The organism is Citrobacter sp. Cpo100, from assembly GCF_030332595.1.
GTDB classification, from domain to species: Bacteria; Pseudomonadota; Gammaproteobacteria; order Enterobacterales; family Enterobacteriaceae; genus Citrobacter; species Citrobacter portucalensis.
Genome location: NZ_JAOWHM010000037.1, coordinates 743,319 through 800,989, shown reverse-complemented (window position 1 = coordinate 800,989; position 57,671 = coordinate 743,319). Strand labels below are relative to the sequence as shown.

General features: G+C 51.9%; 59 protein-coding genes and 1 other annotated feature (2 of these 60 cut by a window edge). Of the genes, 33 read left to right on the top strand and 26 right to left on the bottom strand.

Going from position 1 to position 57,671, the window contains the following annotated elements; translation table 11 throughout:
- The 3 genes from OGX96_RS19430 to xthA form a co-directional block, all read right to left on the bottom strand.
- Positions 1-645, bottom strand: partial view of a TVP38/TMEM64 family protein gene (locus OGX96_RS19430; protein ID WP_286583986.1) — the 5' portion only. Its footprint begins 66 nt before the window's first position; the window shows 645 of its 711 coding nt (coding positions 1-645); it begins with the start codon at positions 643-645; the stop codon falls past the left edge of the window.
- Positions 642-1,298, bottom strand: a complete 657-nt coding sequence (locus OGX96_RS19425) for a TVP38/TMEM64 family protein (RefSeq protein WP_170974252.1) — start codon at positions 1,296-1,298, stop codon at positions 642-644. Before OGX96_RS19425 ends, OGX96_RS19430 begins: the two co-directional genes overlap by 4 nt.
- Before the next feature lie 223 nt (positions 1,299-1,521).
- Positions 1,522-2,328: an exodeoxyribonuclease III gene (xthA, locus tag OGX96_RS19420; RefSeq protein ID WP_003030642.1), complete on the bottom strand. Its 807-nt coding sequence runs from the start codon at positions 2,326-2,328 to the stop codon at positions 1,522-1,524.
- Between the two features lie 444 nt (positions 2,329-2,772).
- On the opposite strand from xthA, the gene astC reads away from it, so the two are divergent.
- The 7 genes from astC (at position 2,773) to ves (ending at position 10,561) form a co-directional block, all read left to right on the top strand.
- The gene (gene astC, locus OGX96_RS19415) at positions 2,773-3,993 is read left to right on the top strand and encodes a succinylornithine/acetylornithine transaminase (RefSeq protein ID WP_286583984.1); all 1,221 of its coding nucleotides are present in this window, start codon (positions 2,773-2,775) and stop codon (positions 3,991-3,993) included.
- Positions 3,990-5,024, top strand: a complete 1,035-nt coding sequence (gene astA, locus OGX96_RS19410) for an arginine N-succinyltransferase (RefSeq protein ID WP_048214344.1) — start codon at positions 3,990-3,992, stop codon at positions 5,022-5,024. The genes astC and astA overlap by 4 nt, the downstream gene beginning before the upstream one ends.
- Positions 5,021-6,499 (top strand): succinylglutamate-semialdehyde dehydrogenase, encoded by a 1,479-nt coding sequence (gene astD / locus OGX96_RS19405; protein WP_103285092.1) that lies wholly within the window; start codon positions 5,021-5,023, stop codon positions 6,497-6,499. Before astA ends, astD begins: the two co-directional genes overlap by 4 nt.
- Complete coding sequence (astB, locus tag OGX96_RS19400) at positions 6,496-7,839, top strand: N-succinylarginine dihydrolase (protein WP_286583981.1); 1,344 nt, start codon at positions 6,496-6,498, stop codon at positions 7,837-7,839. The genes astD and astB overlap by 4 nt, the downstream gene beginning before the upstream one ends.
- Positions 7,832-8,797 (top strand): succinylglutamate desuccinylase, encoded by a 966-nt coding sequence (gene astE, locus OGX96_RS19395; protein WP_103285094.1) that lies wholly within the window; start codon positions 7,832-7,834, stop codon positions 8,795-8,797. Before astB ends, astE begins: the two co-directional genes overlap by 8 nt.
- 349 nt (positions 8,798-9,146) lie before the next feature.
- A complete protein-coding gene (spy, locus tag OGX96_RS19390) occupies positions 9,147-9,632 on the top strand; it encodes an ATP-independent periplasmic protein-refolding chaperone Spy (protein ID WP_186413473.1) in 486 nt (161 codons plus the stop codon).
- A 353-nt stretch (positions 9,633-9,985) separates the two neighbouring features.
- Entirely contained in the window at positions 9,986-10,561 is a 576-nt protein-coding gene (ves, locus tag OGX96_RS19385) for an environmental stress-induced protein Ves (RefSeq protein ID WP_103285095.1), read from the top strand.
- Here ves and cho read toward each other — a convergent pair.
- Entirely contained in the window at positions 10,521-11,408 is an 888-nt protein-coding gene (gene cho, locus OGX96_RS19380) for an excinuclease Cho (protein WP_137377824.1), read from the bottom strand. The genes ves and cho overlap by 41 nt on opposite strands.
- Before the next feature lie 131 nt (positions 11,409-11,539).
- Positions 11,540-12,370 carry an NAD(+) synthase gene (gene nadE, locus OGX96_RS19375; RefSeq protein WP_100272572.1) on the bottom strand — a complete coding sequence of 277 codons (831 nt, stop codon included), beginning with the start codon at positions 12,368-12,370 and terminating at the stop codon, positions 11,540-11,542.
- Between the two features lie 211 nt (positions 12,371-12,581).
- On the opposite strand from nadE, the gene osmE reads away from it, so the two are divergent.
- The 8 genes from osmE (at position 12,582) to cedA (ending at position 18,927) form a co-directional block, all read left to right on the top strand.
- Positions 12,582-12,923 (top strand): osmotically-inducible lipoprotein OsmE, encoded by a 342-nt coding sequence (osmE, locus tag OGX96_RS19370; protein ID WP_003030621.1) that lies wholly within the window; start codon positions 12,582-12,584, stop codon positions 12,921-12,923.
- A gap of 298 nt (positions 12,924-13,221) precedes the next feature.
- Positions 13,222-13,542: a PTS N,N'-diacetylchitobiose transporter subunit IIB gene (gene chbB, locus OGX96_RS19365; protein WP_003832547.1), complete on the top strand. Its 321-nt coding sequence runs from the start codon at positions 13,222-13,224 to the stop codon at positions 13,540-13,542.
- Between the two features lie 87 nt (positions 13,543-13,629).
- Entirely contained in the window at positions 13,630-14,988 is a 1,359-nt protein-coding gene (chbC, locus tag OGX96_RS19360) for a PTS N,N'-diacetylchitobiose transporter subunit IIC (RefSeq protein WP_003030619.1), read from the top strand.
- A gap of 54 nt (positions 14,989-15,042) precedes the next feature.
- The gene (chbA, locus tag OGX96_RS19355; protein ID WP_003832549.1) at positions 15,043-15,390 is read left to right on the top strand and encodes a PTS N,N'-diacetylchitobiose transporter subunit IIA; all 348 of its coding nucleotides are present in this window, start codon (positions 15,043-15,045) and stop codon (positions 15,388-15,390) included.
- Positions 15,391-15,400: 10 nt separating this feature from the next.
- Positions 15,401-16,243, top strand: coding sequence for a transcriptional regulator ChbR (gene chbR / locus OGX96_RS19350; protein WP_085951046.1), 843 nt, complete (start codon positions 15,401-15,403; stop codon positions 16,241-16,243).
- Positions 16,244-16,367: 124 nt separating this feature from the next.
- Positions 16,368-17,723 (top strand): 6-phospho-beta-glucosidase, encoded by a 1,356-nt coding sequence (locus tag OGX96_RS19345; RefSeq protein WP_032943151.1) that lies wholly within the window; start codon positions 16,368-16,370, stop codon positions 17,721-17,723.
- 12 nt (positions 17,724-17,735) lie between these two features.
- Positions 17,736-18,494: a chitin disaccharide deacetylase gene (gene chbG / locus OGX96_RS19340; protein ID WP_103285097.1), complete on the top strand. Its 759-nt coding sequence runs from the start codon at positions 17,736-17,738 to the stop codon at positions 18,492-18,494.
- 169 nt (positions 18,495-18,663) lie between these two features.
- The gene (gene cedA, locus OGX96_RS19335; RefSeq protein WP_071992542.1) at positions 18,664-18,927 is read left to right on the top strand and encodes a cell division activator CedA; all 264 of its coding nucleotides are present in this window, start codon (positions 18,664-18,666) and stop codon (positions 18,925-18,927) included.
- A gap of 63 nt (positions 18,928-18,990) precedes the next feature.
- On the opposite strand, the gene tcyP is transcribed toward cedA, so the two are convergent.
- The 4 genes from tcyP to hxpB all read right to left on the bottom strand — a co-directional run bounded on the left by tcyP (position 18,991) and on the right by hxpB (position 22,777).
- On the bottom strand, positions 18,991-20,382 hold the full coding sequence (gene tcyP, locus OGX96_RS19330; protein WP_006684833.1) for a cystine/sulfocysteine:cation symporter: 1,392 nt from the start codon (positions 20,380-20,382) through the stop codon (positions 18,991-18,993).
- A 135-nt stretch (positions 20,383-20,517) separates the two neighbouring features.
- Complete coding sequence (locus tag OGX96_RS19325; protein WP_008784570.1) at positions 20,518-21,117, bottom strand: metal-dependent hydrolase; 600 nt, start codon at positions 21,115-21,117, stop codon at positions 20,518-20,520.
- An 83-nt stretch (positions 21,118-21,200) separates the two neighbouring features.
- The gene (gene kduD, locus OGX96_RS19320; protein WP_286583970.1) at positions 21,201-21,962 is read right to left on the bottom strand and encodes a 2-dehydro-3-deoxy-D-gluconate 5-dehydrogenase KduD; all 762 of its coding nucleotides are present in this window, start codon (positions 21,960-21,962) and stop codon (positions 21,201-21,203) included.
- Between the two features lie 146 nt (positions 21,963-22,108).
- Positions 22,109-22,777: a hexitol phosphatase HxpB gene (hxpB, locus tag OGX96_RS19315; RefSeq protein ID WP_003832561.1), complete on the bottom strand. Its 669-nt coding sequence runs from the start codon at positions 22,775-22,777 to the stop codon at positions 22,109-22,111.
- Positions 22,778-22,943: 166 nt separating this feature from the next.
- Between hxpB and OGX96_RS19310 the strand changes: the two genes are divergently transcribed.
- Complete coding sequence (locus tag OGX96_RS19310; protein ID WP_008784573.1) at positions 22,944-23,480, top strand: YniB family protein; 537 nt, start codon at positions 22,944-22,946, stop codon at positions 23,478-23,480.
- A gap of 64 nt (positions 23,481-23,544) precedes the next feature.
- On the opposite strand, the gene OGX96_RS19305 is transcribed toward OGX96_RS19310, so the two are convergent.
- Both OGX96_RS19305 and pfkB read right to left on the bottom strand, forming a co-directional pair.
- Positions 23,545-24,405 (bottom strand): fructosamine kinase family protein, encoded by an 861-nt coding sequence (locus OGX96_RS19305; protein WP_286583968.1) that lies wholly within the window; start codon positions 24,403-24,405, stop codon positions 23,545-23,547.
- A gap of 268 nt (positions 24,406-24,673) precedes the next feature.
- On the bottom strand, positions 24,674-25,603 hold the full coding sequence (gene pfkB / locus OGX96_RS19300) for a 6-phosphofructokinase II (protein WP_286583966.1): 930 nt from the start codon (positions 25,601-25,603) through the stop codon (positions 24,674-24,676).
- A gap of 287 nt (positions 25,604-25,890) precedes the next feature.
- On the opposite strand from pfkB, the gene OGX96_RS19295 reads away from it, so the two are divergent.
- Entirely contained in the window at positions 25,891-26,649 is a 759-nt protein-coding gene (locus OGX96_RS19295) for a DUF481 domain-containing protein (protein WP_003832568.1), read from the top strand.
- Positions 26,650-26,813: 164 nt separating this feature from the next.
- Here OGX96_RS19295 and yniD read toward each other — a convergent pair whose 3' ends face one another.
- Positions 26,814-26,921 (bottom strand): small membrane protein YniD, encoded by a 108-nt coding sequence (gene yniD, locus OGX96_RS19290; protein ID WP_003030590.1) that lies wholly within the window; start codon positions 26,919-26,921, stop codon positions 26,814-26,816.
- Between the two features lie 304 nt (positions 26,922-27,225).
- Here yniD and thrS point away from each other — a divergent pair, with 304 nt between their 5' ends.
- The 14 genes from thrS (at position 27,226) to selO (ending at position 40,007) form a co-directional block, all read left to right on the top strand.
- Positions 27,226-29,154: a threonine--tRNA ligase gene (gene thrS / locus OGX96_RS19285; protein WP_048214331.1), complete on the top strand. Its 1,929-nt coding sequence runs from the start codon at positions 27,226-27,228 to the stop codon at positions 29,152-29,154.
- Between the two features lie 3 nt (positions 29,155-29,157).
- Complete coding sequence (infC, locus tag OGX96_RS19280; RefSeq protein ID WP_048997935.1) at positions 29,158-29,700, top strand: translation initiation factor IF-3; 543 nt, start codon at positions 29,158-29,160, stop codon at positions 29,698-29,700.
- Between the two features lie 96 nt (positions 29,701-29,796).
- On the top strand, positions 29,797-29,994 hold the full coding sequence (gene rpmI / locus OGX96_RS19275) for a 50S ribosomal protein L35 (protein WP_003030583.1): 198 nt from the start codon (positions 29,797-29,799) through the stop codon (positions 29,992-29,994).
- A gap of 55 nt (positions 29,995-30,049) precedes the next feature.
- Positions 30,050-30,406 carry a 50S ribosomal protein L20 gene (gene rplT / locus OGX96_RS19270; protein WP_003030578.1) on the top strand — a complete coding sequence of 119 codons (357 nt, stop codon included), beginning with the start codon at positions 30,050-30,052 and terminating at the stop codon, positions 30,404-30,406.
- A gap of 120 nt (positions 30,407-30,526) precedes the next feature.
- Positions 30,527-30,651, top strand: a sequence feature (Phe leader region).
- Positions 30,532-30,576 carry a pheST operon leader peptide PheM gene (gene pheM / locus OGX96_RS19265; protein ID WP_001386830.1) on the top strand — a complete coding sequence of 15 codons (45 nt, stop codon included), beginning with the start codon at positions 30,532-30,534 and terminating at the stop codon, positions 30,574-30,576. (Overlaps the previous feature by 45 nt.)
- A gap of 124 nt (positions 30,652-30,775) precedes the next feature.
- The gene (gene pheS, locus OGX96_RS19260) at positions 30,776-31,759 is read left to right on the top strand and encodes a phenylalanine--tRNA ligase subunit alpha (RefSeq protein ID WP_153753238.1); all 984 of its coding nucleotides are present in this window, start codon (positions 30,776-30,778) and stop codon (positions 31,757-31,759) included.
- Between the two features lie 15 nt (positions 31,760-31,774).
- A complete protein-coding gene (gene pheT / locus OGX96_RS19255; RefSeq protein ID WP_032943162.1) occupies positions 31,775-34,162 on the top strand; it encodes a phenylalanine--tRNA ligase subunit beta in 2,388 nt (795 codons plus the stop codon).
- Between the two features lie 4 nt (positions 34,163-34,166).
- Complete coding sequence (ihfA, locus tag OGX96_RS19250; RefSeq protein ID WP_003030571.1) at positions 34,167-34,466, top strand: integration host factor subunit alpha; 300 nt, start codon at positions 34,167-34,169, stop codon at positions 34,464-34,466.
- Between the two features lie 121 nt (positions 34,467-34,587).
- Positions 34,588-35,568: a vitamin B12 ABC transporter permease BtuC gene (btuC, locus tag OGX96_RS19245; RefSeq protein WP_003832584.1), complete on the top strand. Its 981-nt coding sequence runs from the start codon at positions 34,588-34,590 to the stop codon at positions 35,566-35,568.
- A 60-nt stretch (positions 35,569-35,628) separates the two neighbouring features.
- Positions 35,629-36,180 carry a glutathione peroxidase gene (locus tag OGX96_RS19240; RefSeq protein ID WP_003832585.1) on the top strand — a complete coding sequence of 184 codons (552 nt, stop codon included), beginning with the start codon at positions 35,629-35,631 and terminating at the stop codon, positions 36,178-36,180.
- On the top strand, positions 36,180-36,929 hold the full coding sequence (gene btuD, locus OGX96_RS19235; protein ID WP_008784579.1) for a vitamin B12 ABC transporter ATP-binding protein BtuD: 750 nt from the start codon (positions 36,180-36,182) through the stop codon (positions 36,927-36,929). The genes OGX96_RS19240 and btuD overlap by 1 nt, the downstream gene beginning before the upstream one ends.
- Before the next feature lie 77 nt (positions 36,930-37,006).
- Positions 37,007-37,471, top strand: a complete 465-nt coding sequence (locus tag OGX96_RS19230; protein WP_003832591.1) for an NlpC/P60 family protein — start codon at positions 37,007-37,009, stop codon at positions 37,469-37,471.
- A 318-nt stretch (positions 37,472-37,789) separates the two neighbouring features.
- Positions 37,790-38,503: an EAL domain-containing protein gene (locus tag OGX96_RS19225; protein WP_048235505.1), complete on the top strand. Its 714-nt coding sequence runs from the start codon at positions 37,790-37,792 to the stop codon at positions 38,501-38,503.
- A 61-nt stretch (positions 38,504-38,564) separates the two neighbouring features.
- A complete protein-coding gene (gene selO, locus OGX96_RS19220; protein WP_198802071.1) occupies positions 38,565-40,007 on the top strand; it encodes a protein adenylyltransferase SelO in 1,443 nt (480 codons plus the stop codon).
- Here selO and OGX96_RS19215 read toward each other — a convergent pair.
- The 8 genes from OGX96_RS19215 to ppsR form a co-directional block, all read right to left on the bottom strand.
- Positions 40,004-40,783, bottom strand: a complete 780-nt coding sequence (locus OGX96_RS19215; protein WP_198802072.1) for a heme ABC transporter ATP-binding protein — start codon at positions 40,781-40,783, stop codon at positions 40,004-40,006. The genes selO and OGX96_RS19215 overlap by 4 nt on opposite strands.
- Positions 40,776-41,768, bottom strand: coding sequence for a FecCD family ABC transporter permease (locus tag OGX96_RS19210; protein WP_003832595.1), 993 nt, complete (start codon positions 41,766-41,768; stop codon positions 40,776-40,778). Before OGX96_RS19210 ends, OGX96_RS19215 begins: the two co-directional genes overlap by 8 nt.
- The gene (locus tag OGX96_RS19205) at positions 41,768-42,589 is read right to left on the bottom strand and encodes a heme/hemin ABC transporter substrate-binding protein (RefSeq protein ID WP_174770340.1); all 822 of its coding nucleotides are present in this window, start codon (positions 42,587-42,589) and stop codon (positions 41,768-41,770) included. Before OGX96_RS19205 ends, OGX96_RS19210 begins: the two co-directional genes overlap by 1 nt.
- Positions 42,586-43,617: a hematinate-forming heme oxygenase ChuS gene (chuS, locus tag OGX96_RS19200; RefSeq protein WP_048226740.1), complete on the bottom strand. Its 1,032-nt coding sequence runs from the start codon at positions 43,615-43,617 to the stop codon at positions 42,586-42,588. The genes OGX96_RS19205 and chuS overlap by 4 nt, the downstream gene beginning before the upstream one ends.
- A 47-nt stretch (positions 43,618-43,664) precedes the next feature.
- Positions 43,665-45,647, bottom strand: coding sequence for a TonB-dependent hemoglobin/transferrin/lactoferrin family receptor (locus OGX96_RS19195; protein WP_008784586.1), 1,983 nt, complete (start codon positions 45,645-45,647; stop codon positions 43,665-43,667).
- Positions 45,648-45,721: 74 nt separating this feature from the next.
- The gene (gene hemP, locus OGX96_RS19190) at positions 45,722-45,910 is read right to left on the bottom strand and encodes a hemin uptake protein HemP (protein WP_125363165.1); all 189 of its coding nucleotides are present in this window, start codon (positions 45,908-45,910) and stop codon (positions 45,722-45,724) included.
- A 170-nt stretch (positions 45,911-46,080) separates the two neighbouring features.
- Positions 46,081-47,127: a 3-deoxy-7-phosphoheptulonate synthase AroH gene (aroH, locus tag OGX96_RS19185; protein WP_003030555.1), complete on the bottom strand. Its 1,047-nt coding sequence runs from the start codon at positions 47,125-47,127 to the stop codon at positions 46,081-46,083.
- Between the two features lie 126 nt (positions 47,128-47,253).
- Positions 47,254-48,087, bottom strand: coding sequence for a posphoenolpyruvate synthetase regulatory kinase/phosphorylase PpsR (gene ppsR, locus OGX96_RS19180; RefSeq protein ID WP_003832602.1), 834 nt, complete (start codon positions 48,085-48,087; stop codon positions 47,254-47,256).
- A gap of 328 nt (positions 48,088-48,415) precedes the next feature.
- On the opposite strand from ppsR, the gene ppsA reads away from it, so the two are divergent.
- Positions 48,416-50,794, top strand: a complete 2,379-nt coding sequence (ppsA, locus tag OGX96_RS19175) for a phosphoenolpyruvate synthase (protein WP_286583958.1) — start codon at positions 48,416-48,418, stop codon at positions 50,792-50,794.
- 67 nt (positions 50,795-50,861) lie between these two features.
- Here the strand turns inward: ppsA and fadK are convergent, their stop codons facing one another.
- From fadK to OGX96_RS19150, 5 genes are all read right to left on the bottom strand, one after another.
- Positions 50,862-52,499, bottom strand: a complete 1,638-nt coding sequence (gene fadK / locus OGX96_RS19170; protein ID WP_071446893.1) for a medium-chain fatty-acid--CoA ligase — start codon at positions 52,497-52,499, stop codon at positions 50,862-50,864.
- A gap of 82 nt (positions 52,500-52,581) precedes the next feature.
- A complete protein-coding gene (locus tag OGX96_RS19165) occupies positions 52,582-52,875 on the bottom strand; it encodes a ferredoxin family protein (protein ID WP_003832609.1) in 294 nt (97 codons plus the stop codon).
- Positions 52,872-54,161, bottom strand: coding sequence for an FAD-dependent oxidoreductase (locus OGX96_RS19160; protein WP_286583956.1), 1,290 nt, complete (start codon positions 54,159-54,161; stop codon positions 52,872-52,874). Before OGX96_RS19160 ends, OGX96_RS19165 begins: the two co-directional genes overlap by 4 nt.
- 57 nt (positions 54,162-54,218) lie before the next feature.
- Positions 54,219-55,154, bottom strand: coding sequence for an electron transfer flavoprotein subunit alpha (locus tag OGX96_RS19155; protein ID WP_198802077.1), 936 nt, complete (start codon positions 55,152-55,154; stop codon positions 54,219-54,221).
- A gap of 21 nt (positions 55,155-55,175) precedes the next feature.
- On the bottom strand, positions 55,176-55,940 hold the full coding sequence (locus OGX96_RS19150; protein ID WP_020996442.1) for an electron transfer flavoprotein: 765 nt from the start codon (positions 55,938-55,940) through the stop codon (positions 55,176-55,178).
- Between the two features lie 506 nt (positions 55,941-56,446).
- Between OGX96_RS19150 and OGX96_RS19145 the strand changes: the two genes are divergently transcribed.
- Positions 56,447-57,337, top strand: coding sequence for an AraC family transcriptional regulator (locus OGX96_RS19145; protein ID WP_008784594.1), 891 nt, complete (start codon positions 56,447-56,449; stop codon positions 57,335-57,337).
- Between the two features lie 54 nt (positions 57,338-57,391).
- Here OGX96_RS19145 and OGX96_RS19140 read toward each other — a convergent pair whose 3' ends face one another.
- Positions 57,392-57,671 carry the end of an acyl-CoA dehydrogenase gene (locus OGX96_RS19140; protein ID WP_003832619.1) on the bottom strand. It continues 872 nt past the right edge of the window, so only the last 280 of its 1,152 coding nucleotides appear in the window; its start codon lies off the right edge, out of view; the stop codon is at positions 57,392-57,394.

The following is a 57,671-nucleotide window of genomic DNA, read 5'->3' as shown; positions in this document are numbered from 1 at the left end:
AAACAGGACAAACAGACCCGTCACAAACCAAAATGTGCCGCCGGTTAACAGGCTTCCCGCCCATGAGTAGACGATAGTGGCGGGTAACTGTCCGATGCCGGTGGCGATGAAAAAATGGCGAAAACGAATTGAGGTCAGGCCAGCCGCGTAGCTTACCGGGTCGAACGGCACAAAAGGTAACAGGCGGCAGACCAGAATAGTGTGCTTACCATAGCGCTCGAAAAAAGCGTCCATATTGTTCAGCACCGTTTTTCCGGTCAGCTTTTCCACCGCACCGCGACCTAAAATGCGGGCAATAAAAAAGCACAGCGCCGCACCTGCCATTGCGCTGCTCCAGGATAGTACGCCGCCCCAAAACGCGCCAAACAGCGAGGCATTGGCAAACGTGATCACAAACGCAGGAAGCGGTGCAACGATGGCCTGTAAGATCATCAGGAAGAACGACACCACCGCCGCCTGGGTTCCATAAGAACGAATAAAGTTCTCAAGAGCATGCTGATCGAGTGTGGTAAATGCTGCCAGGCTGCTGTGGAGAAAATCACTCACGCCAGGTATCCATGCCCATGCCATTAGCCCGAGCAGTAGCAGAGCAATCAAACCCGCCCGGTAATAGCGAGCCAGCCGCGCTTTATTCCGTTTTATCATTTACCCGTACACTCATGGTTGGCTGACGGATCGATGTGCTTATATCGGGCCCAGGCTTTGGCTGCCTGAACGAGGGCGAATAACGCCAGCCCTGCCACGCTGAGCTTACCGATGAATACCAGGGTAATGCCTTCGCTGGCGAGTTCATGCGACATCAGCGTATAGATAAAGATGCCGGGTAAGGTGGTAAGTGCCGATATTACGGTAAATGACCAGAACGGAATGGCCGTCAGCCCATAGGCGTAATTTTGAATATTATAGGGGAACAGCGGTACGAGCCGGGTCAGGATTAGAAAGTCTACTCCGCTATGGGCAATGCCTTTTTCGATAGCCTGAAACGTCGCAGTGTGCCCAACGTATTTCAGTAGTAGATCCCGTCCAAGCCAGCGAGCCAGCAAAAACGACAGCGCCGAGGCCACGGTTGCTGCCACTAACGAGATAAGCGTCCCAGCCACGGGGCCAAACAGCACACCGCCGACGATCACCAGGATGCTGCCTGGGATCAGACACAGCGCAGCAACAATAAACAGCAGGATATAAAGCGTATAGCCGAACATACCGCTTTGGCGGATGACGTCTTGTAAATGATGGAAATTGGTTATCAGGTCGGTCAGACCATAATGATGGAAAACTCCCGCCAGAACGCAGAACAGGACCGCGACAATCAGCAGCCGGTATTCTGCTTTATGCGAACTTCTTTTTCATGGGGGTTCTCCTGTAAAACCGAGTGCAATGGAGCATTTTCGTCAGCGAAAAGTGCGCGCGAAGATATAATAAATTCCCGGCCGTAACAATGTATTACCGTCACTTTATTGATTTTGCACAGAATAAACAGACTCTCCAGGCCGGGCCTGGAGAGTAAAAAGACGCAGAAGGTCAGACGCGGAATTTAGCCCATACAGGCGCATGGTCGGACGGTTTTTCCATGCTGCGAATTTCATAGTCGATGCCGGTTTCTTCGCAGCGTTCCGCCAACGGGTTGCTCGCCAGCAGCAGGTCGATACGCAGGCCACGGTTATCGTCAAAGCCTTTTGAGCGATAGTCGAACCACGAGAACTGGTCATTCTTTTCAGGATTTGCGTGACGGTAAGTATCCACCAGACCCCAGCCCAGCAGGCGTTCCATCCACTCACGCTCCTCCGGCAGGAAGGAACATTTACCGGTACGCAGCCAGCGTTTACGGTTTTCTTCGCCAATGCCGATATCGAGATCGGTTGGGCTGATATTCATATCGCCCATAATCAATACCGGATTGTCGCGCTTCAGTTCAGTCTCCAGATAGTTTTGCAGGTTCTGATAAAACGCGGCTTTGGCCGGGAATTTGGTTTCATGGTCACGGCTTTCGCCCTGCGGGAAATAGCCGTTGATCACCGTGATGCTGCCCAGAGGGGACGGAATTTCTGCCATGATGATCCGACGCTGCGCTTCTTCGTCATCGCCCGGGAAGCCACGACGTACCGCAATTGGCGTTTCTTTCGTTAACAGCGCCACGCCGTAATGACCTTTCTGGCCGTGATAAAAGACGTTGTAACCGAGCTTTGCTACCTCTTCGAGAGGGAACATATCGTCGTGGACTTTTGTCTCCTGTAAGCCAATAACATCCGGTTGGTGTTTTTCGACAATGGCTGCCAGTTGATGGGGACGGGCACGCAGGCCGTTGATATTAAAAGAGACAAATTTCATAGTCGCTGCCACTTTGCAAGATGAATAGTGCAAGGATGGTAGCAGAATTTCTGCAGCCTGACTGCTTCTTGTCACCTGATTCCAACAATGATTGCTAATGGTGTTAACGATGGAGCAAAAACTGCACCGTTTTGGCGCGAAGCGCGTCGGAATGGGGCAATAATTTCCGAAAAATTTCGTATACGATCACAATTCCAGAATTATATTTGGCGACTGAATAAAACTGCGTTTTTTCCTCTTTTTAGTCGCCTGATGCGCAAACATATTCACTTTATATGCACATGCAGTGAATATCGCCACGTTGTAACCTGTTGATATTCCGTCATCGACCTCCGTTTATGCACTTTTTTCGCTGGCTGGCACGAACCCTGCAATCTACATTTACACCGCAAACACTATATTTATTAACATATAAATAACCTTTTATTTACCGTTGAGGTCGCTATGTCTCTGTCAATTACGCGTGAAAATTTTGATGAATGGATGATGCCCGTATACGCTCCGGCCCCTTTTATTCCGGTGCGGGGTGAAGGTTCATGTCTGTGGGATCAGCAGGGTAAAGAGTATATCGATTTCGCGGGAGGCATTGCGGTTAACGCGCTGGGTCACGCCCACCCGGCATTGCGCGAGGCATTAAACGACCAGGCGAGCAAATTCTGGCATACGGGAAATGGCTACACCAACGAGCCGGTACTGCGTCTGGCGAAAAAGCTGATTGACGCCACCTTCGCCGAGCGCATTTTCTTCTGTAACTCCGGTGCAGAAGCCAACGAAGCGGCACTAAAACTGGCGCGTAAATACGCCCACGATCGTTTTGGCAGCCAGAAGAGCGGGATTGTAGCGTTTAAAAATGCTTTCCATGGCCGCACGCTGTTTACCGTCAGCGCCGGAGGACAGCCTGCCTATTCACAGGATTTCGCGCCGCTGCCGCCGGATATCCGTCATGCCGTATACAACGATCTCGATTCTGCCAGCCAACTGATTGATGACACCACTTGTGCGGTTATCGTGGAGCCTGTGCAGGGTGAAGGCGGTGTGGTACCGGCAACAAAAGCCTTTTTGCAGGGGCTACGTGAGTTATGCGATCGCCATAATGCGCTGCTGATTTTTGATGAAGTTCAGACCGGTGTTGGCCGTACCGGGGAGCTGTATGCCTATATGCACTACGCCGTGACGCCGGATCTGCTGACGACAGCAAAAGCGCTGGGCGGTGGTTTCCCCATCGGCGCACTGCTGGCGACAGAGCGTTGCGCCAGTGTGATGACGGTTGGTACACACGGTACAACGTACGGCGGAAACCCGCTGGCGACGGCGGTGGCAGGTAAATTGCTGGAAATTGTGAATACACCGGAAGTGCTCAACGGAGTAAAACAGCGCCACGACTGGTTTGTGGAGCGTATAAACGCCATTAACGAACGTTTTGGACTGTTTAGTGAAATTCGTGGACTCGGACTGCTGATCGGCTGCGTGCTGAACGCGGAATTTGCCGGGAAAGCGAAACTCATCTCGCAAGAAGCGGCTGTTGCCGGGGTGATGGTACTGATCGCTGGCGCTAACGTGGTGCGTTTTGCGCCAGCGCTCAACGTCAGCGAAGAAGAAGTCGCCACCGGACTGGATCGCTTTGCGCTGGCCTGCGAACGCATTAAAGCAGGAGGTTCATCATGATGGTGATTCGTCCCATTGAACGCGCGGATATCACCGCGTTGATGCAGCTTGCCAGTAAGACCGGCGGCGGGTTGACCTCGCTACCGGCGAATGAAGCTACGCTGATGGCGCGTATCGAACGTTCACTCCAAACCTGGCGCGGTGAGTTGCCAAAAAGTGAGCAGGGATATGTGTTTGTGCTGGAAGACAGCGCCAGCGGAACCGTGGCGGGAATTTGCGCCATCGAGGTGGCGGTGGGGCTTAACGACCCCTGGTACAACTACCGGGTCGGTACTCTGGTGCACGCGTCGAAAGAGCTGAACGTGTACAACGCGCTGCCGACGCTGTTTCTGAGTAACGATCACACGGGTAGCAGCGAGCTTTGCACGCTGTTTCTCGATCCGGACTGGCGAAAAGAAGGCAACGGCTATTTGCTGTCAAAATCGCGCTTTATGTTTATGGCGGCCTTTCGCGACCGATTTAATGAGAAAGTCGTGGCCGAGATGCGCGGCGTGATTGATGAGCACGGTTACTCGCCGTTCTGGCAAAGCCTCGGTAAACGCTTTTTCTCAATGGAGTTCAGCCGGGCGGATTTTCTCTGCGGAACAGGACAGAAAGCCTTTATTGCTGAACTGATGCCCAAGCATCCTATTTATACCCATTTTCTGTCTGATGAAGCGCAAGGCGTGATTGGTCAGGTACACCCGCAAACGGCCCCAGCGCGGGCGGTGCTGGAGAAAGAGGGATTTCGCTACCGCAACTATGTCGATATTTTCGACGGTGGGCCAACGCTGGAATGCGATATCGACCGGGTTCGGGCTATTCGTAAAAGCAGGCTGGTGGAAGTGGCGGAAGGTCAGCCAGCAACCGGTGATTATCCGGCCTGTCTGGTTGCCAATGAAAACTATCAAAACTTCCGCGTCATGCTGGTTCGCGCAGACCCGGATACCCAACGTCTGGTACTGACGGCGGCGCAACTGGATGCCCTGAAATGCCACGCGGGCGACCATGTACGTTTTGTACGTCTTTGTGCAGAGGAGAAAACAGCATGACACTATGGATAAACGGTGACTGGGTGACGGGGCTGGGCGAGCGTCGGGTGAAAACCAACCCGGTAAGCGGTGATGTGCTGTGGCACGGTAATGATGCAGATGCAATGCAGGTGACGCAAGCGTGCCAGGCCGCACGCGCAGCCTTTGCCGGTTGGGCTAAACAGCCTTTCAGCGCACGCCAGACTATTGTTGAAAAGTTTGCTTTATTGCTGGAAAGCAATAAAGCCGAGCTAACTCAGATTATCGCCAAGGAAACCGGAAAACCTCATTGGGAAGCCGCGACTGAACTAACGGCGATGATCAATAAAATCGCCATCTCCGTTAAAGCTTACCATGCCCGTACCGGTGAGCAGCACAGTGAACTACCGGATGGTGCGGCAACGTTGCGCCATCGCCCACACGGCGTGCTGGCGGTTTTTGGTCCGTATAACTTCCCCGGTCATTTACCCAATGGTCATATTGTTCCGGCATTGCTGGCAGGCAATACGTTGATTTTCAAACCCAGCGAGTTGACGCCGTGGACCGGTGAAGCAGTAACAAAACTGTGGGAGCAGGCGGGGTTGCCGCCGGGCGTGCTGAATCTGGTGCAGGGCGGACGTGAAACGGGGCAGGCGCTGAGTGCGCTGGAAGACCTCGATGGCCTGCTGTTTACCGGCAGTGCGAATACCGGTTATCAGTTGCATAAGCAGTTATCCGGCCAGCCGGAAAAAATCCTTGCCCTGGAGATGGGGGGCAACAACCCGCTGATTATTGAAAATCCGGAGGATATTGATGCCGCGGTGCATCTGACTATTCAATCCGCATTTGTCACCGCCGGACAGCGCTGTACCTGTGCCCGCCGCCTGCTCGTAAAAAAAGGCGCGCAGGGTGATGCGTTCCTGAAGCGTCTGGTGGAGGTTAGTCAGCGTTTAATGCCCGGCAACTGGGATGCACAACCGCAGCCATTTATGGGTGGACTAATTTCCGAACAGGCAGCGCAACACGTCTATGATGCCTGGCAGCGTCTGGCGTCGTTGGGTGGCCGTACGCTGTTAGCGCCACGTCTGGTAAATGCCGGAACGTCACTGCTGACCCCTGGAATCATCGAACTGACCGGGGCGGGGAACGTACCTGATGAAGAGGTTTTCGGTCCGCTGCTCGGCGTCTGGCGTTATGACAGCTTTGATGATGCGATTCGTATGGCGAACAACACCCGCTTTGGATTGTCATGTGGGTTAGTTTCGCCCGATCGCGGCCAGTTTGAACAGCTACTGTTGGAGGCGCGGGCAGGGATCGTCAACTGGAATAAGCCGTTAACCGGCGCTGCGAGTACCGCACCGTTTGGCGGTGTAGGCGCTTCCGGGAATCATCGCGCCAGCGCGTGGTATGCCGCAGATTATTGCGCCTGGCCGATGGCAAGTCTGGAATCCCCGGCCCTAACGCTGCCAACGGCGCTTAGCCCCGGACTGGATTTTTCTCGCGAGGATAAGCTATGAAAGCCCGTGAGGTAAATTTTGATGGTCTGGTGGGGCTAACTCACCACTATGCTGGATTGTCATTTGGTAATGAGGCCTCAACCAAACATCGATTTCAGGTGTCGAACCCGCGTCTGGCGGCAAAGCAAGGTCTGCTAAAGATGAAAGCGCTGGCGGATGCGGGATTTCCTCAGGCGGTGATCCCGCCCCACGAGCGGCCTTATATTTCGGTTCTGCGTCAGTTGGGTTTTAGCGGCAGTGACGAACAGGTGCTGGAGAAAGTGTCGCGTCAGGCGCCTCACTGGCTCTCCAGTGCCAGCTCCGCATCGCCTATGTGGGTAGCGAATGCGGCAACGGTTTGCCCTTCGGCAGACTCGCTGGACGGGAAAGTGCATCTGACGGTGGCGAATCTGAATAATAAGTTCCACCGTTCACTGGAAGCGCCTACTACCGAAGCATTGTTACGGGCGATTTTCCGTGATGAGAATAGCTTTGCGGTCCACGGCGCGTTGCCCCAGGTTGCGCTTTTCGGTGATGAAGGGGCGGCAAACCATAACCGGCTGGGTGGAGATTACGGTGACCCCGGCGTACAGCTGTTTGTTTACGGTCGTGAAGAAGGCAATGCATCCCAACCGAAGCGCTATCCGGCAAGGCAATCCCGTGAGGCCAGCGAAGCGGTCGCGCGACTGAATCAGGTCAACCCACATCAGCGCATTTTTGCCCAGCAAAACCCGGACGTTATCGATCTTGGCGTGTTCCATAACGATGTGATTGCGGTATCGAATCGCCAGGTGCTGTTTTGTCATCAGCAGGCGTTTGTCAGACAGCAGGCATTGTTAGAGCAGTTGCGCAGTCAGGTGGCAGGTTTTACCCCGCTGGAAGTCCCGACAGCGGAAGTGTCGGTGCAGGATGCCGTGACCACTTATCTGTTTAACAGTCAGTTACTGAGTCGTAGTGACGGTTCGATGATGCTGGTCCTGCCGCAGGAGTGTCGGGAGCATGCTGGCGTGTGGCGGTATTTGAACCGGCTTCTCGAGGAAGACAATCCGATCGATGACCTGCGGGTATTCGATCTGCGTGAAAGTATGTCCAACGGCGGTGGTCCGGCATGCTTGCGCCTGAGAGTGGTGCTCACTCCGCAGGAACAGCAGGCGGTGAATCCGGCGGTTATCATGAACGACACGCTGTTTAACACGTTGAATAACTGGGTTGACCGTTACTATCGCGATCGTCTTACCGCTGCCGACCTTGCCGACCCACAGCTGTTGCGCGAGGGGCGTGAAGCGCTGGATACGCTGACGCAATTGCTCAACCTCGGCTCAGTGTATCCTTTCCAGCAGGAGGGGATGCGCCATGGATAACTTTCTGGCGATCACGCTCGCAGGCGCCACTCCAGAGAAAACGCAAGGAGCCACTCATGGTTTTGACTGGCAGTGGATCGGTCACGGAATTCTGGAACTGACGCCGCTTGCACCCGTTGAACATTCTCTGGTGCTGTCTGCGGGGATCCATGGCAATGAAACCGCGCCGGTAGAGATACTCGATTCATTGCTTTCCAGGCTGTTTAGCGGCGAGCTGACACTGACATGGCGGCTGCTGGTGATTCTGGGAAACCCGCAGGCGCTGGCTGCGGGAAAACGGTATTGTCATAGCGACCTGAATCGTATGTTTGGCGGTCGGTGGCAGATTTTTACCGCAAGTGAAGAAACGCACCGAGCCCATGAGCTTGAGCTGTGTCTGGAAGATTTTTATTCGCGGGCGAAAGAGCCAACACGCTGGCATCTGGATCTGCACACCGCGATCCGCGGTTCACAGCATCTGCGCTTTGGCGTATTGCCACAACGCAACGTTGCCTGGGACGAGGATTTTCTTGAATGGCTGGGAGATGCGGGACTGGAAGCGCTGGTTTTCCATCAGACGCCTGGCGGCACGTTCACCCATTTTAGCGGGGAACATTTTGGTGCGTTGGCCTGTACGTTGGAACTGGGTAAAGCGCTGCCGTTCGGGCAAAACGATCTCACCCAGTTTGCGCAAACGGCAGACGCACTGGAGAAACTGCTGCGGGGTGAGCGGGTGCCGACGAGAGAAATATCCCCGCTGCGTTATCGCGTGGTGTCGCAAATCACGCGTCGTAGCGACGATTTCATTCTCCACATGGATAACCAGACGCTAAACTTTACCCCCTTTAAAGAAGGCACCTTGCTGGCGCAGGACGGAGATGAACGTTTTATCGTCACCCATGATGTTGAATACGTTCTCTTTCCCAACCCTAACGTGGCCTGTGGTTTACGTGCCGGATTGATGCTCGAAAAGTTGTGATAAATATATTCGCCCTGCAGGTTTATCCTTTAGGGCTTATTTTTGCGTGCTGTTTTTATTTATTACGGATTATTCCTGGTGAATTGCTTTCTTAATAATCAGGGTTCAGGTATAGTTCTCCATAATCCTTTCAAAATCATCCTGTTGTAATTTTTTATTGCAACTCTGCGCAATTTATTCTTTTTTTCTTCATAATTGATGAAAGTTTGTTTTTTACACTTTCACGGTTTTACCGTTGCTCTGATTAATTGACGATTAAGCCGGTAAAGTTACTCTCGTCAACACGACATCACATTGCATAAGAGTCGCATGAGTGTCGTAAAAATAACTGAAAGAAAGGATAGAAATTATGCGTAAACTGACTGCTCTGTTTGTTGCCTCTACTCTGGCGCTGGGTGCTGCGAACCTGGCTCATGCTGCTGACACTACAACAGCTGCACCAACGGATGCTAAACCGATGATGCACCACAACGGCAAATTTGCCCCGCATCACGACATGATGTTTAAAGACCTGAATCTGACTGACGCTCAGAAACAGCAGATTCGCGAGATCATGAAAGGCCAGCGCGATCAGATGAAACGTCCGCCGCTGGAAGAACGCCGTGCAATGCACGATATCATCGCCAGCGATAGCTTCGATAAAGCGAAAGCCGAAGCGCAGATTGCGAAGATGGAAGAACAGCGCAAAGCCAACATGCTGGCGCATATGGAAACCCAGAACAAAATTTACAACATTCTGACCCCGGAACAGAAAAAGCAGTTTAATGCCAATTTTGAGAAGCGTCTGACAGAACGTGCAGCGCAGAAAGGTAAAATGCCGGAAGCTGCCGAGTAATCGATCAGCGTCTACACTAAATCATTCACACTGTGTCGCGCTGATTGCCGCACAGTGTGAAACAAAACTCAAGACCGCCGCTCTTGTCCACAACACGTATAACGATGTGGGCAGGATCGGCGGTTTTTTCATTTCTGCCTATTGCACCGGACGCACGACACGCTATTCTCCTGAAGCCCGCGAAAATTCTACCTGGATCAGCGCGTTATTCTTTTTTGCAAAATGCCGGGTTCATCGCTAAGGCAAATCAACTCTGCTGCCGATAACAATAATCTGCAGGGTGAACATAATAATGATGATTTATGGCTGTCTGTTTACGGCAGGCTGCCATGCTTCTCCTTTCTGGAGGGATGATGGAATACTTTGATATCCGCAAAATGCCGGTTAACCTCTGGCGGAATGGTGCGGGGGAAACGCGTGAGATTTGCTGTTTTCCGCCAGCAACACGAGATTTTCACTGGCGGGCGAGTATCGCCTCCATTGCAGCAAACGGTGAATTTTCACTTTTCCCGGGTGTAGAACGCGTGATTACGCTGCTGGAGGGAGGGGAGGTCACTCTGGAAGAAGCGAACATCTTTACGCATACCCTCAAACAGCACCAACCTTTTACCTTTGCCGGTGACAAGGTGGTAAAAGCAAAGCTGACGGAAGGGCAGATGTCTATGGATTTTAATATCATGACCCGACGAGATGTTTGCCAGGCAAAAGTCAGAGTTGCCGATCGCACCTTTACGACCTTTGGTTCACGCGGCGGCGTGGTGTTTGTTATCAGTGGTGCATGGCAACTGGGCGATAAACTGCTGACGGCCGACCAGGGTGCGAGCTGGCATGACGGCAAACACACATTACGACTGCTGGAGCGCGAGGGAAAATTGCTGTTCAGCGAGATTAACTGGATGCCGGGGCATTCTCCGGACACAGTTCAATAATGTCATATTGACCAGACAGAACAGGCCGGCAGAGAATTTTGTAGCCATCATGGTCAAAGCCTGCTGGCATACGCGCCAGGGTAGTCGCTTCATCCAGCGTTGAAACGGCTCCCAGCCACAGCCAGTTGTTGATGATATGGTACTGTGTCATTTCAGCGCCGGTTTCCTGCAGTGCAATAGCATTGCTCCATGGCCAGCAAATCACTCTCACTCTTTCCAGCGCCGCTAACAGACGCAAATGATGCGCTTCATGACTCTCTTTTCCGCAGCACGCTCCGGCGCAGCGTTTAAGCGCGGAGCGAAAACAGGCGCGCCCGCGACTCAGGGGTTCCAGCCCCAACAGGCCGTAGCACAGCTGTTGTTCATCCGCGAGGCTTTGCAACGCTTGTAGCGCTGCGCGACGATTGGCAAACAGGCCAAACAGATTGGGTGCATGGGAGAAATCAATATCTCGTGCGTAGACAACCTGAACAGTTCGGTCGGTAAGCTGCAAGGCGCAAAGCTGACGATTGCGCCGCAGTCGTTTATTAAACAACGGCTGTTGTTCTTTGATCAACCGCGCTTCCAGCAGCAGGGCACCAATTTCTCCCGCCGTACAAATCCAGCTAATGCGTTTGGCCTGACGCAGCATTGCCGCTTCGTCCGCGGTACGCAGGTGTGCCAGCACGCGGCTGCGAATATTGACGCTTTTACCAATGTAGAGCGGCATAGTGTCGCTTTCACTGTGAAACAGATAGACGCCTGGTGCGGTGGGAAGCGCACTCAAAAATGGACGCAGGTGTTCAGGATATTCATAGATTGCCGCTGCCTCAAATGTCAGGCGTGGGGCTGATTGACGCCGTACCACTTCTCACTCCGGATGCTGGTTATTCATCCAGTGTAGCAGTTTGAAACCGATTAAAAAAGCGGCATCAGACAAGGAAGAGTGGCCGGACAGCGGTGATCCCAGTGCTATCCGGCAATATGTGACTAAAAAAATTACGCTTTTTTCCAGAAGTCATCAAACACCGTAATCGGTGTGCGACGTTTGTGTTCGGTCTTCAGATACCAGCCTTCAATTTTTTTCGCGATGTCGGCAGCCAGCGTTTTTCCTTCCAGATAATCGTCGATGTTGTCATAGGTGACGCCTAATGCGGCTTCATCCGGCAGAGAAGGGCGATCGTCTTCGAGGTCGGCCGTTGGCGCTTTCTTATATAAATGTTCCGGGCAACCCAGTGCGGCAAGCAGCTGCTTACCCTGACGCTTGTTCAGGCGGAAAATAGGGTTAATGTCAGTACCGCCATCGCCGTATTTGGTGAAAAATCCGGTGATGGCTTCTGCTGCATGATCGGTACCCACGACAACACCGCTGGTCATTCCGGCGATACTGTACTGGGCCTTCATACGTTCACGGGCTTTTTCATTGCCACGGACAAAATCGCTCAGTTCAATACCCGCTTCACGCAGGGCCTGTTCACTGGCCAGTACTGCACCCTTAATATTTACTGTGAGCACGCGGTCAGGTTGGATAAAGGCGATGGCATCCTGACAGTCCTGTTCATCAGCCTGAACGCCATACGGCAGACGTACGGCAATAAACTGCAACGCGTCATTCCCCGTTTCTTCGCGAAGCTCGGAAATAGCCATCTGGCAAAGTTTTCCCGCGAGCGTTGAGTCCTGTCCGCCGCTTATCCCTAATACCAGTGATTTCAGAAAAGGGTACGTTTGCAGGTAGGATTTCAAGAAATCCACGCTGCGGCGAATTTCCTCTTCTGCATTAATTCGCGGTTTTGCGCCAAGCGCCTGGATTATCTCTTGCTGCAGAGTCATTTAACCCCCTCCGAAAAATGAAATGATCAAAAAAAATGATGTGTTAAAGCTAACGCGTTGGGACCCAAACGACAAGGGATGCAGGCCTGATCTAACATCATTTTGTTTTAATAGAATTTTCCGAAACGACCTAAGTATCATCTGATTGCTTGAAAAATGTGTTGTTGTGCTCCAGGCTTATATAACACGCTGAAATACAAGAGGACGGAATATGAACAAGAACCTAACAGGAATTCTAAGCGCAGCGGCTGTTTTGACTATGCTGGCAGGGTGTACGGCCTACGATCGCACCAAAGACCAATTTGTTCAGCCCGTGGTGAAAGATGTGAAGAAAGGGATGAGCAGGGCGCAGGTGGCGCAGATTGCCGGTAAACCTTCTTCTGAAGTCAGCATGATTCATGCGCGAGGGACATGCCAGACCTACATCCTGGGTCAACGAGATGGTAAAGCTGAAACCTATTTTGTTGCTTTAGACGACACCGGACATGTGATTAACTCCGGTTACCAGACCTGCGCAGAGTACGACACTGACCCGCAGGCGGCGAAGAAGTAACAACTGCTTATTGCCTGAGCATTCAGAAGAACCGGCCATCGTGCCGGTTTTTTTGTGCCGAACGATCTTATTTATTGCCGCGAATTATTTGCCCGAAATGTGAGGGGGGTCATAACGACAGGTCAAGGAGAGACAATTTAGTTGGTCAAGGAAATACCATCCACCGGTGCAATCCCGTATACTCATTTCAGCCACCTAAAAAAGTAATTTAGCTGACGCAAGTTACCCAGAGCATGGATGCAGGTTATGGCTTGCGGAGTGTCTGGTTGACAGATAATCGCACATGAGGATCGTTTTAATGGAAAAGAAACACATTTATCTGTTTTGTTCTGCGGGCATGTCGACTTCATTGTTGGTTTCGAAGATGCGTGCTCAGGCCGAAAAATACGAAGTGCCGGTTATTATTGAAGCATTTCCTGAAACGCTGGCCGGAGAAAAAGGTCCTGTCGCCGATGTCGTGTTATTAGGTCCACAAATTGCTTATATGTTGCCCGAAATTCAGCGTTTGTTACCCAACAAGCCTGTGGAAGTGATTGACTCGCTGCTGTATGGCAAAGTCGATGGTTTAGGCGTGCTTAAGGCTGCTGTTGCAGCAATTAAAAAAGCCGCAGCAAATTAATTATTTTATTTTAATTTTTCCCGTCAAAGAGTTATTTCATTAACATTCACCGCAATTATTAATTGCGGTATTTAAGGGTATTTTTCTATGAGTAACGCTATTGCTTCACTTGAAAAGGTACTCCTTCCTTTTGCTGTAAAAATTGGAAAGCAGCCACACGTTAATGCAATCAAGAACGGTTTTATTCGTTTAATGCCGTTAACCCTCGCAGGGGCTATGTTTGTATTAATCAATAACGTTTTCCTGAGCTTTGGGGAGGGGTCGTTTTTTTATTCAATGGGCATTCGACTTGATGCTTCAACTATTGAAACTTTGAATAGCTTGAAAGGCATTGGTGGAAACGTCTATAACGGTACGCTGGGTATCATGTCATTGATGGCACCGTTCTTTATCGGCATGGCGCTGGCAGAAGAACGTAAAGTCGACTCACTGGCTGCCGGGCTGTTATCCGTCGCCGCGTTTATGACCGTAACGCCTTATAGCGTGGGTGAAGCCTATGCCGTTGGCGCGAACTGGCTCGGCGGTGCCAATATTATTTCCGGTATTATTATCGGCCTTGCGGTCGCGGAAATGTTCACCTTTGTGGTTCGTCGCAATTGGGTCATTAAATTACCTGATAGCGTACCGACATCCGTATCGCGCTCTTTCTCTGCGCTGATTCCTGGCTTCCTTATCCTCTCGATTATGGGGATCATCGCCTGGGCACTGAACACCTGGGGTACGAACTTCCACCAGATCATTATGGATTCCATTTCAACTCCGCTGGCGTCGTTGGGCAGCGTGGTGGGCTGGGCCTACGTGATTTTTGTTCCGCTGCTGTGGTTCTTCGGTATTCACGGTTCACTGGCGCTGACTGCGCTGGACAGCGGTATCATGACGCCATGGGCGCTGGAAAACATCTCTATCTACCAACAGTTTGGTTCCGTAGACGCCGCGCTGGAAGCCGGTAAGACGTTCCACGTCTGGGCGAAGCCGATGCTCGACTCCTATATTTTCCTTGGGGGTAGTGGGGCAACGCTGGGTCTGATTATCGCTATCTTCCTGGCATCGCGTCGTCCTGACTATCGTCAGGTTGCTAAGCTGGCACTGCCGTCAGGTCTGTTCCAGATTAACGAACCTATCCTGTTCGGTCTGCCGATCATCATGAACCCGGTGATGTTTATCCCGTTCATTCTGGTGCAACCGATTCTGGCGGCGATTACGCTGGCAGCTTACTACTCAGGCATTATTCCACCGATTACCAACATTGCACCGTGGACTATGCCAACCGGTTTGGGCGCGTTCTTTAACACCAACGGTAGCGTCGCTGCTCTGCTGGTCGCGCTGTTCAACCTCGGTATCGCAACGCTGGTTTACCTGCCGTTCGTGGTGGTAGCCAACAAAGCGCAGAACGTTATTGACCAAGAAGAAAGCGAAGAAGATATCGCTAACGCATTAAAATTCTAAATTTAATCCGGCATGGCTTTACGGTCATGCCGGACTGAACCAGAGGGAAAAAGTATGTTGGATATCGAGAACATCGTCGACACGCAGTCAGAAGCAGAAGAACTTGAAGAAGTGGTGATGGGCCTCATCATCAACTCCGGTCAGGCGCGTAGCCTGGCGTACGGCGCACTCAAAATGGCCAAGCAGGGTGATTTCGAGTCAGCTAAGACCATGATGGACCAGTCTCGTCTGGCGCTGAACGAAGCGCACCTCGTGCAAACGAAACTGATTGAAGGCGATCAGGGCGAAGGTAAAATGAAAGTTAGCCTGGTGCTGGTCCACGCGCAGGACCACCTGATGACATCAATGCTGGCGCGTGAGCTGGTGACTGAACTGATTGAGCTTCACGAAAAGCTGAAATAGCGAGGAGTGCATAATGCAGCTACAGATTAACGCACCGGAAATCAAAACCGTTTATGAACAGCAGCTGTTTAATGGCAAAAATTTCCATGTGTTCATCTATAACAAAACTGAGAGCATCAGCGGGCTGCATCAGCATGACTACTATGAGTTTACCCTGGTTTTAACCGGGCGCTATTATCAGGAAATCAACGGTAAACGCGTACTGCTAGAACGTGGAGACTTTGTCTTTATCCCGTTGGGATCGCACCACCAGAGTTTTTATGATTTTGGTGCGACAAGGATCCTTAACGTCGGCATCAGTAAACGTTTTTTTGAACAGCACTATCACCCGCTGCTGCCATTTTGTTTCGTTGCATCGCAGGTCTACCGGGCGAATAACTCGTTTCTTACCTACATTGAAACGGTTATTGCATCACTTAACTTTCGTGAGAGCGGGCTGGATGAATTTGTAGAAGTGGTCACCTTCTATATTATAAATCGGTTACGCCATCATCGCGAAGAGCAAGTGCTGGATGATATTCCGCAGTGGCTTAAAACCACCGTCGAGACCATGCACGACAAACGGCAGTTTAGCGAGAATGCGCTGGAAAATATGGTACACCTGTCCGCGAAATCCCAGGAGTATCTGACCCGCGCTACCCAGCGTTATTACAGCAAAACGCCGATGCAGATTATTAATGAAATCCGCATTAACTTTGCTAAAAAACAGCTGGAAATGACGAACTATTCTGTAACGGATATTGCTTACGAGTCTGGCTACAGTAGTCCAAGCCTGTTTATTAAAACGTTTAAAAAGCTGACGTCGTTTACACCGAATAGCTACCGTAAGAAATTAACTGAATTTAATCAGTAGATATTATTTGCTAATAACCCATTTTTTATAGCTTGCCCAAAATAGCGTCGGGACAGCCACGCTATACCTGACAAACGGGTTGAGCATAATACACGTCAGTGTTTTTACACTGAAGGGAGAAAGTATGAGCCAGAAATTAAAAGTCGTCACTATCGGTGGCGGGAGCAGCTACACCCCTGAATTACTTGAAGGCTTTATTAAGCGCTATCATGAATTACCGGTTTCTGAGTTGTGGCTGGTTGATGTCGACGGTGGAAAAGAGAAGCTGGACATTATTTTTGACCTTTGCCAGCGCATGATCGACAAAGCCGGCGTACCGATGAAGTTGTTTAAAACGCTGGACCGCCGTGAAGCACTGAAAGATGCTGATTTCGTTACCACCCAACTGCGCGTAGGGCAACTGAAAGCCCGTGAAAAGGATGAACGCATTCCACTGAGCCACGGTTATCTGGGACAGGAAACCAACGGTGCTGGCGGGCTGTTCAAAGGTCTGCGTACCATTCCGGTTATCTTTGACATTATTAAAGATGTGGAAGAACTGTGCCCGAATGCCTGGGTGATTAACTTTACTAACCCGGCAGGGATGGTGACTGAAGCGGTCTATCGCCACACGAATTTCAAGAAATTCATCGGTGTGTGTAATATTCCTGTCGGCATGAAAATGTTCATTAGCGATGTGCTGGCGCTGAAAGAGAGCGATGATTTATCCATCGATCTGTTCGGTCTGAACCACATGGTCTTTATTAAAGACGTGCTGGTGAACGGTACATCACGCTTTGATGAACTGCTGGACGGCGTGGCTTCTGGACAACTGAAAGCTTCCACCGTGAAGAACATTTTCGACCTGCCGTTCAGCGAAGGGTTGATTCGTTCGCTGAAGCTGCTGCCGTGCTCGTATTTGCTGTACTACTTTAAGCCAAAAGAGATGCTGGCGATCGAAATGGGCGAGTACTATAAGGGCGGCGCACGTGCCCAGGTAGTACAAAAAGTAGAAAAACAACTGTTTGATCTCTACAAAAATCCTGAGCTAAACGTTAAGCCGAAAGAGCTGGAGCAGCGCGGTGGCGCGTATTACTCCGATGCGGCCTGTGAAGTGATCAACGCCATCTACAACGACAAACAGACCGAGCACTACGTCAACATTCCACATCATGGACATGTTGATAACATTCCTGCGGACTGGGCGGTTGAGATGACCTGCACGCTCGGACGTAACGGTGCTACGCCGCACCCACGTATTACCCATTTTGATGAGAAAGTGCTTGGCCTTATCTACACCATCAAAGGCTTTGAGGTTGCGGCGAGCAATGCGGCATTGAGCGGCGAGCTGAATGATGTGCTGCTGGCGTTAAACCTGAGTCCGCTGGTGCATTCTGACAGCGATGCCGAGATTCTGGCGCGTGAGCTAATCCTGGCGCATGAAAAATGGTTGCCAAACTTCGCCGGGTGCATTGAGAAACTCAAAAGCGAACAACACTAACTGAGGTCGGCTATGGAACGCATACTGATTGTGAATGCGGATGATTTTGGCCTGAGTAAAGGACAAAACTACGGCATTGTTGAAGCCTGTCGTAATGGCGTTGTCACCTCGACAACAGCACTGGTTAACGGTGCGGCGATTGACCATGCGGTACAGCTGAGTCGTGACATACCTGCACTTGCCGTCGGGATGCATTTTGTTCTGACGCTGGGTAGGCCGTTGACGGCAATGCCGGGCCTTACGCGTGACGGATTACTGGGGAAATGGATCTGGCAGATGGCAGAGGAGGACACTTTGCCGCTGGATGAAATTTCTCAGGAGCTGGCCGCGCAGTATCAGCGTTTTATTGACCTGTTCGGGCGGGAGCCGACGCATCTGGATAGCCATCACCATGTGCATATGTTCCCGCAAATTTTCCCTATCGTAGCCGGGTTTGCTGCCCAGAAGGGGATTGCATTGCGTATCGATCGTCAGACCGTTTTTCAGGCGTCTGATTTTCCGGAAACGTTACGTACCTCCCAGGGATTCAGCAGCGAGTTTTACGGCGAAGCGATTTCCGAGGCTCTGTTTTTACAGACGCTGGACGCGTCAGCCGATCGGGGAGAGTCTTCGCTGGAAGTGATGTGTCATCCGGCCTTTATCGATGACATTATTCGTCAAAGTGCCTACTGTTACCCCCGCTTAACTGAGCTCGACGTGCTGACGTCTTCGTCACTGAAATATGCAATTGCGGAGCGCGGTTATCGTCTTGGCAGTTTTCTGAACGTGTAATTCCTGAGTTTGCGGCGCAATCGTGCGCCGCATTTTTTTGCTTGTGGCACAAATAGCACCTGCAACCCGTCTGCGATCCCCGATATAGTCATTCCCTTCATGAATACGCTGTTTTTGCACCGCCCAGTGGCAAAATCGGCTAAGATAGCGGTTTTCTGATTTTTAGAATTTGTCTTTAGTGAAGCAACTGATTATGAAACCTCTTCGCCAACAAAATCGTCCGGTTATCAGCTATGTTCCTCGCGTGGAGCCCGCGCCACCAGAGCATGCGATTAAAATGGATGCGTTTCGTGACGTATGGATACTACGCGGAAAATATGTCGCTTTTGTCTTAATGGGGGAGGCGTTTCAACGTTCGCCTGCATTTACGGTCCCGGAATCAGCACAGCGCTGGGCTAATCAGATTCGCCAGGAAAATGAACTAAGCGATTAATGGATACAAAAAAACCGCAGGAGCATGACACTCCGGCGGTTTTTTGTTTTTTAGCTGACAGACTTAGCGATGCGCCAGTTCGGCGTTATCGTCGCTGTCCAGAATCGTTTTATCAGTCTGCTTGAGCCATTGGCTGGTCAGCGTACCGGCAGTCATGGAACCGCTTACGTTCAGCGCGGTACGCCCCATATCGATCAGCGGCTCAACGGAGATCAGCAGCGCAACCAGCGTGACCGGCAGACCCATAGCGGGCAGGACGATCAGCGCGGCAAATGTTGCACCGCCACCCACACCCGCAACCCCTGCGGAGCTCACGGTCACGATACCAACCAGCGTGGCAATCCACATTGGGTCCAGTGGGTTGATACCGACGGTCGGTGCAACCATTACTGCCAGCATTGCCGGGTACAGGCCCGCACAACCATTCTGACCAATCGTGGCACCAAACGAGGCGGCAAATGAGGCGATGGATTCAGGCACGCCCAGACGACGGGTCTGCGCTTCAACGTTCAGCGGAATTGAGGCTGCGCTGGAACGGCTGGTGAAGGCGAACGTCAGCACTGGCCATACCTTGCGGAAGTATTTTAACGGGCTAACGCCGTTCACACCCAGCAGGATCCCGTGTACCACGAACATAATGCCCAGACCGAGATAAGAGGCCACGACGAAGCTACCCAGCTTGATGATGTCCTGCAGGTTGGAACCCGCAACCACTTTGGTCATCAGCGCCAGAACACCGTACGGCGTCAACTGCATCACCAGACGAACCAGTTTCATCACCCAGCTTTGCAGGGTATCGATAGCGACCAGAACGCGCTCGCCTTTTGGTGCATCATCTTTCAGCAGTTTCAGTGCGGCTACACCCAGGAATGCGGCGAAGATAACCACGCTGATAATCGACGTCGGGTTCGCGCCAGTCAGATCGGCAAACGGGTTTTTCGGAATAAACGACAGCACCAGTTGCGGAACGCTGAGGTCAGCCACTTTGCCAACATAGTTGGTTTCAATCGCGTTCAGACGGGCGGTTTCGGCACCACCTTGCACCAGACCTTCGGCGGTCAGGCCGAACAGGTTGGTCACCAGAACCCCTACCAGCGCGGCAATCAGCGTGGTAAACAGCAGAGTTCCGATGGTCAGGAAGCTGATTTTACCTAACTGAGAGGCGTTATGCAGACGTGCAACGGCGCTGAGAATAGACGCAAATACCAGCGGCATAACAATCATCTGCAGTAGTTGGACATAGCCGTTGCCGACAATGTTGAACCACTGTACTGAGTCCTTAAGAACCTGGCTGTCGGAGCCATAAATGGTGTGCAGGGCAAGGCCGAACACGACACCCATGACCAGACCGACCAGTACTTTTTTGGCCAGACTCCACTGTTTGTGACGGGCTTGCGCCAGCACGAACAGCAGCACTACGAACACGATAATGTTCGCGATTAATGGAAAGTTCATCCCCGTTCTCCTGATCTTATTATGCGTATCACCGTTTAAAGGTGATTCTGTTGGCGCAAGATTAGCAGAACTGTGACTTGCCTCTTATATTCAAATGGAATTGTTTATACCGAAAATGACTTTTTGGCTGATTTATTAGTCAATCTGATGCGTTATGAAACGATTGAACTGCATTTGTAGTGTATTAATCATCTGCGAAGACCAGCGTACCGCGCTGTTCTCTTGTACGGTCTGCGGCATCCAGATTGCCCACGCGAACAGTGCCATGCACAGAAACCGCTCCAGTTGATTGCCTTTTTGCGGCACGAGGATGGGCAGACGAAAACGCCAGCGGCAGGGCCAAAGCAGGGGGACGCCTGCTGGAGTCAGCATGTCAGCCAGAATGTGACTAAGATAGCCGAGTACCATACCTTGTAAGGCATCGGCCGGTATTATCCAGGTATCAGGAACTTTCAGGTAAAACGTGGCCAGCAGGGCAAAGACTGCCAGCAGGCTATGCGTAAACCCGCGATGGCCAAATGCGCGGGCAATGGGTTTTGATATCCACTTCAGACGCTGGCCGAGCAGGGATTTGGGATGATCGATATCCGGTAGCAGACATGTCAAAATGGCTGAAGGGACAATATGCCACCAGTCACCCTGCGCAAGAACGGGCGTTAGCTCGGCATTTTTGGCAAATACCGCACAGGCAATAGAAAAAAGAAGGTGGCCTTCCGCCGTCATGATAAAACCCAATAAACTGTCGATTCATACAGTATAGGGGTTTTATACAGTAGGCGGAAGAGGTGACGTTGTAACCCTTTGTCACAAGTGCGCCTTTACCGCGCCAGCCAACCACCGTCCACGGCCAGCGTATAGCCATGAATATAGTCAGAGGCGGGACTTGCGAGGAACACGACCGGACCTTTTAGATCATCCGGCGTGCCCCAGCGCCCTGCGGGAATACGATCGATAATCTCCTTATTGCGCTCGCTGTCTGCGCGCAGTTGCTGGGTGTTGTTGGTCGCCATATAGCCGGGCGCGATAGCATTGACATTAATTCCTTTGGCCGCCCATTCATTGGCGAGCAGGCGAGTGATGCCCAGAACGCCGCTTTTTGATGCGGTATAGGAAGGTACACGGATACCCCCCTGAAAAGAGAGCATCGAGGCAATGTTAATGATTTTTCCACCCTTGCCCTGCGCCACAAACTGGCGCGCCACGGCCTGCGACAGAAAGAAAACGGATTTGAGATTCAGATTCATCACGTCATCCCAATCTTTTTCACTGAAGTCCAGCGCATCCTGACGGCGTATAGTTCCTGCATTGTTGACCAGAATATCGACCCGGCCAAACGCCGACACCGTTTGTGTCACGATGCTGGTGAGAGCATCTTGTTGACTGAGGTCGGCCTGCATGGCCATAAAGCGTCGACCGAGGGCGTTAATTTTCTCTGCGGTTTCATGCGGTATTTTACGATTCACGCCGACTACATCGCAGCCCGCTTCAGCCAGCGCCACTGCCATACCCTGCCCGAGGCCGGTGTCACATCCAGTGACGATGGCGACTTTACCTTCGAGACGAAAAGCTTCCTGAATCATGTTTACCTCAACTATTTATGTCATTAACGCTTGCGCTATAGGGCAAGGATAGGAGAGGTTAAACAGAAATACAATTAAAAATGAAACGGTGTTTTAAAAGCGGAGGTCTGAAAAGACGGGCAATACGATCATTGCCCGTTACAGGATTAGCCGCGCAGATGAGCGGCTGTGAGTTCGGTGAGCGAGGTTAGTTTGACGTCGGCAAGAACGAAGCGAGGATCGTCCTGATTCTCATGCGCTGGTACGACGATGGAACGCATACGGGCAGCTTTCGAGGCAATCATGCCGTTCACTGAGTCTTCCAGTGCTACGCAGTTTAACGGGTCAATGCCCAGTTTCGCCGCACAATCGAGGTAAACTTGTGGGTGCGGTTTGCTGTAAGGCAGTTTTTCTGCAGAAGCCAGCGCGTCGAAGTCATCGCGCAGATCAAACATGGTCAGCACTTTTTCCAGCATATGTAGCGGCGAGGCGGATGCTAGTCCTACTTTGATTCCCTGAGATTTGCACAGTGCCACAGCTTCACGAACGCCTGGCAGCAGCGGTTTTGTCTCTTCAACCAACGCAATGGCCCGGGTAATGATGCGCTCGGTGACTTCCTGACGTGAGGGGCCGTTCCAGGGTTGCTGCGCAAACCACAAATCAACCACCATGTCGATGCGTAAGCCAAGGGTATCGGGAAGTTCATGGCGGCGGGAGATATCAACGCCTAAACTTGCTATCACATCCAGTTCAGCCTGATCCCAAAGCGGTTCAGAATCGACCAGTAACCCATCCATATCGAAAATTGCAGCAAGAATTTGACGCGGGGTTGACATTACAACCTCTCCTTTACGGTGATAAAAGGGATTAGAGCCAGCCTGGACGGACTCTGAGCGTTCATTATGGCTAATTCAGCAGTATACCGCCTTTAAAGATCAGGCGAAAACGGTAATCAACGGGTAAACTTAGGCCAAAATGACACGTCTTAATCAAGGGGAACTCATGACGTATCAACAAGCTGGACGCATTGCCATCTTGAAAAGGCTGGTGGGATGGGTGGTTTTCATTCCCGCGCTGATTTCAACGCTGGTTTCAGTACTGAAGTTTATGTACGCGCACAGCGAAAAGCAGGAAGGGATTAACGCGGTCATGCTCGATTTTGCCCATGTGATGATCGACATGATGCGGGTGAACACACCTTTTCTTAACGTGTTCTGGTATAACTCGCCAACGCCCGATTTTCAAAGTGGGCTGAATCTCGTTTTTTGGCTGATATTCATTCTGATTTTTATCGGCCTGGCGCTGCAGGACTCAGGCGCCAGAATGAGCCGCCAGGCGCGTTTCTTACGCGAAGGCGTTGAGGATCAGCTAATTCTGGAACAGGCAAAGGGCAGTGAAGGATTATCCCGCGAGCAACTTGAGTCGCGAATTGTGGTACCGCACCATACAATCTTCTTACAAATTTTCCCGCTTTATATTCTGCCGGTGATCGTTATCGTGATCGGCTACTTCTTCTTCTCACTGCTGGGCTTTTTGTAAGTGCCACTCTATCGGGCCTGCCACGTTGCGAAACGGCAGGCCTGATAAGCAACACGGTACGTCGTTAAGCCGCCAGTAATCTATCCAGCGCTTTCTGCGCTACAACCAAATGTTGTCCCCCGAACAGAATTGCCCGATTCAGCAGCGTATAGAGCTGGTAGATTGGCTGCCTGTCGAGAAAGTCCAGCGGCAGTGGCGAGACAGACTGGTAACCGTCATAAATTTGCGGCGGCTGATCGGTATGTAACGGCAGCATTGCCAGGTCACACTCTCTGTCCCCCCAGTAGCAGGCAGGGTCAAAGATGTACGGACCGTTAGGACCGAGGGCGCAGTTCCCAGACCACAAATCACCGTGCAGGAGAGACGGCTGCGGCTGATGAGAAGAGAGACGTTGCTGAACGTGTTCGACGATGGCGTCAATATTGCCAAACGCTATGCCTTTTTCAGCGGCGAGTTCCAGCTGCCAGCCTATACGCTGCTCGGCGAAAAAGGTTGACCAGCGACGTTGCCAGGTATTTGGCTGCGGCGTGGTAGAGAGCGCGTTATCGAAGTCGAGACCAAACTGAGGCTGGTCGCTCCATTCGTGCAAATGCGCAAGCTGTTGACCGAGGATAAACGCGTTATGCGCATCAAGCGGACGGGCAGGGAGGAAATCCATCACCAGAAAGCTGTAATCTCTGTCTGCGCCTACTGCCCAGACTTTCGGTACAGATACAGTTTGACTGCGGGAAAGTAGCTCCAGCTGATCGGCTTCTGCCGTAAAGCCGGTTAACAGCTCTCTTTCATCGCATTTGACGAAAAAATCTCGCCCCGCATAGCGTAAATGCCATGCGGCGTGGATCTCTCCGCCGGGCAGTTCATTACGCAGTTCGATTTCGCCTTCACCTAATTGCTCGCTTAAAAGACGACTGATAGCCTGCCACATGATGTCTCTCCCCATGTTGTCTGCCAGATCATAAGGTTAGCGCAAGAATGCGGTTAAAAAACACGAACTGACGCACACCACGGACGCGTCATCGCTGGAAAGGCACTTAATGTTTGTCGTTCTTCTTCACCCCGTACCGTTGTGGAGACACCTGACTGCACATGATTCACTTCTTTGTAATCACGTGATTTTTTAGCATAGACGTATAACCCCCATGCCGACAGTTTTACCGGAACATCCCCCTTCTGTTAAAAGGGGGACGGTGCCATTACTGCGCAAGGTATGCATATATTTTTTGCGTATCGTCCAAAGAGCACAGGCGAGTACCCTGATTCAGGGTTGCTGCGCTACCGGCGGCGACACCGTAACGGACAATATCCTCAAAAGTCGCGTTCTCTGCCAGTTTAAGCGTCATGGCCCCGACCATACTGTCGCCCGCGCCTACGGTACTTTGACTTTTCACCGGTGGCGGAACCACCTGAACGCAGGTATCGCGATCTACACCCAGCGCCCCTTGCGGCCCAAGCGAGACCACAACGCGGTGCGCTTTTCCGCTTTGCACGATTTCCTGTGCGGCTTTGCGCACATCATTGGGTTGAGTGAGTTCACGGTTTACCAGCGCACTCAGTTCTTTGAGGTTGGGTTTGACCAGTTCGATATTGCCGATGGCTAACGCCGCCGTCAGTGCTTCGCCTGAACTGTCGACAATACAGCGGATCCCCTGTTTTTGTGCGGTGGTAATGAGTCGGGTCAACTTCTCAAGCTGTACGCCGGGCGGCAAACTGCCGCTGATGACCAGCAGCGCACCAGACTCAATTTCCAGCACCTGATCCTGAAGTTGGTAGAACTCGTCATCGGTCAGCGCAGCGCCTGGCATGACAAAACGATATTGTTCGCCGCTGGACTCCACGTGGACATGAAGATTTTGTCGGGTCCAGTCTTTGGCTTCGACGGTAGATACGGGAACATTTTCGTCGGCGAGCAATGCAACAAGATGCTCTCCGGTTGCTCCCCCCGCGGGGAAAATCGCTGTTGCGGTTCCGCCAAGATGGGCAATTGCGCGAGCGACGTTGATACCGCCGCCGCCGGGTTCAAAAACCGGCGAGGTACAACGAAGCTTACCTTCCGGGTAAATTTGCGGGGTGATTGTTGCGCTATCGAGAGAGGGCGCAAGTGTTAACGTATAGATACGTACCATCTTTACCTCCTGTTAGGCTGAACTCAGTCTGGCACTTAACCTCCCGAAAGTGAAGTAATTAACAACATGATTTTTCATATCTTTATTTAAAATTATCGTCATAAAGATATATAAATAAAATAAAGGTTTAGGAACGCTCTTATTCAAAAAATGAAATAAGAATTTATTGCTATGTTATTCGAGTCTTTTTATAATTTGTTACCTTTCAAGGGTCTTTTGTCATTGATCCATATGAAAGTTTCCGAGACCGTAATGGTCTCTTTTTTTGTTGTACGGACTCTTAATAAATGAAGCTTTTGAAGACAGTGCCCGCAGCATTACTGCTGACGGGAGGCCTGCTTGCGTCAATGCATGCTGTAGCCGATGATTCCGTTTTTACTGTCATGGATGACCCTTCCAGCGCGAAAAAACCCTTTGAAGGTAACCTGAACGCGGGATATCTCGCCCAGTCAGGCAACACAAAAAGTTCTTCTTTAACCGCAGATACCACCATGACCTGGTACGGCCAAACGACGGCATGGTCTCTGTGGGGAAATGCCAGCAATACCTCCTCAAATGATGAGCGTTCATCGGAGAAATATGCCGTAGGTGGCCGTAGTCGTTACAACATGACCGACTATGACTATCTCTTTGGACAGGCAAGCTGGTTGACCGACCGCTACAACGGCTACCGCGAGCGTGACGTGCTGACCGCGGGTTATGGTCGTCAGTTCCTCAACGGACCTGTGCACAGCTTCCGTTTCGAATTCGGTCCTGGCGTGCGCTATGACGAGCACACGGATGGCACCACCGAAACGCAGCCGTTGGGCTATGCGTCCGGGGCTTATGCATGGCAGATGACGGACAATACCAAGTTTACTCAGGGTGTGTCGGTATTCGGCGCTGACGATACCACGCTCAACTCTGAAACTGCCCTCAACGTTGCCATCAACGAGCACTTTGGGTTAAAGGTGGCTTACAACGTGACCTGGAACTCTGAACCGCCGGCAACAGCGCCGGAGCATACCGATCGCCGTACGACAGTTTCCCTCGGCTATCGGATGTAATGACAAGCCGGGTCAAATAAATGACCTGGCTTTCCTAAATTAAAGTTAAGTTTATTTAATATTTAATTTGCGTTTTATTTTTTTACCTGGCCATAACGCGCTATTTTCAGACTAATTCGATTAATCGATAAATAAACGAAAGCGGAACAGTGGGGGAGCGTCATTTAGCCCCAGATCATCGCAGCCCAGCGCAGCATCAACATGGCCGCACAAATAACGAGCAGAATCACAACCATCTTCCAGTGTTTCTTCGCAAAGCGATTTGTGGGCATTGTTTTTTTCCTGCTCAGGTTAGATGACTTTGTGCAAGTGTAACAAAGACGGTTGGGTGTCAGTGAATTGATTTACATCATAGAGCGCGCGTTGATTGTTGCTTTGATCGACCCGTAATGCCGTGTACACTGTCAAACGGTGTTATCAAAAAGCGGGTGTAGGTCCAGTGTGGTCTTTAAGGCAACCAGTGACATATTTCGCAGAGTGAAGCGGGAATCAGCCCACACCTTTTTGATAATTTTAAATATTGAATCTTTGTATGTGATCTTACGTGTGGGTCACCACTGCAAATAAGGATATAACATGCCTGTTATTACTCTTCCTGATGGCAGCCAACGCCATTACGACCACGCTGTAAGCCCCATGGATGTTGCGCTGGACATCGGTCCAGGTCTGGCGAAAGCCACTATTGCTGGCCGTGTTGACGGTGAGCTGGTAGATGCTTCCGATCTGATTGAGCATGATGCGAAGCTCTCCATCATCACCGCGAAGGATGAAGAAGGTCTGGAGATCATTCGTCACTCCTGTGCGCACCTGTTAGGGCACGCGATCAAACAACTCTGGCCGCACACCAAAATGGCGATCGGACCGGTTGTTGATAACGGTTTTTACTACGATATCGATCTTGACCGTACGTTAACCCAGGAAGACATCGACGCGCTCGAGAAGCGGATGCACGAGCTCGCTGAGAAAAACTACGATGTCATTAAGAAGAAAGTCAGCTGGTACGAAGCGCGTGAAACCTTCGTGAAGCGTGGCGAGACATATAAAGTCTCCATTCTTGATGAAAACATTGCCCATGATGACAAGCCTGGCTTGTACCATCATGAAGAATATGTCGATATGTGCCGTGGCCCGCACGTGCCGAACATGCGTTTCTGCCATCACTTCAAACTGATGAAGACCGCAGGGGCATACTGGCGTGGCGACAGCAATAACAAGATGCTGCAGCGTATTTATGGTACTGCATGGGCAGATAAAAAAGCCCTGAATGCCTACCTGCAACGTCTGGAAGAAGCGGCCAAACGCGATCACCGTAAAATCGGTAAACAGCTTGACCTGTATCATATGCAGGAAGAAGCTCCGGGTATGGTGTTCTGGCACAACGATGGCTGGACTATCTTCCGTGAGCTGGAAGTATTCGTTCGTTCAAAACTGAAAGAATACCAGTATCAGGAAGTGAAAGGCCCGTTCATGATGGACCGCGTGCTGTGGGAAAAAACAGGTCACTGGGATAACTACAAAGATGCAATGTTCACCACCTCTTCTGAGAACCGTGAATACTGCATTAAGCCAATGAACTGCCCAGGCCACGTGCAGATCTTTAATCAGGGTCTGAAATCCTATCGCGATCTGCCGCTGCGTATGGCTGAGTTTGGTAGCTGCCACCGTAATGAACCGTCAGGTGCGCTGCATGGCCTGATGCGTGTTCGTGGCTTCACTCAAGATGATGCACATATCTTCTGTACTGAAGAGCAGATTCGTGATGAAGTTAACGCGTGCATTCGTATGGTCTACGATATGTACAGCACCTTTGGCTTCGAGAAAATCGTCGTCAAACTGTCCACTCGCCCCGAAAAACGTATCGGTAGCGATGAAATGTGGGACCGTGCTGAAGCTGACCTGGCCGTTGCGCTGGAAGAAAACAACATCCCGTTTGAGTTCCAACTGGGTGAGGGCGCGTTCTACGGTCCGAAAATTGAATTTACCCTGTATGACTGCCTCGATCGTGCATGGCAGTGCGGTACTGTACAGCTGGACTTCTCCCTGCCGTCCCGTTTAAGCGCCTCTTACGTTGGCGAAAACAACGAGCGTCAGGTTCCGGTTATGATTCACCGTGCAATTCTTGGGTCGATGGAACGTTTCATCGGTATCCTGACCGAAGAGTTCGCTGGCTTCTTCCCGACCTGGCTCGCGCCGGTTCAGGTTGTGGTCATGAACATCACCGATTCTCAGTCTGAATACGTTAACGAATTAACGCAGAAACTACAAAATGCGGGTATTCGTGTAAAAGCAGACTTGAGAAATGAGAAGATTGGCTTTAAAATCCGCGAGCACACTTTACGTCGTGTCCCTTACATGTTGGTCTGTGGCGACAAAGAGGTAGAAGCAGGCAAAGTTGCCGTGCGCACCCGTCGTGGCAAAGACTTGGGCAGCCTGGACGTAAATGAAGTGATTGAGAAGCTGCAACAAGAGATTCGCAGCCGCAGTCTTCAACAACTGGAGGAATAAGGTATTAAAGGCGGAAAACGAGTTCAAACGGCACGTCCGAATCGTATCAATGGCGAGATTCGCGCCCTGGAAGTTCGCTTAACAGGTCTGGAAGGCGAAGCTTTGGGTATTGTGAGTCTGAGAGAAGCGATCGAAAAAGCTGAAGAAGCTGGAGTAGATTTAGTTGAAATCAGCCCTAACGCCGAACCGCCAGTTTGTCGTATTATGGACTACGGCAAGTTCCTTTATGAAAAGAGTAAGTCTTCTAAGGAACAGAAGAAAAAGCAAAAAGTTATCCAGGTTAAGGAAATTAAATTCCGTCCTGGCACCGACGATGGCGATTACCAGGTAAAACTCCGCAGCCTGGTACGCTTTCTGGAAGATGGCGATAAGGCTAAGATCACGCTGCGTTTTCGCGGTCGTGAGATGGCCCACCAACAGATTGGTATGGAAGTGCTCAACCGCGTCCGTGACGATCTGAGTGAACTGGCAGTAGTCGAATCCTTCCCTACGAAGATCGAAGGCCGCCAGATGATCATGGTGCTCGCTCCTAAGAAGAAACAGTAAGGCCTTCAAGTAGCAATGTCTGTGGAGCCTACGGGTTCCACAGCCGTTGTTCGCCTACGTTTCGTTTATTAACAATGCGAAGTGGAAGTTATTAAAATGCCAAAAATTAAGACCGTACGCGGTGCTGCTAAGCGTTTCAAAAAAACCGGTGGTGGTGGATTTAAGCGTAAGCACGCAAACCTGCGTCATATTCTGACCAAAAAATCTACTAAGCGTAAACGTCACCTGCGTCCAAAAGGCCTCGTGTCTAAAGGCGATCTGGGTCTGGTTATCGCGTGCCTGCCGTACGCATAAGCCGTTAACGTTTAATTCATTTTTTTACTAAGAATATAGATACAGGAGAGCACATATGGCTCGCGTAAAACGTGGTGTAGTTGCCCGTGCACGTCACAAGAAAATTTTGAAACAAGCTAAAGGCTACTACGGTGCGCGTTCTCGCGTATACCGCGTTGCCTTCCAGGCTGTTATCAAAGCTGGTCAGTACGCTTATCGTGACCGTCGTCAGAAAAAGCGTCAGTTCCGTCAACTGTGGATTGCGCGTATCAACGCAGCAGCACGTCAGAACGGTATTTCTTACAGCAAATTCATCAACGGCCTGAAAAAAGCCTCTGTTGAAATCGACCGTAAGATCCTGGCTGACATCGCAGTATTCGACAAAGTAGCGTTTACCGCTCTGGTCGAAAAAGCGAAAGCAGCTCTGGCATAAGCCGGTGAAAAGAGGGAGCCTGGCTCCCTCTCTTTTATTTGTAGTGCAATCAATTAGTTGACAATTTATCCGTAAGCCTTTTCAATAAAGGTTGTCCGATTTTTACCACACAAGGTAACGCAAGCATGAATGCTGCTATTTTCCGCTTCTTCTTTTACTTTAGCACCTGAACTCAGGAGGCTTGCGCGTGAAAGAAGAAACGGAAAACAGCGCCTAAAAGCCTCCCTGGTGGAGGCTTTTTTTATACGCGTCATCCTTCAAGCTGTCTTTGTGATGGCTGTATTCGTGCTTTGGCCGCGTTGATACAACTTGAATGATTTTGCGTAAATACGAGCGACTAGTGAATATCGCAACATAACGAGGAAAACCATGTCACATCTCGCAGAGCTGGTTGCCAGTGCAACGGCCGCCATTAACCAGGCTTCAGATGTTGCCGCGTTAGACAATGTCCGCGTCGAATATTTGGGCAAGAAAGGGCACCTGACCCTTCAGATGACAACCCTGCGCGAACTGCCGCCAGAAGAGCGCCCGACAGCAGGTGCGGTGATTAACGAAGCCAAAGAGCAGGTACAGCAAGCGCTGAACGCGCGTAAGGCCGAATTAGAAAGTGCTGCGCTGAATGCTCGTCTGGCTGAAGAAACGATCGATATTTCCCTTCCTGGGCGTCGTATCGAAAACGGCGGTCTGCACCCGGTGACGCGTACAATCGACAGGATTGAAAGTTTCTTCGGTGAGCTGGGCTTTACCGTGGCGACCGGTCCGGAAATCGAAGATGACTATCATAACTTCGATGCGCTCAACATTCCTGGCCATCACCCGGCGCGCGCTGACCACGACACTTTCTGGTTTGACGCGACGCGTCTGCTGCGCACACAGACTTCCGGCGTGCAGATCCGCACCATGAAAGAAAAACAGCCGCCGATCCGTATTATCGCCCCGGGCCGCGTATATCGTAACGATTACGATCAGACTCACACCCCAATGTTCCACCAGATGGAAGGGCTGATTGTTGATACCAACATCAACTTCACCAACCTGAAAGGCACGCTGCACGATTTCCTGCGCAACTTCTTTGAAGAAGACCTGCAGGTTCGTTTTCGTCCTTCCTACTTCCCGTTCACTGAACCATCTGCGGAAGTTGACGTGATGGGCAAAAACGGCAAATGGCTGGAAGTGCTGGGCTGCGGGATGGTTCACCCGAACGTGTTGCGTAATGTTGGCATCGATCCGGAAATCTATTCCGGCTTTGCATTCGGTATGGGTATGGAGCGTCTGACCATGCTGCGTTACGGCGTTACCGATCTGCGTTCTTTCTTCGAAAACGATCTGCGTTTCCTCAAACAGTTTAAATAAAGGCAGGATAAAACAATGAAATTCAGTGAACTGTGGTTACGCGAATGGGTAAATCCGGCGATTGATAGCGATGCGCTGTCAAACCAAATCACGATGGCGGGTCTTGAAGTTGACGGTGTGGAACCTGTTTCTGGCGCGTTCAATGGCGTTGTGGTAGGTGAAGTGGTTGAATGTGGCCAGCACCCGAACGCTGACAAACTGCGCGTCACCAAAGTGAATGTAGGCGGCGACCGCCTGCTGGATATCGTCTGCGGTGCGCCAAACTGCCGTCAGGGGTTGAAAGTGGCTGTGGCAACCGTTGGTGCCGTTCTGCCGGGCGATTTCAAAATTAAAGCCGCGAAACTGCGCGGTGAACCGTCTGAAGGTATGCTGTGCTCGTTCTCCGAGCTGGGTATTTCCGACGATCATAACGGGATTATCGAACTGCCTGCCGATGCGCCAATTGGCACCGATATCCGTGAATACCTGAAGCTTGACGACAACACCATCGAAATCAGCGTCACGCCGAACCGCGCCGACTGCTTAGGCATCATCGGTGTAGCGCGTGACGTTGCTGTACTGAACAAAGCCCCGCTGGTTGAGCCGGAAATCGCGCCAGTTGCCGCGACCATTAGCGACGTACTGCCGATTCAGGTCGAAGCCGTGGAAGCCTGCCCACGCTATCTGGGCCGCGTGGTGAAAGGCATCAATGTTAAAGCGCCGACCCCGCTGTGGATGAAAGAAAAACTGCGCCGTTGCGGTATTCGTTCTATCGATGCCGTGGTTGACGTGACTAACTATGTGCTGCTCGAACTGGGTCAGCCGATGCACGCATTCGACAAAGACCGCATTGAAGGCGGAATTGTTGTTCGTATGGCAAAAGAAGGTGAGACCCTGGTATTGCTGGACGGCAGCGAAGCGAAGCTGAATGCAGATACGCTGGTGATTGCGGACCACAACAAAGCGCTGGCGATGGGCGGCATCTTTGGTGGCGAACATTCCGGCGTGAATGATGAAACACAAAACGTCCTGCTGGAATGTGCATTCTTCAGCCCGCTGTCTATTACCGGTCGCGCGCGTCGTCACGGTCTGCACACCGATGCATCTCACCGCTATGAGCGTGGTGTCGATCCTGCGCTGCAACATAAGGCCATGGAACGTGCAACGCGCCTGCTGATTGATATCTGCGGCGGTGAAGCGGGCCCAGTCATTGACGTGACGAATGAAGCCACGCTGCCAAAACGCGCAACCATTACGCTTCGTCGTAGCAAACTGGATCGTCTGATCGGACACCATATTGCCGATGAGCAGGTGAGTGACATTCTGCGTCGTCTGGGTTGTGACGTGACGGAAGGGCAGGATGAGTGGAAAGCGGTCGCGCCGAGCTGGCGTTTCGATATGGAAATCGAAGAAGACCTGGTCGAAGAAGTCGCCCGCGTATACGGGTATGACAATATCCCGAACACGCCGATTCAGGCGGGTCTTATCATGGGTACGCATCGCGAAGCGGATTTGTCGCTGAAACGTGTAAAAACCATGCTGAATGACAAAGGCTACCAGGAAGTCATTACCTATAGCTTCGTCGACCCGAAAGTCCAGTCGCTGCTGCACCCGGGTGAAGAAGCGCTGCTGCTGCCAAGCCCAATCTCTATTGATATGTCGGCAATGCGTTTGTCCCTGTGGACTGGCTTGCTGTCTACGGTAGTGTATAACCAGAACCGTCAACAGAACCGTGTACGTATTTTCGAAACGGGTTTACGTTTCGTGCCAGATACGCAGGCCAACCTCGGGATCCGTCAGGATCTGATGCTGGCTGGCGTGATCTGCGGTAACCGTCATGATGAACACTGGAATCTGGCAAAAGAGACCGTTGATTTCTATGATCTGAAAGGCGATCTGGAAGCGGTTCTCGACCTGACAGGCAAACTGGCAGACATTCAGTTCAAAGCTGAAGCGAATCCAGCACTGCATCCGGGTCAGTCTGCGGCGATTTATCTGAAAGGTGAACGTATTGGTTTCATTGGGGTTGTTCATCCTGAACTGGAACGTAAACTGGATCTGAACGGTCGCACTCTGGTGTTTGAACTGGAGTGGAATAAGCTCGCAGACCGCGTGGTGCCTCAGGCGCGTGAAGTTTCTCGCTTCCCAGCGAACCGTCGCGATATCGCAGTCGTTGTCGCAGAAAACGTTCCCGCTGCGGATATTTTATCCGAGTGTAAGAAAGTTGGCGTAAATCAGGTAGTTGGCGTAAACTTATTTGACGTGTACCGCGGTAAGGGTGTTGCGGAGGGCTATAAGAGCCTCGCTATCAGCCTGATCCTTCAGGATACCAGCCGTACACTTGAAGAAGAGGAGATTGCCGCTACCGTCGCCAAATGTGTAGAGGCATTAAAAGAGCGATTCCAGGCATCATTGAGGGATTGAACCTATGGCGCTTACAAAAGCTGAAATGTCAGAATATCTGTTTGATAAGCTTGGGCTTAGCAAGCGGGATGCCAAAGAACTGGTCGAGCTGTTTTTCGAAGAGATCCGTCGTGCTCTGGAAAATGGTGAGCAGGTAAAACTCTCTGGTTTTGGTAACTTCGATCTGCGTGATAAGAATCAACGTCCGGGCCGTAACCCGAAAACGGGCGAAGATATTCCCATTACAGCACGGCGCGTGGTGACCTTCAGACCCGGACAGAAGTTAAAAAGCCGGGTTGAAAACGCAACGCCCAAAGAAGAGTGATTTAACGATACGCAGAGTATGACGCGTATAACTAAAAAGGCCGCTATGCGGCCTTTTTCCTTTTCACTACCGAATCAGCACCGTAGAATCACCTCCATCTCTTTTCAGCAGAATGGAAAACATGCTGACTTTCGCCCATCAACAACAGCGCCGAAACGTGCGCTGGATACTGTCACTGTCAGTACTGATGCTACTGGCAACGATTCTAAGCTTGTGCGCAGGAGAACAATGGATCGCTCCCGGCGACTGGTTCAGCGCCCGCGGCGATCTGTTCGTCTGGCAAATTCGACTTCCCCGTACCCTTGCCGTTTTACTGGTAGGCGCTGCATTGGCCTTATCTGGCGCAGTGATGCAAGCTCTGTTTGAAAACCCGCTCGCAGAGCCTGGATTACTGGGCGTATCTAACGGCGCGGGAGTCGGGCTTATCGCGGCGGTTCTGCTGGGGCAGGGGCAACTCCCCGGCTGGGCGTTGGGCCTTTGCGCCATTGCCGGAGCGCTGATTATCACGCTTATTCTGCTACGTTTCGCTCGTCGACATCTGTCTACCAGCCGCCTGCTGCTGGCGGGGGTGGCGCTGGGGATAATCTGTAGCGCGCTGATGACATGGGCTATCTACTTCTCTACCTCGTTTGACTTACGTCAGCTGATGTACTGGATGATGGGGGGCTTCGGTGGCGTAGACTGGCATCAGGCCTGGCTCATGGTGGCGTTGATTCCGGTGCTAGTGTGGATCTGCTGTCAGTCGCAGCCGATGAATATGCTGGCGTTAGGAGAGACTTCTGCACGTCAGTTGGGACTGCCATTATGGTTCTGGCGCAACCTGCTGGTGGTTGCCACAGGCTGGATGGTTGGCGTGAGCGTGGCTCTGGCAGGGGCGATTGGTTTTATTGGGCTTGTGATCCCGCATATTTTGAGACTGTGTGGCCTCACCGATCACCGTGTTTTACTGCCAGGTTGTGCGTTGGCTGGCGCAATCGCATTATTGTTTGCTGATGTTGTCGCGCGTTTGGTGCTGGCCTCGGCTGAGTTACCTATCGGCGTGGTAACGGCCACCATGGGCGCACCGGTATTTATCTGGCTATTGTTAAAAGCCGCGCGCTAGAACGCGTTGGTACGGTCTATGATTAAAAACTGAAAATCCACCTGTTGTTCTGGAGATGCTATGCAAAACACTATCCTCGATACAGAAGTGACGACCATCGACGGCGAGGTTACCTCACTGCAGCCGTATTCCGGGAATGTGCTGTTAATCGTCAACGTTGCTTCAAAATGTGGACTGACGCCGCAGTACGAGCAACTGGAAAATCTGCAGAAAGCCTGGCACCAACAGGGCTTCAGCGTTCTTGGTTTCCCTTGCAATCAGTTTCTGGGCCAGGAGCCGGGCAGCGAAGAGGAAATAAAAACGTACTGCAGCACCACATGGGGCGTAACTTTCCCGATGTTCAGCAAAATTGACGTCAACGGCGAGGGACGCCATCCGCTGTATCAGAAGCTGATTGATGCCGCGCCAACGGCCGTTGCGCCTGCGGACAGTGGGTTCTACGAGCGAATGGCGAGCAAAGGTCGTGCGCCGCTCTACCCGGACGATATCCTGTGGAATTTCGAGAAGTTTTTAGTGGGTCGCGATGGAAAAGTGCTGCAACGATTCTCACCGGATATGACGCCTGAGGATCCCATCCTGGTGCAAACCATCAAGCAGGCGCTGGCAAACTAATGTCTCGATTGATGCAGCTACAGGACGTCGCGGAATCGACCCGTCTCGGCCCGCTTTCTGGTGAGATCAAAGCAGGAGAGATCTTGCATTTAGTGGGACCAAACGGTGCCGGAAAAAGTACGCTGTTGGCGCGTATGGCGGGTCTGACAAACGGAGAGGGCAGTATCACTTTTGGTGATATGCCGTTGGAGGAATGGCCGGCCGCCAGGCTGGCGCAATATCGCGCCTATCTTGCGCAACAGCAAAATCCGCCGTTTGCCATGCCGGTCTGGCATTTTCTGACGCTGCATCAACCCGACAAAGCACGCACCGATCTGTTACAGGAGATCGCCGATGCGCTCGGCCTGGGAGATAAACTGGGGCGCGGCGTGAACCAACTTTCCGGCGGTGAGTGGCAGCGTGTGCGCCTGGCTGCGGTTATCCTGCAGATTTGCCCACAAGCGAATCCATTAGGTCAGCTTTTACTGCTGGATGAGCCGATGAACAGTCTGGATGTCGCGCAACAAAACGCACTGGACCGCTTGTTGAGTCAGCTGTGTTTGCAGGGCATAGCGATTGTGATGAGTAGCCACGACCTTAATCACACCTTACGCCATGCGCATAAAGCCTGGCTACTCAAACGCGGGAAACTGCTTGCCAGTGGTTCACGAGATGCGGTACTGACGCCGGCCAATCTGTCTGCGGCCTATGGCGTCAACTTCCGACGTTTGGATATTGAAGGGCACAGAATGCTCATATCAACCACTTAAGTGAAATGGGTTCTTGAAAATCATATAATTTCCACGCTAAATTGGCATAAAAATAAAATTCAGAGGATTCGTACTGAATGCGCTTTTGGCTCCTTTTCATCACAGCATTGTTTTTGGCGGGCTGCAGCAGCCATCGTGCGCCTGCGCCAAATGCCCGCTTGTCGGATTCTATTGCCGTTATCGCCGGTCTTAATGATCAGCTACAAACCTGGCATGGCACACCCTATCGTTATGGCGGTATGAGCCGTAGTGGGGTGGATTGTTCTGGATTTGTTTTGATGACGATGCGCGATAAATTCGACCTGCAACTTCCGCGCGATACGCGTACGCAATCAAAGATTGGTACCGAAATTGATAAAGACGATTTGCTGCCAGGCGATCTGGTTTTCTTTAAAACCGGGTCTGGGGAAAGCGGTCTGCATGTTGGTATTTACGATACCAATAATCAATTTATTCATGCTTCAACCAGCCGTGGCGTGATGCGCTCGTCTCTGGATAACGTTTACTGGCGTAAAAACTTTTGGCAGGCGCGACGTATTTAATCCCCCGCAACTCCGAGGCTGCCATCGAGTGCGCAGCCTCAACATCACCATTTGAAAGTTAACTTTTATTTCTGCTTTTGGTTAGACAATACCCCTGAACATTAAGAGCGTATCTTGCTAAAAATATGATTTATTCCGAGATATTAAAAAGTGCAAAGCTGGATATTCGCTTATAATCAGGATAAGCTAAAAAAAAGGATTCGATTTACCGGCTAAAAAGGGAAAAATGAAAGGGCCTCTACTTGCATCAGCAGTAACGTATTTCTCCATCCTTTGCTACAGGATGCCGGATAACACCCATGCAGCGGGGCTGGCACGATGATTGTTTCACTGGATAATCTTTACCATTCTGAGTTCTCTTTTCTTCCTGCGAGAAGCGAAAAAGGCGATCTTGAATTCGTCGATATCATCACCAGTTTCGCCAGTGCGCATGGGGATGTGCGTATACCCACCGAGCTGGTCCTACCTCGGATGTCAGACGACGAACAATGTCGTTTATTTGTAGAAAAACTAGAATTAATCGAAACGTGCCAACATTTTTTTATTCAGCGAAAAGTATCCGCCTGGATTAATTTAACGCCAGCAGTTGCTAATACTTTATTATCAGATACTGAATTTGCTTCACAAGTTGAACGATTTTCATTTCTGGAGCTGACTATTAATGAAAGCTATCCGGAGTTAAACAAAGGTAAAGATAATCCAATATTGGCCGCACTTGCTGCGCGATTTCCATTAGTCCTGACAAACTATGGTTCTGGCGGTATATCAACCCGGGCAATTTTTGACGGCCTGTTCAAACGCGTCGTGCTGGATAAAAACTTTGTTCAACAAAGGATTGCACATATTTCGTTTGAACCGTTTATGCGGGCTATTCTGGCGCAACTATCGCCCAGCTGTGAGTCAATAATCATTAGCGGAATTGATACACAAGAGATGCTGGAGCGCGTCTTGCCTGTGGGATTCAGTGCCATGCAGGGAGGATTGTGGCCTGCGGTGCCTCCTGCGCAGATAATTTCGCTCGCTAAGATATAACCCTTTTATTTGCTGGTGTTTAACAGCCTATTAACAGTCTACACTAGAGGCAGGAGGCCCTATGACCCTGTCTTTTACCACTCGCTGGCGTGATGAACTACCAGCAACCTATACCGCGCTTTCACCCACCCCTCTGAAAAACGCGCGCCTTATCTGGCATAACGATGCGCTGGCGGAGCAATTAGCAATTCCTGCGGCGCTATTTGATATTCCGACTGGTGCAGGCGTTTGGGGCGGCGAATCGTTGCTTCCCGGGATGTCGCCTTTAGCCCAGGTTTATAGTGGGCATCAGTTCGGCGTCTGGGCTGGTCAGCTTGGCGACGGACGTGGGATCCTGCTGGGCGAACAACAGCTCGCGGATGGTTCAACGTTTGACTGGCACCTGAAAGGCGCCGGACTCACGCCGTATTCCCGCATGGGTGATGGGCGTGCCGTGTTGCGCTCGACCATTCGTGAAAGCCTGGCCAGTGAAGCGATGTACTACCTGGGAATACCGACCACGCGGGCATTGTCGATTGTCACCAGTGACACGCCGGTTTATCGCGAAACGGTCGAAGCAGGGGCGATGCTCATTCGCGTGGCGCAAAGCCATATGCGGTTTGGCCACTTTGAGCATTTTTACTATCGCCGAGAGCCGGAAAAAGTGCGTGAGTTGGCTGACTTTGCGATTCGCCATTACTGGCCGCAATGGCAGGAAGAAGCCGATAAGTATCAGCTGTGGTTTAACGATGTTGTCACGCGTACTGCGACGTTAATCGCTGACTGGCAGGCGGTAGGATTTGCGCATGGTGTTATGAACACGGACAACATGTCGATTCTGGGTCTGACGATGGATTACGGTCCATTCGGTTTTCTTGATGATTACGTGCCTGATTATATCTGCAACCACTCTGACAACCAGGGGCGATACAGTTTCGATAATCAACCGGCCGCCGCGTTGTGGAACCTGCAACGTCTGGCGCAAACCCTGTCGCCGTTTATCCCGGTCGAGGCGCTCAATGATGCGCTGGACAATTACCAGTTGACGCTGTTAACGCGTTACGGTCAACGGATGCGGCAAAAGCTCGGCTTCTTTAGCGAGCAGAAAGACGATAACGAACTGCTTAGCGAACTGTTTAGCCTGATGGCGCGAGAGAGAAGCGACTATACGCGAACGTTTCGCATGCTCAGCGAAACGGAGCAGCACAGTGCGCAATCTCCGTTGCGTGATGAGTTTATCGACCGCGCAGCATTTGACGACTGGTTCACGCGGTATCGCTCGCGCCTTCAGCAAGACAATATTGCCGATGCAGTCAGACAAACACAGATGAAGGCGGCTAATCCGGCGATGGTATTACGTAACTGGCTGGCGCAACGGGCGATTAGCCAGGCAGAGCAGGGGGATTACGCCGAACTGCACCGGTTGCACCAGGCGTTGCGTACCCCGTTTGCCGATCGCGATGATGACTATGCCAGCCGTCCACCTGACTGGGGCAAACGGCTGGAAGTGAGTTGTTCAAGCTAAGGGGCCAGAAATACCTGCGGGGAGGCGTTGGCCGGATGCTGGCCAACGTGTACCTGAGCACCGTACCAGCGCTTCAGATCATCGGCCTGTAACACAGTTTCCGGTTTTCCCTGCGACACCAGCCTGCCGTTGTGCAGCAGCACTATTCTGTCTGCCCACAGTGCGGCGAGGTTCAGATCGTGAAGCACAATGCACACATGCAGCTCACCTGAAGCGGTTAGCGTTTTTAGCATGCGCAACAGATGCTGCTGGTGGTAAAGATCCAGCGCGGAGGTCGGTTCATCAAGGAATAACCAACCGCGAGGCGCACCGTCGCACCAGAGTTGCGCCAGCGCACGGGCTAACTGCACTCGCTGTTGCTCGCCGCCGGAAAGCGCGGCGTATTGCCGGCCTGCCAGAGGCGTACATCCGGTCATCTCCATTACCTGTGCAATAAGCCCAGGTTCCGGTCGTTGGGTCCAGGGCGCGCGACCCATCGCGATGACGGCCTCTACCGGCCAGTCAAATCCCAGTTGCGTTTGCTGACGCATTACCGCCCGGTGTCGCGACAGCGTCTGGGTAGGCCACTCCTCCAGCGGTTTGCCCGCCAGCACGCAGCGCCCGGTAGCCGGTTTCAGAAAACCGGTCAGCAAGCGTAGCAGAGTGGATTTCCCCGCACCGTTTGGGCCGATGAGCGCCACCAGTTCACCTTTTGTAAGGGCGAGTGATACGTCGTCGATCACCGCTCTGCCAGCTACGTGATAGTGAAGCCCTTCAGCGATGAAATGTTCAGCCATGCGGTCCTCGCTGACGAAAAATAAGCCATAAAAACCACGGTGCGCCGAGAAGACTGGTCAACAGACCGACCGGCATCTCCGCAGGCGCAACCGCCGTACGGGCCAGTGTGTCTGCAATCAGCAATAAAAACGCGCCCGCCAGCACGGAACCCGGAATAACGGCCCGATGGTCTGAGCCGAGCCACATACGTATTAAATGTGGGATGACCAACCCGATAAAGCCAATCACGCCGCTTACCGCCACGGCTGAGGCAACCAGTAGTGCGCTACAAAGCAGCAAAATACGCTGGATTGTACGCACATCAACGCCGAGATAATGCGCCTCTTCCTCACCCAGTTGCAGAAGATTCAGCGCCGGAGCAAGTCGCCAGATGATCAGCACTGTCGGGATTGTCAGTGAAGTGACAGCCAACAGTGTGGACCACTGCGCGGCCCCCAGACTTCCCATTCCCCATAGCGACAGCTGGCGCAGTTGCGCATCATTACTGACCCACGACAAAACGCCAACCGCCGCCCCACAGAGCGCGTTAATGGCAATGCCGACCAGCAGCAGGCGTGAGAGTGAACCGTCGCGCTGTTGGCTAAGGATAAAAATCACTACGGTTGCCGCCAGCGCGCCGAAAAAAGCGGCCAGCATTGGAGCATACAACATCAGCAGCGCGGGCAGGGAGACAGGCAGCACCACCCACAGGGCCACAGCGCAGGCGGCGCCGCTGCTTATTCCCAGTAATCCAGGGTCTGCAAGTGGATTGCGAAACAGCCCCTGCATCACGCAGCCCGCGAGCGCCAGAGAGCCGCCAATCACCAGCGCCAGCAGGACGCGGGGCAGACGAATCGTGAGCCAGATTTGACGCAGTGCCTCATCGCCATCACGCCAGAGCAGACTTACCGGCAGGCGCAACGCGCCAAAACCGGTAGCCAGAACCGTCATTACAACCAGCATCAATGCCAACATCCACAACGAACAGGTGATCCGCCGGGACATCAGGGCAATTGCTCCGCTTTAGCACGAAGCTGCAAAATAGCCTGTGGCGTGCGAACGCTGAAGCCCAACAGCGCCATATCGTCAACCTGCAATACCTGTTTATTCCTTCCGGCAGGTGTTTGCGCAAGTCCCGGTAGCGCCCACAGGTTTGCTTCGCCACCCATCGCCTTAACACCTTCTTGTGAAATCACTACCAGATCGGGCTGGCTGGCAATGACGCCTTCTTGTGACAGCGGCTGATAGCGATTAACGCCCTGCATCGCGTTGCGTAGACCTGCGGCACGAATCGCCGCATCGGCTCCGGTTTGCTGGCCCGCCGCCATCGCGCTCATCCCGCCATGATTGAGAATAAACAACACACGCTTATTAAGTTCAGATGACGGGAGCGTCGCCAGTTCCTGACGTAACGTTGCGCGCAGCGTTTCGCCGTCGGCCCCCCGATGAGTAGCCTCGGCGATAACCCGAACTTTTTCATCAATCGCGTTAAGATCGTTGCTTGCTGGGATCGTGACAACCCTGACGTTGCTCTGCTCGAGCTGTTTTAACACCAGAGAAGGCTGCGCCTGCGCGCTGGCAAGGACCAGCGTAGGGCGTGTGGCAAGGATCCCTTCGGCGTTGAGCTGGCGCAAATAACCAACATCAGGTAACGCGGTTGCCGCAACAGGCCATTGGCTGGTGCTGTCTCTTGCCACAAGGGAGGGTTGTGCTCCCAGTGCGTATACGATCTCGGTGACATCGCCACCGAGGGCAACAACTCGCTCCTCGGGCGCAGCCAGTGCGGCGAAGGGCAGCAGCGCGATCAGGGCCAGCAGTTTTTTCATGCGGCCAGTCCTTTCGGCGTTAGCGCGTCAATCTGTGTGCGCCATTGCGTCTGTTCCGGCTCGCCTTCCGTACGTTGACCATACAGTTGTGCGATTTGCGTGCCGTCGGCAGCAAACAGTTCCAGACTGGTGACGTGTCCATCGGCGGTCGGTTTGCGCGTCACCCACGTTTCGGCCACGCTCTCTTCCAGCAGATGCAGGGTAAAGGTTGGGTTGAAGATGTTTAGCCAGCCTTTCATCGGTACCAGTTTTTCAATCACGCCGGTAAAAATCTGTACACAGCCGCGATTACCCACAAAAACCATAATTTCGTTGCCATCCTGACGCGCGGTGTCGAGTAACTGCGCCAGTGCGCTATTAGAAACCTTACAGGCCAGATCGTCGCCCACCAGATTAAATGCCTGTTGGCGGGTGAGTTCATGGCGTTTCAGCAGACCGAAGAACTGGTGGACATCGGTCATCGCTCGCCACTCTTGATCGACGGTCTGCGCATCGACCGTGACGGCGGCAGGCGCAGAATTGTTGGCGGGTTGCAGTGCCAGCGGCGGGTTTTCTGCAAAGATGAAACGGGTCAGCAACGCTGCCCATTCCTCAACGAGGGTATTTTGCGTGGTATAGACCTTCAGCAGCGCATCTCCCTGATGGTCGAAGAACTGAATGCTCTGACGCTCACCATGGGCGGTTGTTTCGCTGATATGAAAGGTGCTGGCCCACTGATTCAGGAAAAGACGCAGATCGAGGGCGCGCGGATTGAGAACCAGTCCGGCATGACCGTTGAGGTGCTGATTGGTAAAAGCACCCACCTGCTCATGTACTGCGTATTCATTGCGGCAAATACATTTGGTTTCGCCAACTGCTTCCAGTGCGCTGAGAATTTCACGCACTTCGCCACGTAAGCGCCAGGCATCGTGACCGACGCGTGCAAAGGTCAGTTCGGCTTCGCTAATATTCATCAACCCCGCAATATCACGTGCGTATTTGCCAGGATTTTCTTTCTTCAGTTCCAGCCAGCGTGTGTAATGATTCATTGTCTCTTCCTTCCAGATTGCGGCCCCGGCGAACCGGGGAAAAGTGATTACCACTGATAACTCACGAAAATTTTGCCATTACGACCATCCTGCGGAATGCCTTGCGGCGACCAGTACTCTTTGTCGAAGGCGTTGCCCAGTACCAGCGTGGTGGTCATGCCTTTCAGCGCTTGTTGGCCCTGATAGCTGACGTAGAAATCGTTTACCGCATAGCCGGGCTGTTTAGCGTAGGTGCTGCTGATATGCGTTGAACGGTCAGCAAATGTCCCTATCCAGCCGACAGAGAAACCGCTGTGCGCAACTGGCACATTCAGTTTGCTGGTGACGGTGTCCGGGTTAATGCTTGAAATGTATTCGCCGGTGTCAGTATCTTTTCCGCGTGTGCGGTTATAGGCCATGTCGAGGCTGAACAGATCGGTGGAATATTTCGCCATCACATCCCAGCCCCAGATTTTGGCGTTGGGTACGTTATAGGACATGGTTGTCGCAGCGGCGAAATCGACGCTGGTGGAGATGTAATCTTTCGCTTTGGTGTCGAAATAGCTGGCTTTAAATTCGAGCGCGTCGCTCGCCATCAGAAGATCGTCAAAGCGCAGGCCAAATCCGTATTCCTGTGTTTCGTTGGTTTCCGGGCGCAGGTTAGGGTTCGGCACCCAGTAGTTGGTGTAAAAACGACCAATCGAGAAGTGTTTCGCATCGTTATACATCTCGCCCATAGTCGGGGCACGGAAAGCCTGAGCGTATGAACCGAACAGCATCAGCCAGTCAGTTGGCGCAACCGTTAATCCGGCGCGGGACGACCATTTATCGGCATCGACATCTTCATAACCGTCGCTGCTGCCGCGATAAGAGTCATAACGGGTACCGCCCAGCAGCGTAACCGGCAGGTCGCGCAGGGTGATTTCATCCTGGAGCCAGCCGGAGCTGAAATCGATCTTAGCCTCCGGGAAACCAGTTGTTGCTCCTCCCGGTTGTTGTTCCTGACGATAGTATTCACCGCCGTAGGTCAACAGGTGAGATGCAAAAGAGTCGGTAAACAGGCGGCTGCGGTTGTCGATCTTCCCGCCTTTGGTGGTTTGCTTGCGAAATTCGCCAGTGTTATCTGCATTCTGAGCATTAATGCGCGCTTCGGACCAGTAGATACGGGCGTCAGCGTTCAGCCAGTCATTGTCCGCCGGAGCGAGCGAGTAGGTCAGTTGCGCATCACGCTGGATCGTTGAACGGTTGGTCATCGGATTGCTGGCATCCGCCGCGCTGGTCTGCGGGTTTTTAGGTTCCCGGGCGTCATTATTGTAGTAACGCAGCGAACCGGCCAGCGTCTGGGCGCTGTCAATTTTCCAGCTACCTTTCGCCAGCATATTGTTAATTGCTTCGTCATTCGGCGCAGTAGTACCGTCACTCTGGCGTAAATCACCGCGATCGCGGCTGGACCAGGCAAGCAGTCCGTCCAGCGTATCGGTACGGCCATACGTGCTGGCGCCCATGCCGAGACTGTGATCGCCGGTCGCCGCGGTACCGAACACGCGATAACCACTGTTTTTCCCGACGTCCAGTAGATCTTTGGCATCTGCAGTGTCATAGGCGATCACGCCGCCTAGCGCGCCGCTACCGTACAGTAGTGCGGAAGGGCCACGCACGACTTCGATGCGTTTGATAAGCGCCGGGTCGAGGAAGGTACTGTTCAGGTGTCCGGTGTCGGTTCCCTGACGAACGCCGTCAACCAGTACCAGAACTCCGCGTCGATCATAGCCGCGCAGATTCACGTCCTGGCCGTTGGTACGGCCCGTACCGTCAAGGGTCAGACCTGGAACCTTACGTAACAGGTCGGCAGCGGAGCTGGCGGTTTGGTTTTCTGGGGCGGTGGCGTCAATGACGCTAACCATCATTGGCGCTTCAAAGGCGCTACGGGCATTGCCGGTGGCGGTAACGGTCATATCCTCGACCGCCGCCCAGGCGACGGCGGGCAGGTTACTGATAATCGCCAGCGCCAACAGCGATGGGCGCAGGGAAGCGGTGTGCAGGTAAGGCATAGCAACTCTCCATTAGGAAATCGAAAAGCGCTGGCTGCCTGGGTATGACCTGGGTGGCTGGCGAAATGTGTTGTTTATTTAGTCAGAATGAGTTTTCCGGCTTGTGTCTGGCGCAGCAGGTAGTGCTGACCATCATGTTCTATGATCACGCGTCCTTCGTTACCAAGCAGGGTTTTACTGTCAATTCGTCGCTCATTTGGCGCGACGAAAGGCGGTGTTTTGTCTTTTGCGGGCGTTGCCGTTGTGTTATCCATACGTGACATAGTGTTTAAAAATAACAATCAATGTAACAATGATAATCATTATCATCAAACTACAAATTTGCGGCAAGCGTTTTTGTGAAATAATTGTGACGAGAACGTTTTTTGCGCAATAAGCAAGGGAAAAACAAGGGATTAGCGCCGGGCAAGCTGATATTGCCCGGCGAACAGCATTAAAAACGGCTATCAACCGCAGAGGCGAGTTTTTCAACCAACAGTTCAGTATCTTCCCAGTTCAGGCACGGGTCGGTAATGGACTGACCGTAAACCAGCGGCTGGCCGCTAACGATTTTTTGCGTACCTTCACGCAGGAAACTCTCCGCCATAATCCCGGCAATCGCCGTCGAACCATTGCGAATTTGCTGGCATACATCATCACAAACGTCCAACTGACGGCGATGCTGCTTCTGGCAATTACCGTGGCTAAAATCGACCACCAGATGCTCAGGCAGGGAAAATTCGTGCAGGGTATCGCAGGCGGCTGCAATATCTTCAGCATAATAATTCGGCTTTTTACCGCCACGCATGATGATATGCCCGTAAGGGTTACCGCTGGTCTGATAAATGGTCATCTGGCCGGTTTTATCCGGCGAGAGGAACATGTGACTGGCGCGGGAGGCGCGAATCGCATCGACGGCGATGCGCGTGTTGCCATCCGTTCCGTTCTTAAAGCCAACCGGGCAGGAGAGCGCGGAGGCCATTTCACGATGGATCTGACTTTCGGTGGTGCGCGCGCCAATAGCTCCCCAACTGATTAAATCAGCAATAAACTGGCCGGTCACCATGTCGAGGAATTCAGTCGCCGTGGGGACGCCCAGTTCGTTGACCTGCAACAGCAGTTTTCGCGCCAGTTCAATACCGTGGTTCACACGATAACTGCCATTCAAATCTGGGTCGGAAATCAGGCCTTTCCAGCCTACGACGGTGCGTGGTTTTTCAAAATAGGTACGCATCACGATTTCCAGACGCGCCTGGTGCTTAGTGCGCAGCGCCTGTAACCGTGTCGCGTATTCCATCGCGGCATCAAGATCGTGAATCGAGCAGGGACCTACGATCACCAGTAAACGGGGGTCTTCACCATTTAAAATTTTTTCTATCCGACGTCGGGAGTCCGTAACATGACGGGCGACGGAGGACGAAACAGGATGCCGTTGCGCAAGCTCTGCTGGAGTGACCAGGTTGTCAATACGTGCAGTACGGAGTTCATCGGTTCTGTTCATTACTTGTCTCAGAAATTTGTTGCTTCAACGGCAGGACTACCGGGAAGTGATGTACATCACAATATCACACTCATCCTGCCTGGTGGCGAGCATAATAACAAAAAATCGAACCAATGCACTAGCATTCTAGTACATGCGGCGATTCAGTCCCATGATATCGAGGATCTTGGTAGCAATCTCTTCTACCGAATAATTGGTACTGTTCAGCCAGGGGATCTGGTTTTTCCGATAAAGCGCTTCCACCTCAGCAACTTCCATACGGCACTGACGCAGCGAGGCGTAACGGCTGTTCTCACGACGTTCTTCGCGGATGGCCGCCAGGCGCTCAGGGTCGATAGTCAGACCGAACAGCTTATGCTGCAACGGCTTCAGGGAAGTGGGCAGCACCAGATTATCCATATCATCGGCAATAAAGGGGTAGTTGGCCGCGCGGATACCAAACTGCATGGCCAGATACAAACTGGTCGGGGTTTTGCCGCAACGGGAAACACCGAGCAGGATCACCTGCGCCTGATCGAGGTTGCGCAACGAAATACCGTCGTCGTGGGCGAGGGTGTAGTCAATGGCAGCAATGCGCGCGTCGTACTTGTTGAGGTTACCGGGATTCAGACCGTGCGTGCGATGGGCGATAGGCGTAGGGTCGAGTTTCATCTCGTGTTGCAGTGGGGCAACCAACGCCTGCACGATATCCTGACAAAACCCTTCGCTTTGCAGAATGATCGAGCGAATTTCCGGCAGGACGATGGAGTAAAACACTAAAGGGCGCACGCCAGTTTGTTGGTAGATAGCGTCAATCTGGTCTTTAACCGCGCGCGCACGACTCTCATTTTCCACAAACGGCAGCGTAATACTGCTGATCGTGACCGGAAATTGCGACATCACCGCGTGACCCAATACCTCGGCGGTGATGGCCGTACCATCAGAAATATAAAATACGTGACGATCAACAGCATTATCCATTTTGCTCATCCTGGGGCAGATATAATTCTCTGAAAGCATAAATTAAAATTCGCCAGAAGCGAATATTGCGGCATCTATTTTATAAAATGAAACGGTATTTTTATATTTAATGAAAAGTACATTTCATTTTTCGGAACAAATGTTTATACCGGTCATTTTTGTGGTGATCCCGTGTGGCTCGCGGTTTTGCGCAAATGCGGAAACAATCTGAAAAAATAAAAAATAAAGTTGCTTGAACGATTCACCGTTTTTTTCGCCGGAGTAAATATGCCAAGATAATTACGCAAAATTGAGTTTCCTAACCTCGTTCATATATAAGGATTGTTCGATGTCCAACAATGGCTCGTCACCGCTGGTGCTTTGGTATAACCAACTCGGCATGAATGATGTAGACAGAGTTGGAGGCAAAAATGCCTCCCTGGGTGAAATGATTACTAACCTTTCAGGTATGGGTGTTTCCGTACCGAATGGTTTTGCAACGACCGCCGATGCGTTTAACCAGTTTCTGGACCAGAGCGGTGTAAACCAGCGCATTTATGAGCTGCTGGATAAAACGGATATCGACGATGTCAGTGAGCTTGCGAAAGCCGGGGCACAGATCCGCCAGTGGATTATCGACACTCCTTTCCAGCCCGAACTGGAAAATGCCGTCCGCGATGCCTACGCGCAGCTGTCAGCGGACGATGCCAATGCCTCTTTTGCCGTGCGTTCTTCCGCTACCGCAGAAGATATGCCAGATGCGTCATTTGCCGGTCAGCAGGAAACCTTCCTCAACGTCCAGGGATTTGATGCCGTACTGGTTGCCATCAAACACGTATTTGCCTCGCTGTTTAACGACCGCGCGATCTCTTATCGTGTTCACCAGGGCTATGACCACCGTGGCGTCGCACTTTCTGCTGGCGTTCAGCGGATGGTGCGTTCTGACCTCGCGTCCTCAGGCGTAATGTTCTCCATCGATACCGAATCCGGTTTCGACCAGGTTGTCTTTATCACGTCCGCCTGGGGCCTGGGCGAAATGGTCGTGCAGGGCGCCGTTAACCCGGATGAATTCTACGTGCACAAACCGACCCTGGCGGCTAACCGTCCGGCGATCGTCCGTCGCACAATGGGATCGAAAAAAATCCGCATGATTTACGCGCCGACCCAGGAACACGGTAAGCAGGTGACCATTGAAGATGTCCCGCAGGAACAACGCGACATTTTCTCCCTGACTAACGAAGAAGTGCAGGAACTGGCCAAGCAAGCGGTGCAGATCGAGAAGCACTACGGTCGTCCAATGGACATCGAATGGGCGAAAGACGGCCATACCGGCAAGCTGTTCATTGTTCAGGCGCGTCCAGAAACCGTGCGCTCTCGCGGTCAGGTGATGGAGCGTTATACGCTGCATGCTCAGGGTAAAATTATTGCTGAAGGTCGCGCCATCGGCCACCGCATTGGCGCGGGTCCGGTCAAAGTCATTCATGACATCAGCGAAATGAACCGCATCGAACCAGGCGACGTACTGGTTACCGACATGACCGACCCGGACTGGGAACCGATCATGAAGAAAGCGGCAGCAATTGTCACTAACCGTGGCGGTCGTACCTGTCACGCGGCAATCATTGCCCGTGAACTGGGGATCCCGGCCGTGGTTGGCTGTGGCGATGCGACCGAACGCATGAAAGATGGTGAGAAGGTAACTGTCTCCTGTGCCGAAGGTGACACCGGTTATGTTTACGCTGACATGCTCGACTTTAGCGTGAAGAGTTCCAGCGTGGAGACCATGCCGGATCTGCCGTTGAAGGTGATGATGAACGTCGGTAACCCGGACCGGGCTTTCGACTTCGCCTGTCTGCCAAACGAAGGCGTCGGCCTGGCGCGTCTGGAATTTATCATCAACCGCATGATTGGCGTACACCCGCGTGCGCTGCTGGAGTTTGATGACCAGACGCCTGAGCTGCAAAATGAAATCCGCGCCATGATGAAAGGTTTCGATTCTCCGCGTGAATTCTATGTCGGTCGTCTGACGGAAGGGATCGCAACGCTGGGTGCGGCGTTTTATCCAAAACGCGTCATCGTGCGTATGTCGGACTTTAAGTCCAACGAATATGCCAACCTGGTCGGCGGTGAGCGTTATGAACCGCATGAAGAGAACCCGATGCTGGGCTTCCGTGGGGCGGGCCGTTATGTTGCCGACAGCTTCCGCGACTGCTTCGCGCTGGAATGCGACGCAGTAAAACGTGTCCGTAACGATATGGGCCTGACTAACGTTGAAGTGATGGTACCGTTTGTACGTACCGTTGCCCAGGCGAAAGCGGTGGTGGAAGAACTGGCACGCCAGGGGCTGAAACGCGGCGAGAACGGACTGAAGATCATCATGATGTGTGAGATCCCGTCTAACGCCTTGCTGGCCGAGCAATTCCTCGAATACTTCGACGGCTTCTCCATCGGCTCAAACGACATGACGCAGCTGGCGCTGGGTCTGGATCGTGACTCTGGTGTGGTTTCTGAACTGTTTGATGAGCGTAACGACGCGGTGAAAGCGCTGCTGTCGATGGCGATTCGTGCAGCCAAGAAACAGGGCAAATACGTGGGTATTTGCGGCCAGGGACCTTCTGACCACGAAGACTTCGCGGCCTGGCTGATGGAAGAGGGGATCGACAGTCTGTCGCTGAACCCGGACACCGTCGTACAAACCTGGCTGAGTCTGGCGGAACTGAACAAGTAATATCATGCCTTATCCGGCCTATTCAACGTAGGCCGGATAAGATGCGTGAGCATCGCCATCCGGCGCTTTATCCTGTAATACTCTCCACGCTCAAACGCTGAATAATATCCTGACGAAGCTGGTATTTTTGTACTTTACCGGACGCCGTGCGCGGTAATTTCTCCACGATCACAATGTGCTCAGGGTATTTATACTTTGCCACCCGCTTGCGACTAAAAAAGGCCACCACTGATTCCAGCGACAACGAATGATGCGGAGGTTTTAGGACCACGTAAGCACACGACCTTTCACCTAAGCGTTCGTCCGGCATCGCGACAACACAGGCATCGTGAATGCGAGGATGCTGCAATAAAATATCCTCAACTTCGCGGCTGCTGATGTTTTCTCCACCGCGGACAATGATATCTTTTTTCCGTCCGGTGATTTTGATGTACCCCGCATCGTCCATTCGGCATAAGTCGCCGCTGTAATACCAGCCGTCTTGATCCAGCGCGCGGGCGGTAAGTTCGGGTTCATCGAGGTAGCCCATAAACACATTGGGACCACGCGAAGCTTCTTCACCTTCTACCCCCGCGGGCAACGTATTGCGTGCTTCGTCGACCACTTTAATTTCGACGCCTGCAGCAGCATATCCGTCGGTATTCATCATGCGAGAAAGCGAATCATCGAGATTGACCAGCGCATGCGGTGAACTCTCTGTCGAGCCATAAATGCTTAATAATTTTATGCCGAGCTGCTGGCAGTCACGGGCAATCTTCTGTGGAATGGTTGTGCCCCCACATAAGAAAAAGCGTAGCGATGAGAGATCGCGTGGTCGTTTTTCCATGCTACACAACATGTCGTAGACGAAGGGCGTTGCGCCGAGCACACAGGTACAGCGTTGTTGCTCCAGCAGTTCAAGACAGGCGGTTGGGGTGAAAATATCTAACAATACGCTGCGTGCGCCGATTAAAAACGGTGCAGTAACGCCATGCAGAAAACCGGTAGCGTGTCCCAGTGGTGCGGGCATCAAAAACACATCCTGCCAGGTGAGATTGAGGCGGGCACAGTAGGCGCGCTCGCTGGCAAGGATGTTGTTGTGGGTCAGCATTACGCCTTTTGGCATTCCCTCGGTACCGGAGGTAAACAACACTGCCGCCAGTTCATCGGCGTGAACATTAATCGTCTGGGTTAAAGGCGGAGCTAAAAGCAGTTGACTGAGCGCCAGCGAGGTCGTTGCCGGAGCCAGTTTATCCACGGCAACGATCTGTTGCAGATGCGGCAACTGGTTTTGTAAGGGGAGGATCAGATCGACCGGTCGGGTCTGTTTAAACAGCGTCGGTGCGAAAAAAATCTTCGCTTTGCACTTATTTAGCACCCATACCAGCTCTGCTTCACGCCACGCTGGCAGCAACGGTACGGAAACGGCCCCGATTTTCAGGCAGGCCAGGTAGATAATCGTAAACTCGCACCAGCCCGGTAACTGGAAGGCAATGCGATCGCCGGGTTGAATACCGCAGGCTAAAAACCAGGTTGCCAGACTGCTGGCCGCGCTGTCGAGTGCAGCATAGGTGTATGAAGCGCCATGGTTATCAACAACGGCGATTTTATCTGGCATGGCTCTGGCAGTTTGGTTCCAGTAATCGCCAAGCGAAGCATCTCCCCATAAACCCTGTTGCCGCCAGACTTCGCGGCGTTCGGCGTTAAACGTTAGTGTGATACTCATGAAGTTATTCCCAGGATGATTTCGGCATACATCTGACCGGATGGCCGGCGTGGCCGATCCGGTGTACTACAGGCAAAATCCATTAGCCGTAGCGAAAATCAACGCCAAATGTTCCGACCGGATATTCCCATTGGTCGAGGATTGTGTCGCCGCACAGTACTCGACACGTTCCGCACTCCAGGCAACCAGCAGAATCAAAATGAATGTTTCCACTCTCGTCCTGCTTATACAGCCCGGCGGGGCAGGCTTTCAGCAGCTTGCGAAATTCATTAAGGTCTGGATGTTCGGCCAGGATGATGTGCGGGTGGCCTTCATCGACATTGAATTTATTGACGCCCAGTTTGACGTCAACGTTAACGGTATTGTCCTGATTCATAGTGCAGTTGCCCCCTTGATACCGTCTCTCAGTAAGTTCATCAGCCCGATTTGTTTTGCGTGGGACATAATCATCTTGCGAACCGGTTGATTTGGACGTCCGTCAACGGTGAACATATCGCTCATGATGTCGGCCACCGTACGCGGATACTGAGTGAACAACCGTGGGTTTTCCATTAACGCCGGGATCTTGCGAAAATGCTGTAAATCACGCATCACACAGCCCTGTTCGAGCGCGCGCTTGTAGTCCATCAGGCTGCTGGCAGAGAAATCCTGGCGTTCTTTTGCTGCAATAGCTGTTTGGGCAGCGGCTTCTGCGGAAGCGATGGCCAAATCCATACCTCGCACCGTGAAACCCAGGTTCAAACAGAAACCGGCGGCATCGCCCACGATCATCACACCGTCATCGACCAGCTTTGGAACCATTGCCAGACCGCCTTCCGGCACCATATGCGCGGAATATTCCAGTAGTTCTCCACCGGCAATCAATGGCCGAATAGTTGGATGTCGCTTAAAGTCTTCCAGCATTTGTGGAATGCTTTTTGTGGCATGGGCAATATCCCCCAGACCACACACCAGACCCAGAGAGATGGAGTCCTGGTTGGTATACAAAAATCCGCCTCCCATCAACCCATCAGACGGTGAGCCTGCAAACAGCCAGGCCGCGCCTTCATTACCTGAAAGATTGAAGCGATCTGCAATGACCGCTGGAGGTAAGCCGATCAGCTCTTTTACGCCAACGGCATAGTGATGTGCAGAAGAGGGCGGAACCATCCCCAGAGAACGCCCCAGCATAGAGTTGACGCCATCGGCAAGGATGACAATATTGGCTTCCAGGATATCGTCACCGGCCTGAACTCCGGTAACCTTATTACCTTCGCGGATCAGGGCATCGACGCGCACGCCGGGGATGAACTGCACGCCAGCTTGTTCCGCCTTATCCATTAGCCATGGGTCAAGTCTGTTGCGCAAAACGGTATACGAATCCTGCGTTGGTGCGTCAGCTTTTTCACGATGGAAATCGAGAGTGACGGCGCTTTCTTCGGTCAGAAAGGAGATTTTTTCGCGGGTGACTTTACGCTCGAGCGGCGCTTCCTGCGCGAACCCCGGCATGATGCGCTCAAGACTATGTGCATAGAGTCTTCCGCCGGTCATATTTTTACTACCAGCACTGTTACCGCGCTCGATGACCAGTACGTCCAGTCCGGCCTGAGCCATCACGTAGCCTGCAACCGTACCCGCCACGCCAGCACCGACCACAATGGCATCAAATTTTTCATCTGACATGCTTTATGCTCCCTTCCCGCTGTGAGGGCAGCGGGATATGTGCGTTAAATGTGGGGGTTAGCGGCTGAGATGCTCGATAAGAGCCGGAACGACTTTGTAGATGTCGCCGACCAGTCCGTAATCGGCGTAATTGAAAATAGGGGCTTTCTTATCTTTGTTGATGGCGACAATGACTTTCGCGCCGTTACCGCCGACCATATGCTGAATTTGTCCTGAAATGCCGAGGGTGAGGTAAAGGTCCGATTTCAGTAACACGCCAGAAACGCCGATGTAGCGTTCGCGTTCCATCCAGTTTTCGCCTTCGGCAATCGGTCGTGAACAACCCACTTCTGCACCCAGTACAGACGCCAACTGGTGCACCATCTCCAGATCGTTTTGCGCAACCAGGCCGCGGCCCACACCCACCACACGTTTGGCTTTGCTGAGATCCACGCTGCTCACGGATTTGGCGCGACGTTCCTGGCACATAATTTCATGGTGCGGTGCGATGTAAGGTGCAGAGACAACAGGGCAGGTATGTGAAGCATTAGCCTCTACCGGTTCAAGTACGCCTGGGGCAAGGGTGATAATTGCCTGAGTTGTTTTGATTTTTTCTTTGCCGAATGCCAGGCCACCGTACATACGGTGTTCTGCGAACAGTGAGCCATCATCAAGCGTTACCGACGTGGCGTCATTTACCATCGCTGCATTGAGCTGAATACTTAACCGCGCACCAAGGGATTTAGCGCGTTTAGTCGCTGGCATCAGCAATAGTCCGGTATGTTCTTGTATCAGGGCGGCGATGGTCTCGGCGAAATTTTCAACACGCTGTAAACCAGACGTTGTTTCAAGCACGACAATCTCATCGGCACCCAGAGGTTTAACCTGATTGGCCTGTTCGTTGCCTTGTACAATAAGGTGTACCTGTTCACCCCACAGGCGTGCGCCGGCCATTAATTCTGCATAGCGTTCTACGTTATCGCTGAACAGCCATACGTTAGCTAATTTACTCATGATAATTTCTCTCCGTTGGGCTTAGTTCAGGGCTTTTTTCAGATGCTCAGCCAGCTCGGCGATGGCTTCTGCTGAGTCATTTTCCAGAATGATGTGCTTACGTTCTGTTTGTGGCGGAACGGTGAGGCTCACCAGTTCTGCTAACGGTGAGGCAGGTGTCCAGCCAATATCGCTGGCTTGCCACGGTGTGACTGGTTTTTTACCTGCGCCCAGAATGGCTTTCATCGAGGGAATACGCGGCGTGTTGATATCCGAGGTTACGCACAGCACGGCGGGGAGCGACAGTTCAATCACTTCAACTTCGTCTTCCAGCGTACGTTCAACCACAATGCGATCGCCGTTACGTTGGATGTTGCTGACGGCGTTAATCACCGGAAGTTGTAAGAGTTCGCCAACCAGTAAGCCAACCTGCTGGGCGTAGATGTCTCCAGACCCTTCGCCGAACAGCATCAGGTCGAATTCAATGTTTTTGGCCGCGCAGGCCAGCGCCTGAGCCGTGTCTCGCGGTAATGAATGCTCCAGTTGGGGATCCTGCACCATAAACAAACTGTCCGGCCCGCGGGACAGTACGTCTTTACGCACTTTGGAGTTTTGCAGTAGCGAGCCGCCAACCGTTAGGGCGACGATTTCATCACCTTCCGCACTAAGTTGCGTCGCGGCCTCTATTGCATTCAAATCAAACTGACTGATTTTGGCATCGGCCCGGTCAAAGTTAAGCGAACGTTCTGGGGTAACAACAATGTCCTGTTCTTCAGGCACCAACTTAAAGCAGGTTATTAGTTTCATGGCATCTCCAGTGATTCTCGTGTGGATGATGACGGGGAGTGACATCATCAACAGTAGGGAAAATTGACTGAAAATAGTGTGCGGCAGAGGGGGACTGTTTTCGACGGGGCAATCTGTTTTCATTCCCAACAATCTTGCAAAAAAAAGGACTTTAGGAATGCTGAGTTTATGAACGTAAAGACGACGTCGGGTGTTAAAGTGATAAATATGGAAATAAAATCGAGACGTTTTTTTGAGAAATGGATCATATTTTTATCCGTTTCTGCATGCACTTTGTTTCTGGTGTGTAAATTATTATTGCTGACTTAATAACATTTACACTTTCCTGTTATTTTAAAATAAAAACAATTTGTGCGAGCAGCGTGCTGAAGTTGGAGGTGTCATCTTGCAGACGACGCAAATAATTTTGTTTCGCCTGGACAGAATAACGTTGTATAACGTCTTCATCGTTTTTACTTTTCGATATTAATTATCCGCAAAATTACTGCCTTTCGGTGGAGGTTGTCATGTATCAACGCTGTTTTGATAATGCCATGGAGACCCTTTTTGAACAGGGAAAAACCCCGAGATTTTCGCGATTCGTCATTAGTGATGATCCTAACTGGGAGTCGGGCCATCATGTTCATGACAATGAAACAGAGCTTATCTATGTAAAAAAGGGTGTCGCAAGGCTAATTATCGACTCTTCGCTGTATGTCGCACATGCGGGTGACATCGTAGTGATAGAACAAGGGCGGTTACATGCGGTTGCTTCCGATAGCAGCGCACCTGCAACCACTTACACCTGTGCGCTCTACGGCTTTCGTTTCAACGACTGGCAGGAGAACCAACTCTTGCAGATGCACTCGTGTCCGGTTATTAACGTCAGCCAGGGCAAAGAGGTTATTAAAAGTATCTTTAATGAACTGAGTGTTATGATCCCGCAGAGCAAGAATAACCTGACGTCTTCCGCTTATGACGCCTTTGCTTATGCATTAACCGTTTTATATTACGAAAACTTTAAAAATGCTTATCGTTCTGAGCAGGGATATATTAAAAAAGATATCTTAATTAAAGATGTGTTGGTTTATTTAAATAACAATTTCCGAGAGAAAATTACGCTGGAACAGTTGTCTAAGAAATTTCGTGCCAGCGTGAGCTATATCTGTCACGAGTTTACTAAGGAGTATCGTATTTCGCCGATTAATTATGTGATTCAGCGGCGAATGACAGAGGCAAAATTTGCCCTGACGAATACAGAGTCCTCGTTGGCAGAAATTTCCTGGCGGGTAGGGTATGAAAATGTCGATCACTTTGCCAAACTCTTTCAGCGGCATGTGGGTTGTACCCCCAGCGATTATCGTAAGCAGTTTAAAAATAACCTTGTAGAACAGGAATGTTTGATGCCAGAAATATGATTAACCTGGCTCGTGCCGGATAACGCATTTGCGCTATCCGGCAAGCATTACTGCTTACTTATTCTGATAATCTTTCAGGATTTGGCGACCCGCGACGTAAATCATGATTTCATCTGTGCCACCGCCAATGCGTTCACAGCGAACATCGCGCCAGAAGCGGGAAACGCGTGCTTCGTCGGTGTAACCCAGCCCACCCATAATCTGAATGGCGTCATCAATCACTTCCATTGCAGTACGTGCACAATACAGTTTTGCCAGCGCTGCACTGGTGCGCAGAGACTGTTCCTGATCGGCCTGCCAGGCGACTTTTAACACCATATTGCGCATGTTATCG

Coding starts and splice junctions, on each gene's coding strand:
- OGX96_RS19160 (WP_286583956.1), bottom strand. CDS start 54,161: ATGTCAGATGAAAAATTTGATGCCATTGTGGTCGGTGCTGGCGTGGCG.
- aroH (WP_003030555.1), bottom strand. CDS start 47,127: ATGAACAGAACCGATGAACTCCGTACTGCACGTATTGACAACCTGGTC.
- astB (WP_286583981.1), top strand. CDS start 6,496: ATGAAAGCCCGTGAGGTAAATTTTGATGGTCTGGTGGGGCTAACTCAC.
- astD (WP_103285092.1), top strand. CDS start 5,021: ATGACACTATGGATAAACGGTGACTGGGTGACGGGGCTGGGCGAGCGT.
- osmE (WP_003030621.1), top strand. CDS start 12,582: ATGAACAAGAACCTAACAGGAATTCTAAGCGCAGCGGCTGTTTTGACT.
- ves (WP_103285095.1), top strand. CDS start 9,986: ATGGAATACTTTGATATCCGCAAAATGCCGGTTAACCTCTGGCGGAAT.
- pheS (WP_153753238.1), top strand. CDS start 30,776: ATGTCACATCTCGCAGAGCTGGTTGCCAGTGCAACGGCCGCCATTAAC.
- chbC (WP_003030619.1), top strand. CDS start 13,630: ATGAGTAACGCTATTGCTTCACTTGAAAAGGTACTCCTTCCTTTTGCT.
- astC (WP_286583984.1), top strand. CDS start 2,773: ATGTCTCTGTCAATTACGCGTGAAAATTTTGATGAATGGATGATGCCC.
- chbB (WP_003832547.1), top strand. CDS start 13,222: ATGGAAAAGAAACACATTTATCTGTTTTGTTCTGCGGGCATGTCGACT.
- btuC (WP_003832584.1), top strand. CDS start 34,588: ATGCTGACTTTCGCCCATCAACAACAGCGCCGAAACGTGCGCTGGATA.
- ihfA (WP_003030571.1), top strand. CDS start 34,167: ATGGCGCTTACAAAAGCTGAAATGTCAGAATATCTGTTTGATAAGCTT.
- OGX96_RS19150 (WP_020996442.1), bottom strand. CDS start 55,940: ATGAAACTAATAACCTGCTTTAAGTTGGTGCCTGAAGAACAGGACATT.
- tcyP (WP_006684833.1), bottom strand. CDS start 20,382: ATGAACTTTCCATTAATCGCGAACATTATCGTGTTCGTAGTGCTGCTG.
- fadK (WP_071446893.1), bottom strand. CDS start 52,499: ATGAGTATCACACTAACGTTTAACGCCGAACGCCGCGAAGTCTGGCGG.
- rplT (WP_003030578.1), top strand. CDS start 30,050: ATGGCTCGCGTAAAACGTGGTGTAGTTGCCCGTGCACGTCACAAGAAA.
- pfkB (WP_286583966.1), bottom strand. CDS start 25,603: ATGGTACGTATCTATACGTTAACACTTGCGCCCTCTCTCGATAGCGCA.
- OGX96_RS19145 (WP_008784594.1), top strand. CDS start 56,447: ATGTATCAACGCTGTTTTGATAATGCCATGGAGACCCTTTTTGAACAG.
- OGX96_RS19345 (WP_032943151.1), top strand. CDS start 16,368: ATGAGCCAGAAATTAAAAGTCGTCACTATCGGTGGCGGGAGCAGCTAC.
- astE (WP_103285094.1), top strand. CDS start 7,832: ATGGATAACTTTCTGGCGATCACGCTCGCAGGCGCCACTCCAGAGAAA.
- spy (WP_186413473.1), top strand. CDS start 9,147: ATGCGTAAACTGACTGCTCTGTTTGTTGCCTCTACTCTGGCGCTGGGT.
- chbG (WP_103285097.1), top strand. CDS start 17,736: ATGGAACGCATACTGATTGTGAATGCGGATGATTTTGGCCTGAGTAAA.
- OGX96_RS19210 (WP_003832595.1), bottom strand. CDS start 41,768: ATGTCCCGGCGGATCACCTGTTCGTTGTGGATGTTGGCATTGATGCTG.
- chbA (WP_003832549.1), top strand. CDS start 15,043: ATGTTGGATATCGAGAACATCGTCGACACGCAGTCAGAAGCAGAAGAA.
- OGX96_RS19155 (WP_198802077.1), bottom strand. CDS start 55,154: ATGAGTAAATTAGCTAACGTATGGCTGTTCAGCGATAACGTAGAACGC.
- yniD (WP_003030590.1), bottom strand. CDS start 26,921: ATGCCCACAAATCGCTTTGCGAAGAAACACTGGAAGATGGTTGTGATT.
- xthA (WP_003030642.1), bottom strand. CDS start 2,328: ATGAAATTTGTCTCTTTTAATATCAACGGCCTGCGTGCCCGTCCCCAT.
- kduD (WP_286583970.1), bottom strand. CDS start 21,962: ATGATTCAGGAAGCTTTTCGTCTCGAAGGTAAAGTCGCCATCGTCACT.
- hemP (WP_125363165.1), bottom strand. CDS start 45,910: ATGTCACGTATGGATAACACAACGGCAACGCCCGCAAAAGACAAAACA.
- OGX96_RS19310 (WP_008784573.1), top strand. CDS start 22,944: ATGACGTATCAACAAGCTGGACGCATTGCCATCTTGAAAAGGCTGGTG.
- astA (WP_048214344.1), top strand. CDS start 3,990: ATGATGGTGATTCGTCCCATTGAACGCGCGGATATCACCGCGTTGATG.
- thrS (WP_048214331.1), top strand. CDS start 27,226: ATGCCTGTTATTACTCTTCCTGATGGCAGCCAACGCCATTACGACCAC.
- pheT (WP_032943162.1), top strand. CDS start 31,775: ATGAAATTCAGTGAACTGTGGTTACGCGAATGGGTAAATCCGGCGATT.
- OGX96_RS19230 (WP_003832591.1), top strand. CDS start 37,007: ATGCGCTTTTGGCTCCTTTTCATCACAGCATTGTTTTTGGCGGGCTGC.
- hxpB (WP_003832561.1), bottom strand. CDS start 22,777: ATGTCAACCCCGCGTCAAATTCTTGCTGCAATTTTCGATATGGATGGG.
- OGX96_RS19195 (WP_008784586.1), bottom strand. CDS start 45,647: ATGCCTTACCTGCACACCGCTTCCCTGCGCCCATCGCTGTTGGCGCTG.
- ppsA (WP_286583958.1), top strand. CDS start 48,416: ATGTCCAACAATGGCTCGTCACCGCTGGTGCTTTGGTATAACCAACTC.
- chuS (WP_048226740.1), bottom strand. CDS start 43,617: ATGAATCATTACACACGCTGGCTGGAACTGAAGAAAGAAAATCCTGGC.
- rpmI (WP_003030583.1), top strand. CDS start 29,797: ATGCCAAAAATTAAGACCGTACGCGGTGCTGCTAAGCGTTTCAAAAAA.
- OGX96_RS19205 (WP_174770340.1), bottom strand. CDS start 42,589: ATGAAAAAACTGCTGGCCCTGATCGCGCTGCTGCCCTTCGCCGCACTG.
- OGX96_RS19215 (WP_198802072.1), bottom strand. CDS start 40,783: ATGGCTGAACATTTCATCGCTGAAGGGCTTCACTATCACGTAGCTGGC.
- OGX96_RS19165 (WP_003832609.1), bottom strand. CDS start 52,875: ATGAATCAGGACAATACCGTTAACGTTGACGTCAAACTGGGCGTCAAT.
- OGX96_RS19240 (WP_003832585.1), top strand. CDS start 35,629: ATGCAAAACACTATCCTCGATACAGAAGTGACGACCATCGACGGCGAG.
- btuD (WP_008784579.1), top strand. CDS start 36,180: ATGTCTCGATTGATGCAGCTACAGGACGTCGCGGAATCGACCCGTCTC.
- ppsR (WP_003832602.1), bottom strand. CDS start 48,087: ATGGATAATGCTGTTGATCGTCACGTATTTTATATTTCTGATGGTACG.
- OGX96_RS19305 (WP_286583968.1), bottom strand. CDS start 24,405: ATGTGGCAGGCTATCAGTCGTCTTTTAAGCGAGCAATTAGGTGAAGGC.
- selO (WP_198802071.1), top strand. CDS start 38,565: ATGACCCTGTCTTTTACCACTCGCTGGCGTGATGAACTACCAGCAACC.
- OGX96_RS19295 (WP_003832568.1), top strand. CDS start 25,891: ATGAAGCTTTTGAAGACAGTGCCCGCAGCATTACTGCTGACGGGAGGC.
- nadE (WP_100272572.1), bottom strand. CDS start 12,370: ATGACTCTGCAGCAAGAGATAATCCAGGCGCTTGGCGCAAAACCGCGA.
- OGX96_RS19225 (WP_048235505.1), top strand. CDS start 37,790: ATGATTGTTTCACTGGATAATCTTTACCATTCTGAGTTCTCTTTTCTT.